We start from the raw sequence: 57,671 nt of genomic DNA, 5'->3' as shown, positions 1-57,671 counted from the left end.
CTTGGTCCGAGGCCAGCAAGGGCACCAACGCCATCGGCACGGCGCTGGCCGAAGGGCGCTCGGCGATCATCCATGGCGACGAGCACTTTCTGCACGCCCATCGCCAGCTCACCTGTTCCTGTACGCCGATTGCCAGCCCAACGGGTGACTGGCTGGGCGCGCTCGACGTCAGCGGCGACCCGCGCAGTTTTCATCCGCATACGATGGCGCTGGTGCGCATGTCGGCGCAGACCATCGAGAACCAGCTGTTCGCCGCCCAGTTTGCCGATGCGCTGCTGGTGCGCTTTCACGGCCGGCCCGAACTGGTCGGCACGCTGTTCGAGGGCATGGCCGCGTTTGCGTCCGACGGCACCTTCCTGGCCGCCAATCGCAGCGGGTGGTTCCAGCTTGGCATGAGCGCCGATGTGCTGGCCGGCGCCACCTTCACGGAGCTGTTTGGGCTGCCGATGCCGCCGTCGGGTACCGCCGATACGCTGCTGCGCGACCTCGCGCTGCCGAGCGGCGTGCGCATCTACGCGCGGTTGTCGCATCGCGCCGAAGCTGCAGCCCCGTTGCGCGTGCCGCAGCCGGCGGTGCAGCCGTCGTCCGCGCTGGCCCGCCTGGACACCGGCGATGCCTGCATGGGCGCCGTGCTGCAGCACGTGGCGCGACTGCGCGGGCGCGATATCCCGCTGCTGATCCTCGGTCGTACCGGGTCCGGCAAGGAATGGCTGGCGCGGGCCGTGCATGCCGATTCGCCACGGGCCAGCGGCCCGTTCGTGGCGGTCAACTGCGCGGCCATTCCCGAGACGCTGATCGAGGCCGAGCTGTTCGGCTACGAAGAAGGCGCATTCACCGGCGCGCGGCGACGCGGTCACGCCGGGAAGATCGCGCAGGCGCACGGCGGCACGCTGTTCCTGGACGAGATCGGCGACATGCCGCTGGCGCAGCAGGTGAGGCTGGTGCGCGTGCTGCAGGAGCGCGCGGTGACGGCGCTGGGCGGCACGCACAGCACGCCGGTCGATATCCGGATCATCTGCGCCACGCACCGCGACCTGCGCGCGCAGATGGCTGACGGCACGTTCCGCGAGGATCTCTACTACCGCATCCACGGGCTCGCCGTGACCTTGCCGCCGCTGGCCGGGCGCAGCGATTTCGACGCGCTGGTGTTACGCATCCTGCAGGACGAATGCGAACACGGACCGCAGGCGATCTCCGCGCCGGCGCTGGCGCTGCTGCGCCGGCATGCGTGGCCGGGCAACCTGCGCGAACTGGCCAGCGTGCTGCGTACCGCTGCATTGATGGCGGAAGGCGAGGCGAGGATCGGCGTCGAGCATCTGCCGGACGACTTTGCCGTGCAGGCGGCAATGCAGCCCGCGCCGGCCGACCGGGCCACCGGCGATGCCGAAGCCGTCGCGGGCTGCATGCGCGATTGGGAAGCGGCGCGCATTCGCGAAGCGCTGGCGCGCCACGGCGGCAACGTCAGCGCCGCAGCGCGCGAGCTTGGCGTGTCGCGCAATACCATCTACCGGCGGCGCTAGCACCGGGCCGGCCCGCGCCGCCGCGCCTCGCGGGTCAGAAGAATCCGAGCGGATTCGGGTTGTAGCTGACCAGCAGGTTCTTGGTCTGCTGGTAGTGGTCCAGCATCATCCGATGGTTTTCGCGGCCCACGCCCGACTGCTTGTAGCCGCCGAACGCGGCATGGGCCGGATAGGCGTGATAGCAGTTGATCCACACGCGGCCGGCCTCGATGCCGCGGCCCATGCGGAACGTGCGCGCGCCGTCGCGCGTCCACACCCCGGCGCCCAGCCCGTAGAGCGTATCGTTGGCAATCGCCAGCGCCTCTTCCTCGTCCTTGAAGGTCGTGACCGAGACCACGGGACCGAAGATTTCCTCCTGGAAGATGCGCATCTTGTTGTGGCCCTCGAAGATCGTCGGCTTGACGTAGTAGCCGCCGGCCAGATCGCCCCCCAGGGCCTTGCGCTCGCCGCCGGTCAGCACGCGGGCGCCTTCCTGCTTGCCGATGTCGATATACGCCAGGATCTTCTGCAGCTGCTCTTCGGACGCCTGCGCGCCGATCATCGTCGACGTGTCGAGCGGATGCCCCTGGCGGATCGCCTCCACGCGCTTGACCGCACGCTCCATGAACGCCTTGTAGATCGACTCCTGGATCAGCACGCGCGACGGGCAGGTGCAGACCTCGCCCTGGTTCAGCGCGAACATCGCAAAACCCTCCAGCGCCTTGTCGAAGTAGGCGTCGTCGGCCGCCATCACATCCTCGAAGAAGATGTTCGGCGACTTGCCGCCCAGTTCCAGCGTCACCGGGATCAGGTTCTGCGAGGCGTACTGCATGATCAGCCGGCCCGTAGTCGTTTCGCCAGTAAAGGCCACCTTGGCGATGCGCGGGCTCGAGGCCAGCGGCTTGCCCGCTTCCACGCCGAAGCCGTTGACGACGTTGATCACGCCCGGGGGCAGCAGGTCGTGCAGCAGTTCCATCAGCACCAGGATCGATGCCGGCGTCTGCTCGGCGGGCTTGAGTACCACGCAGTTGCCGGCCGCCAGCGCCGGGGCCAGCTTCCATACGGCCATCAGCAGCGGGAAGTTCCACGGAATGATCTGACCCACCACGCCAAGCGGCTCGTGAAAGTGATAGGCAATGGTGTCGTGGTCGATTTCCGAGATGGTGCCTTCCTGGGCGCGGATGCAGCCCGCGAAGTAGCGGAAATGGTCGACGGCCAGCGGCAGGTCGGCAGCGGACGTCTCGCGCACGGGCTTGCCGTTGTCGATGGTCTCGGCCACGGCCAGCAGCGTAAGGTTGGCCTCGATACGGTCGGCGATGCGGTTCAGCAGGTTCGCGCGCTCGGCGGTGGACGTGCGTCCCCACGCGGCGCGGGCGCGATGGGCGGCGTCCAGCGCGGCTTCCACGTCCTTTTCGTTCGAGCGCGGTACGCGCGTGAACGGCTTGCCGGTGAGCGGCGTGACAGCTTCGAAATACCGGCCGTCAGCCGGCGGCACCCAGGCGCCGCCAATGTAGTTGTCGTACTGTTCCTTGAACGGGTAGGGCACGCCCAGCTGGGCAATTTCAGCCATGTTCATGTCTCGCTCCACTTGTCGATCGGATCGATCGGATGCTTTCTGGAATGTCGTTGGTCGTGCCATGGGCACGCCGGGACCGACTGCAAGCGCCGTGCCGGGGCTGTGCCCGACGCTGCCATGCGGGATGGCGGACAGCGCCCGCGGGTGGCCGGGGCGGCGGGGTGTTCCAGAATGGAGCAGGTGTTGCAGGCAGGTACAACGGGCGCGGCCGCCGCACCGGGCGTCATGGCGGCGTGATAACGTCACGCGAGGCAACGTGAATGGAGTTTGCATGCAATCGGGCATTGTCGAAGCCGGCTATGGTTCCGACCCGGTCGGTCTGGTCAGCGGTTTCCTGTTCGAACCGGGGCGGCCGGGGCGCGAGATCGATTCCAGCGCCGCCGCCGCCTGGCTGCGCGAGCATCCGGCGGCGGGCCCGGACGACGCGGTGGAGCAGACCGAGCGCCCGTTCGTCTGGCTGCACTTCAACCTGTCGCACAGCGCCTGCGAGCGCTGGATGCGCGGCCAGCTGGGCTTGCCCGCCGATTTCTTCGAGGCGCTGCGGCAGGGTTCCCATTCGACCCGCATCGAACGCCAGGATGCCGCGCTGCTGGCCGTGGTCAACGACGTGATCTACAACTTCGGCGTGGCTTCGACCGACATTTCCACGCTCTGGGCGCATGCCGACCACCGGCTGGTGGTGACCGCCCGCGCGCGCCCGCTGCGCTCGGTGGACCGGCTGCGCGCCGCCGTGCGGCGTGGCGAGCGGTTCCGGTCGCCGCTGAACCTGGTGGTGCACCTGCTGCAGGACCAGGCCGACGTGCTGGTACAGATCGTGCGCGAGACGGGTGTTAGCGTAGACCAGATCGAAGACCAGCTGCTGTCGCAGCGGCTGCAGTCGAACCGGGCGGACCTGGGCGCCATGCGGCGCGGCCTGGTGCGCCTGCAGCGGCTGCTGGCTCCGGAGCCCGGCGCGCTGTTCCGGCTGCTGAACCGGCCGCCCGCGTGGCTGCTCGAAACCGATTTGCAGGAATTGCGCGAATCGACCGAAGAATTCTCATTGGTGCTCAACGACCTGGCCGCGCTGGTGGAACGCATCAAGCTGCTGCAGGAAGAGATCGCCGCCAAGCTCAACGAACAGACCAACCGCACGCTGTTCACGCTGACGCTGGTCACGGTGCTGGCGCTGCCGATCAACATCGTGGCCGGCTTCTTTGGCATGAACGTGGGCGGGGTTCCGCTGGCCGGGCATCCGCACGGGTTCTGGGTGCTGGTGGTGCTGGTGGCCAGCTTCACGGTACTGGCCGGGCGCTGGGCGTTCCGCAAGCAGGAAATCGGCATGATGTGATGCATGATGCCTCTGTGACAGTTCATAAAATTGCCATACTGCAGGCGTACGATCGGTCACCAAGGCGCACGCCGTTCGGCGCGCGCAATGGAGGAAAGCCATGGACTACAACGACGAAGCCCTGATCCGGCGCATTCACCGCGAGGTGGCGGACTACTACGACGAAGAGCTCGAACTGGAGCTGGAAGACCGCGATCCGCTGCTGGTACAGCGGGTGCTGGCGGGCGAGGCAGGTGGCCCCGGCGACAACAGCAATCTCAACGGCGACGAAGCCGAGCGCGCCGAGCGTCATCTCTATTTCCGCGAACTGTTCCGGCTGCAGGGCGAACTGGTGAAGCTGCAGAGCTGGGTGGTGGCCACGGGCCACAAGGTGGTGATCCTGTTCGAAGGGCGCGACGCGGCCGGGAAGGGCGGCGTGATCAAGCGCATCACGCAGCGGCTGAATCCGCGCGTCTGCCGCGTGGCCGCGTTGCCGGCGCCAAACGACCGCGAGCGCACCCAGTGGTACTTCCAGCGGTATGTGTCGCATCTGCCCGCCGCGGGCGAAATGGTGCTCTTTGACCGCAGCTGGTACAACCGCGCCGGTGTGGAACACGTGATGGGGTTCTGCACCGACGAGCAGTACGAGGAATTCTTCCGCTCCGTGCCCGAGTTCGAGCGGATGCTGGTACGTTCGGGTATCCAGGTGATCAAGTACTGGTTCTCGATCACCGACGACGAGCAGCACATGCGCTTCCTGAGCCGCATCCACGACCCGCTCAAGCAGTGGAAGCTGAGCCCGATGGACCTGGAGTCGCGCCGACGCTGGGAAGACTACACGCGCGCCAAGGAGATCATGCTGGAGCGCACGCACATTTCCGAGGCGCCTTGGTGGGTCGTGCAGGCCGTGGACAAGAAGCGCGCCCGGCTGAACTGCATCCACCACCTGCTGCAGCAGATGCCTTATGTGGAGCCGGCGCAGCCGTCCATCGTACTGCCCGAGCGCGAGCGGCATGCCGACTATGTCCGCCAGCCGGTGCCGGACAACATGATCATTCCCGAAGTCTATTGACGGAGGACACGGGCGCACGCGGCCGGCCTGCGTGCGTATCACGACAGATTGAAACGGCTGTTGGCTCGAACCATCGCTGAAAAGCGATGTAACGGCGCTAAACCTGCTGCGTTCCGCGTCGTTATTGGGTGACCACTCCGATCGGGCGCGATGCGCGCGCCCGGTCCGGGAGACCGCTTAGTTTCGGAGCCACCCAATGCGTCGCATGACCCCGCGTGCCGGCACGCGCCATCGTTTTCCTACCGGATTGACCTGCCTTGCGGCCCTGGCCGCGCTTGCCCTGGCCGCTTGCGGCGGGGGCGGTGACGGCGGCGACAGCGCCGCCTCCACGCAGGCCGCGACCACCAGCACCGCCACAACCCCGCAGCCCGTGCCCGTGACCGGCCTGGACCTGTCCTGCACCGCCTGCGGCGCCGCCAGCGTCAGCAGCTACGCGGGTTCCAGTGCGGGAATCTGGGGCTACTCGAACAGAACCGGTTCGCCGGTCGACGTGCAATACGCGATCTCCGGCGTGGCCGGCAGGTCGATCTGGCTGCAACTGTCCAATCAGGGCGATGCCGCGGTGGCCATGCCGGCCGGCCTGTCGTCGCAGGTGGCGGCGGAGATGATCGCGCCGCAGGCGCTGAGCCAGGCGTCCGCCGACGAAACGGCCCAGCGCGCCATTGGCGAGTACAACCGCAAGGGCTGGGTCGATGCCACGCGCTCGTCGGGCGATCCCATGCTAAGCACGCTGGGCGTGCCGGCGCCGCTGGCGGCGTCCATCGGCACCGCGGGCCTGGCGGAAGGCGCCACCCGCAGCTGGTATCACACGGACGGTACCCAGCGTGCCGCCACGCTGCGCAAGCAGGTCACCGCCAGCGACGGCACCATCGTCAACGTCTGGGTGGAAACCGCCGAGGCGGCCAATGTGCCGGATCCGACCGTAATCGAGCTGGCCACCGCCTTCGCGGGCAGCAGCATGATCTACGATCGCCTGCTCAACGTGGGCGGGCGGGTCTGGGGTGCCAATGCGTTCGGTACGTCGATGCTGCCGGCCGGCGTGCCGGTGGATATCGTCGTGCTCAACTTCAACCGCGACGGCAAGCCCTACGGCACCGTGGGCTACTTCTGGGGCCTGCACAATTTCCTGAAGACCAAGGAAGCGAACAGCAACGAGTCGGTCTCGCTGTACCTCGATAGCGAAACGCTGTCGCTGGGCAATGCGGACGGCCTGCGGTCGGTCAAGACCACGATGGCGCACGAAGGCACGCACATGCAGAACTTCTATCGCCGCCAGATCAGCATGGGCGCCGATTACGCCTACGACACCTGGCTAGAGGAAATGACCGCGATGCAGATGGAGGACTTCCTGAGCGGCGCCATCGTCTCGAACTACAACCCGATCCGCGACGTCCGCCTGCCGGACTACTACCGCTACAGCGACTACAACTGCAACCTGACGGCGTTCACGGGCTTCGGCGTGTCGTGCGAGAGCTATGCGGTGTCCGGCAGCTTTGGCGGCTTCCTGAACCGGCAACTGGGCATCGGCTTCTTCCGCGACCTGCTGACCCGCCAGCGGGCGGGTTCCAAGGCGGTGCTCAGCGAAGCGATCAGTTACGCCGGCGGTGGCTGGACCTTCGATCTGGCCCTGACCAACTGGCGCGCCACCACCAACAGCAACATGCCGCTGGCGCGCACGCCAGGCGGCTTCGGCTATCCGCAATGGTCTGACGGCACGTACACGCTGCCGGAAATCGATCCGTCCGGCGCCGCGTACACGGCGCTGCGCAAGTTGCCGGCCACCGCACCGTCGATGATCCAGAGCTACGGCAGCTACATCGCACCGCGCAGCGCCAGCGGCGGCGTGTACAGCGACAAGGTGCGCCTGCCGGCCGGCGTGGTGCTGTCGGTGGTGGTGTATTGATCCGGAGGCGGATCCGCGCCATGGAACAGGGCCCCGGAGACGGGGCCCTTTTTGTTGGCGATAGCCGGGGAACGCGCGTTGCGGCCTACAACACCACCCCGGGAAACGCCTCGGCGAACGTCTGCACCGTGCCGGTCAGTTCGCCGTCGTAGCCGGGCAGGGCATTGACGCGTTCGCGGAAGCTGCCGCTCTTCATGGCCGATACCGCGCCCTGCAGCGCCGGGCTGTGCAGGGCTTCCGTTTCCAGTGCGAAGAAGTAGCGTTCCTTGAGCACCGGCACGAACTCCAGGTTGAAGCGCCGGGCCGCCGTTTCCACGCCGAAGCCCACATCCGCCATGCCGCTGCCGATGTAGGCGGCCACGGCCGCGTGCGTGAATTCGCCGTTGCTGAAGCCTTCGATGCGGCTGCTGTCGATGCCGCGCCGCGCCAGCATCAAGTCCAGCAGCAGGCGGGTGCCGGACCCCAGTTGCCGGTTGACGAAGCGCACGTCGGCGCGCGTCAGGTCTTCCAGCGAGCGGATGTTCAGCGGATTGCCGGGGCGGACGAACAGCCCCTGCTGGCGCGTGGCCAGGTGGATCAGGCAATGCTTTTCGGGGTGCAGCCAGCGCGAGAAGCCGCGCAGCGTCTCTTCCTCGAACTCGCCCACCGGCACGTGGAAGCCAGCCACGTCGCAGGCGCCCTCGGACAGCGCGGCGGCGGCCTCCAGGCTGCCGCAGTACTTGAGGTCGTGGCGCACCTTCTGTTCGTCCAGGAAGTCGCGCAGCGCGGCCACGGCAAAGCCATGGCTGGCGTGGATGCGCACGGCCGGATCGCTGGCCGCCATCAGCTTCTTGAGTTCGATCTCGAGTTCGGAGGCCAGGCTGTCGAGCGTGGGCGACAGGCGCGCGGCAATGCGCTTGCTGGCCCACACCAGCTGTTGCGCCAGCGGTGTCAGGGTAGACCCTCGGCCCCGCGTCTTGGCGATCAGCGCGCCGCCGAAAAGCGTCTCGGCATCGCGCAGGATGCCCCACGCGTAGCGATATGACAACGCCATGGCCTCGGCCGACTGGGCGATATTTCCCGTGGATTCGATCAGGCCCAGCAGGGCCACCAGGCGCGATACATCCAGTGCTGGCGCGGGTGCCGGGGCGGCGTCGTCGCGGATCTGCAGGTGCGGAAGGATCGAAATGCGTAGCATATGCGGAAAATAGCATATTGAACGGTGCAAAACACGGTTCTATAGTCGCATAAAGAGGCCAAAAAGCCCGTTGTGATGTTCCGGAATATGAATAAAAAAGCCGGTTTCGGAACCGACAGAACAAAATGGAGACAGCATGCCAGACACCGCCATCCCCACGGCGCCAGCCGGCAATGGCCGGACGGATTCCGCAGATATCGCGCGCATCGTCGCAGCCAGGCGTGACATGCCTGGCGCGTTGCTGCCGATTCTGCACGAGATCCAGGACACCCAGGGCTATATCCCGGCCGATGCCGTGCCGGTCATCGCCAAGGCCCTGAACCTGTCGCGTGCCGAAGTGCATGGCGTCATCACGTTCTATCACCATTTTCGCGAGCAGCCTGCCGGCCGCCATGTCGTGCAGGTGTGCCGAGCCGAAGCCTGCCAGTCGGTGGGTGCCGACGCGCTGGCCGAACACGCCTGCCGCAAGCTTGGCTGCGACTTCCACGAGACCACGGCCGACGGCCAATATACGCTGGAGCCGGTCTACTGCCTGGGGCAGTGTGCCACCGGCCCGTCGATGATGATCGGCGACCGCATCCACGCGCGCGTCGATGCCAAGCGGTTCGACAAGCTTGTCGATGCCGTCCGCGAAAGCGAGGAGGCCCGCGCATGACCACCACCATCTTCGTTCCGCGCGATTCCACCGCGCTGGCGCTGGGTGCCGACGAGGTCGCGCAGGCCATCGCCGCCGAAGCCGCACGGCGCGGCGCCGACGTGCGCATCGTGCGCAACGGCTCGCGCGGCATGTTCTGGCTGGAACCGCTGGTCGAGGTGCAGACCGCTGCCGGACGCACCGCGTACGGCCCGGTGACGGAAGACGACGTCGCCGTGCTGTTCGATGCCGGTTTCCTGACCGGCGGCCAGCACGCGCTGGCGCTTGGCCTGACCGACGAGATTCCGTTCCTCAAGCAGCAGGAGCGCCTGACCTTTGCCCGCGTGGGCATCACCGATCCGCTGTCGCTCGACGACTACATCGCCCACGAAGGCTATGCCGGCCTGACCCGGGCGCTGACCATGGCACCCGGGCAGATCGTGCAGGAAGTGCTGGACTCGGGCCTGCGCGGCCGGGGCGGCGCGGCGTTTCCTACCGGCATCAAGTGGAAGACCGTGCTGGCCGCGCAGTCGCCGGTCAAGTACATCGTCTGCAACGCCGATGAAGGTGACTCGGGCACGTTCTCGGACCGCATGGTCATGGAAGACGACCCGTTCATGCTGATCGAGGGCATGACGATCGCGGGCCTGGCCGTGGGCGCCGAGTCCGGCTACATCTACACGCGTTCCGAATACCCTCACGCGATTGCCGCCACCGAGGCCGCCATCGCCACCGCCACGCAGGCCGGCTGGCTGGGCGACAACATCCGGGGCAGCGGCAAGCGGTTCACGCTGGAAGTCCGCAAGGGCGCCGGCGCCTATGTATGCGGCGAGGAAACCGCGCTGCTGGAAAGCCTGGAAGGCAAGCGGGGCGTGGTGCGTGCCAAGCCGCCCCTGCCGGCGCTGAAGGGGCTGTTCGGCCAGCCCACCGTGATCAACAACGTGATTTCGCTGGCCACGGTGCCGGTGATCCTGGCGCGGGGCGCCAAGTTCTACCAGGACTACGGCATGGGCCGCTCGCGCGGCACGCTGCCGTTCCAGCTGGCCGGCAATATCCGGCAGGGCGGTCTGGTGGAAAAGGCGTTCGGCGTGACGCTGCGCGAGTTGATGTTCGACTTTGGCGGCGGCACCCGCAGCGGCCGTGCCATCCGGGCCGTGCAGGTGGGCGGCCCGCTGGGTGCCTACCTGCCCGAGTCGCGCTTCGATGCACCGCTCGACTACGAGGCGTATGCCGCGTTCGGCGCGGTGGTGGGTCACGGCGGCATCGTCGTGTTCGACGAGACCGTCGACATGGCAAAGATGGCGCGCTACGCCATGGAGTTCTGCGCCATCGAGTCTTGCGGCAAGTGCACGCCGTGCCGGATCGGATCGACGCGTGGCGTCGAGGTGATCGACCGCATCATCGCCGGCGACCAGCCCGTGAAGCATGTGGCGCTGGTGCGCGACCTGTGCGACACGATGCTGGCGGGTTCGCTGTGCGCGATGGGCGGCATGACGCCGTACCCGGTGCTGTCCGCGCTGAACGAATTCCCCGAGGACTTCGGGTTGTCCGCCAAGCCTGCCCGCGCGGCCTGAACGGTATTCAAGAACGACGTGCCTCTCAGGGGCGCGCGCATCCACAAAAAGCAGTGCATTACGGGAGACATCCCTTGAACGCTCGCGACGATTTCGACTACGGCACCCCGGCCATCGATTCCGACACTCTGGTCACGCTGGAGATCGATGGGGTATCCGTCACCGTGCCGGCCGGCACCTCCGTCATGCGCGCCTCTGCCGAAGCCGGCATTGGCGTGCCCAAGCTCTGCGCCACCGATTCGCTGGAACCGTTCGGCTCCTGCCGGCTGTGCCTGGTGGAGATCGAAGGCCGGCGCGGCTATCCGGCCTCGTGCACCACCCCCGTGGAACCGGGCATGAAGGTGCGCACGCAGAGCGGCAAGCTTGGCGAACTGCGCCGTGGCGTGATGGAGCTTTATATCTCCGATCACCCGCTGGACTGCCTGACCTGCCCGACCAACGGCAACTGCGAACTGCAGGACATGGCTGGCGTGGTGGGCCTGCGCGAAGTGCGCTACGCGGACGGCGCCGGCGGTGCCGCCCCGATCGCCACCCACACGCACATGAAGAAGGACGAGTCGAACCCGTACTTCACGTACGACCCGTCCAAGTGCATCGTCTGCAACCGCTGCGTGCGTGCCTGCGAGGAAACCCAGGGCACCTTCGCGCTGACCATCAGCGGCCGGGGCTTTGATTCGCGCGTGTCCGCCGGCACCAGCCAGCCGTTCATGGAATCGGACTGCGTGTCGTGCGGCGCGTGCGTGCAGGCCTGCCCGACCGCCACGCTGACCGAGACCTCGGTGATCCAGCTGGGCCAGCCGTCGCACAACGTGGTGACCACGTGTGCGTACTGCGGCGTGGGCTGCTCGTTCAAGGCCGAGATGAAGGGCAACGAGGTGGTGCGCATGGTCCCGCACAAGGACGGGGCGGCCAATGAAGGCCACGCCTGCGTGAAGGGCCGCTTTGCCTGGGGCTATGCCACGCACAAGGACCGCATCCTCAAGCCGATGATCCGCGCGAAGATCACCGATCCGTGGCGCGAAGTGTCGTGGGAAGAGGCCATCGGCTACGCCGCCTCGCAGTTCAAGCGCATCCAGGCCGAGCATGGCACCGATTCGATCGGCGGCATCGTGTCGTCGCGCTGCACCAACGAGGAAGGCTACCTGGTACAGAAGCTGGTGCGGGCGGCGTTCGGCAACAACAACGTCGATACCTGCGCACGGGTTTGCCATTCGCCGACCGGCTACGGCCTGAAGACCACGCTGGGCGAATCGGCGGGCACGCAGACATTCCGCTCGGTGGCCAAGTCCGACGTGATCATGGTCATCGGCGCCAACCCGACCGACGGTCACCCGGTGTTCGGCTCGCGCATGAAGCGCCGCCTGCGCGCCGGCGCCAAGCTGATCGTCGTCGATCCGCGCCAGATCGATCTGGTGGATTCGCCGCACATCCGGGCCGACTATCACCTGCAGCTGCGCCCGGGTACCAACGTTGCCGTGGTCACGGCGATGGCCCACGTGATCGTCACCGAAGGCCTGCTGGCCGAGCAGTTCATCGCCGAGCGTTGCGAAGACCGCGCGTTCCAGCAATGGCGCGACTTCGTGGCACTGCCCGAGAATTCGCCGGAAGTGCTTGAGGCATCCACCGGCGTGCCGGCCGAAACGCTGCGCGGCGCCGCGCGGCTCTACGCCACCGGCGGCAATGCGGCCATCTACTACGGCCTGGGCGTGACGGAACACGCGCAGGGCTCCACCACGGTGATGGGCATTGCCAACCTGGCCATGGCCACGGGCAACGTCGGGCGCGAAGGCGTGGGCGTGAACCCGCTGCGCGGCCAGAACAACGTGCAGGGTTCGTGCGACATGGGATCGTTCCCGCACGAACTGCCGGGCTATCGCCATGTGTCGGATTCGACCGTGCGCAGCAGCTTCGAGGCCGCCTGGGGCGTGGGCATCAATCCCGAGCCGGGCCTGCGTATCCCGAACATGTTCGAGGCCGCGCTGACCGGCACGTTCAAGGGCCTGTACTGCCAGGGCGAGGATATCGTCCAGTCCGACCCGAACACCCAGCACGTGGCCGAGGCGCTGTCGTCGATGGAATGCATCGTCGTGCAGGACATCTTCCTGAACGAGACGGCCAAGTACGCGCACGTGTTCCTGCCCGGTTCGTCGTTCCTGGAAAAGGACGGCACGTTCACCAACGCCGAGCGCCGCATCTCGCGCGTGCGCAAGGTGATGCCGCCGCAGGCCGGGTATTCGGACTGGGAAGTGACGCTGCTGCTGTCGAAGGCGCTGGGCTATCCGATGGAATACAGCCATCCGTCCGAGATCATGGACGAGATTGCGCGCCTGACGCCGACGTTCTCGGGCGTGAGCTACCAGAAGCTCGACGAACTGGGCAGCGTGCAGTGGCCGTGCAACGCCGAGGCGCCGCAGGGCACGCCGACCATGCACGTCGACGGCTTCGTGCGCGGCAAGGGCAAGTTCATCATCACCAAGTACGTGCCGACCGACGAGAAGGTGACGCAGAAGTATCCGCTGTTGCTGACCACCGGCCGCATCCTGTCGCAGTACAACGTGGGCGCGCAGACGCGGCGCACGCACAACGTGCACTGGCACGACGAGGACCGGCTGGAAATCCATCCGCACGATGCCGAAGAGCGTGGCATCAAGGATGGCGACTGGGTGGGCGTCCAGAGCCGGGCCGGCGAGACCGTGCTGCGGGCCATCGTCAGCCAGCGCATGCAACCGGGGGTGGTCTACACGACCTTCCACTTCCCCGAGTCGGGCGCCAACGTGATTACCACCGACAACTCGGACTGGGCCACGAACTGCCCCGAGTACAAGGTGACGGCGGTGCAGGTGATGCCGGTGGCGCAGCCGTCCACCTGGCAGCGCAACTACCAGGCGTTCAACGAAGAGCAGCTGGGGCACCTGCGCGCGGCCAGCGAGACGGCGCAGGCGGGCTGACCCAGGGAGCGGCGATGAAACGCGACGTGCCATCTCCGGACAGCGCGGCCGGCACCGACGAGGTGCCGGCGCAGCGCACGTTCCCTGTCAGCCGCTGGCGTCACGGCGTGATGACGGCCGAAGTGGACCATCTGGCCGAGGAAGTGCCGGTGGCGCTGGAGTTCAACGGCATCTCCCACGCGGTGATGCTGGCCACGCCGGCCGATCTGGAGGACTTCGCGCTGGGCTTCAGCCTCAGCGAAGGCATAGTGCAGGCCGCCAGCGACATCTACGGCGTCGACCTGGAGGCCAGCACGCAAGGCATCACGGTCAAGGTGGAGATTGCCACTGGCGCCTTCGTCGAACTCAAGGGCCGCCGGCGGGCCATGGCCGGGCGTACCGGGTGCGGACTCTGCGGCACCGAATCGCTGGACGAGGTCGTGCGCATGCCGGAACCGGTGCGCAGCCAGGCCGAGTTCGATCCGCGCGTGTTCGAGCATGCGTTCGCGGTGCTGCACAAGCGCCAGGCGCTGCTGCGCGACACTGGCGCCACGCATGCCGCGGCGTGGATGCGGCCCGATGGCGAAATCGCGCTGGTGCGCGAGGACGTGGGCCGGCACAACGCGCTGGACAAGCTGGCCGGCGCATTGGCCCGCGGCGGCCAGGAAGACATTGCGCGCGGCGCGGTCATCGTGACCAGCCGCGCGAGCTACGAGATGGTGCAGAAGACCGCCGCCATCGGCGCGGGCGTGCTGGCGGCGGTGTCCGGCCCGACGGCCATGGCGGTGCGCCTGGCCGACACGGCAGGCATCACGCTGGCCGGCTTCGTGCGGGGCGGCACCATGGTGGTCTACAGCCATCCTCACCGACTACATACTGGATAAGGGTCTGGCATGCATATCGAGAACCTGGTCAAGATGGCCAACCAGATCGGCAGCTTTTTCGAGGCGATGCCCGATCGTGAAGAGGCGCTGGCCGATATCGCCTCGCATATCAAGAAGTTCTGGGAGCCCCGCATGAAGCGGGCGTTTCTGGCGCATATCGAAGCCGGCGGCGAGGGGGTGCACCCCATCGTCGTGGAGGCGGTGGCGCGTCATCCCGAAATGCTCCAGATCGTCCTGCGGGCGGCGGCCTGAGTTCCGTCTTCGCGGCGCGTCCCTACTTCTTCAGCCGGTAGAGCAACTGCAGGATCGCCAACCCGAACAGGGTGGCGATCACGGCCGTCGCTTCGCGGCCCAGCCCGCAGGCGACGCCGATGGCCGCCACGGTCCAGATGCTGGCCGCCGTGGTCAGGCCGCGCACATCCTCCTCGCTGTTCAGCTTGATGATTGCGCCGGCGCCCAGAAAGCCGATGCCGGACATCAGGCCCTGCAGCACCCGGCTCATGTCCGGCAACGGCACGCCCGCCTGCATCGGCACCAGCACGAACAGCGCCGAACCCATCGCCACGAGCATGTGCGTGCGCAGGCCGGCCGGCTTGCCCGCCGCTTCGCGCTCGTAGCCGATCAGCCCGCCCAGCAGCACGGCCAGCGTCAGGCGCAGCAGGATGCGCGTGAGTTCCTTGATGTCGGGCACGTCGGAAAATTCCGAGCGCAGCGTGCCGTAGATTTCGCCCCAGATTCCTTCCATGGCTGTCTCCACCCGGCGGTGTTTGGCTCGGGGCAGGCTAGCATGCGAAGGCCGGGCGGCGCCGTCGGGCGCCCGCTGACAAGACGGTCAGCGCAGACGCAGCGGCTCCAGCAGCGCGGCGTCGTACTGGGCACGCGTGATACGGCCCAGTTCCATCATCCGCAGCAGGATGTAGCTCTGCCGCTGCCGTGCCCGGCGCGGGTTCACCACGGGATTGTTGGCCGAAGGCGCCTTGGGCAGCCCGGCCAGCATGGCGCATTCGGCCAGCGACAACTGCTCCACGGGCTTGCCGAAGTAGGTGTCGGCGGCTTCCGAGAAGCCATAGGCGCCCTGGCCCAGGTAGATCTTGTTCAGGTAGAGCTCGAGGATCTCGTCCTTGCTCAGCGCGTCTTCGATGCGGTACGCCAGCAGGATTTCGTAAAGCTTGCGCGTGTAGGTCTTCTTGCGCGACAGGAAGAAGTTGCGGGCCACCTGCATGGTGATGGTGGACGCGCCCTGCGACAGTTCATCCGACAGGTTGGCGATGCCGGCACGCATCACGCCCACGTAATCGACGCCATCATGCAGATAGAAGCGGTCATCCTCAATGGCCACGACGGCCTCGGGCAGCGTATGGGGAAAATCCGCGAGCCTGACGTAGCCCGGCGTCTGCCGGAAGGCCAGCATTGCGTCGAGCGACGGCAACTGCCGGTTGGCCATCAATACGGCAAAGGCAACCAGCAACGAGCCGCCCACCACGGCGAGCAGCACGAACTTGACGAAGGCGGACCAGATACGTTGCATGGCGCGTATTGTGCCATTGCCGGGCGCGATCCCCGATTTTCCGGCCGCTTCCAGGTGGGGCACGGGCGCAGGGGTGGGCACATGGTGGTAATCAGGGTGTCGCCGCCGTTGGCGATCTGAAATAATGGACGCTGATCCCGAACATTTCCGAATGCGTATCGTGTGATGCGCCAAAGAGCCATGCAGACCGATATTGAACATAGCGCAGCCGCCACGATGCGGCCCTGTCTGGACCTGGAGACCATTGCCAACGCCCGCGACCTGGGCGGGCTGACCGCGCATGCCGGGCGCCAGATTCGCCAGAACAAGCTGTATCGCAGCGCCAATCCCGCACTCGGGTGCGCTGCGGATCTCGACAAGCTGCACGCGTTGCAGCTCGACATCGTCGTCGATTTTCGATCGTCGGGCGAGAAGTCACCCGGCGAGGAGGCATTCGGCGAGCGTTTCGAGTGGCTGGCGGTGCCGGTGCTCGATGGCGCGATGTCGATGGACGTATTGCTGCCGCGCCTGCGTGCCAGCAACGCCGCGCAGATGCACGGCTTCATGCTCGACGTGTATCGGGATTTTCCGGTGCGCTACCGCGACGCTTTCCGCACATTCCTGCGCCACGCCGAAGCGGGCAAGACGCTCTACTACCACTGCACGGCAGGCAAGGACCGCACGGGCTTTGCGTCGCTGCTGCTGCTGAGCGCACTCGGCGTGTCCCAGGACGATATCGTGGCCAACTACCTCGAATCGAACCACTGGAACCAGCGATTCAATGAAAAGATGCTGGCCGGCGTCGGACAGATCGGCGTGACGGCGGAGGCGATGCTGCCGCTGCTGGAAGTGCGCCCCGAATACATCGAGGCATCGATGGATGCCATCACCGCGACATACGGCAGCCTGGAACGCTTTCTGTCCGACGACCTTGGCGTGGACACCGCACTGCTGCGGGCCCACTACCTCGCGTCGTAGGCTAACGCGCCATTCTCAGAGCCCGCCGCTCTCGCGAAGGATACGCGCCGTTGACAGCGCGATCATGCCTTCCTCGTCGGTGGGCAACACCAGTACCGGAATGCGGCTCGCATCGCGGCTCACGCGCTGGCAATTGTCGCCGTTGGCGGTGGGGTCCAGCGAAACGCCGAACAGTTCGGTCAGGTGCGCGCAGATGCGGGCGCGAATGTCGGGCGAGTTGGCGCCCACCCCGGCCGTGAACACCAGGGCGTCCAGGCCGCCCAGCGTGACCGCCAGCTTGCCGATTTCCTGGGCCGCGCGATAGGCGTAGAAGTCGACGGCCAGCTTCGCACGCGGGCTGTCGCTGGCCAGCAGTGCGCGCATGTCGCTGCTGATGCCTGAGATGCCCTTGAGGCCCGACTGCCCGTACAGCATCGACTGGATCGCGTCGGTGCTCATGCCCTGCGCGGCCAGGTACAGCACCGCGCCGGGATCGATCGACCCACAGCGCGTGCCCATCGGCATGCCGTCCAGCGCGGTCAGGCCCATGGTCGAGTCCACGCTCTTGCCGCCATGCATCGCGCACAGGCTGGCGCCATTGCCAAGGTGGGCCACGATGACGCGGCCTTCGGCCAGGTCGGGCGCCACCTGTTTGAGGCGGCGCGCGATATACGCGTATGACAGCCCGTGAAAGCCGTAGCGCCGCACGCCCTGCTCGTAGTATTCGTAGGGCAGCGCCATCAGCTGTGCCAGTTCGTCGCGGCCGACGTGGAACGCCGTGTCGAAGCAGGCCACCTGCAGCAGTTCCGGTGCCGCGGCGCGGATGGCGCGGAGGGCCGTCAGGTTGTGGGGCTGGTGCAAGGGCGCCAGCGGCACCAGTGTTTCCAGCCTGGCAATCACCGCGTCGTCGATGCGCACCGCATCGGCAAAGTCGCTGCCGCCATGCACCACGCGATGGCCGATGGCTACCGGCGGCGTGTCGCGCAGCGCCACGCTCAGCGTCAGCCGGATCAGCCGGAAGGCCGCGTCGTGGTCGGGTACCTGCTCGACGGGAAATTTCTGATCGGTCACTTCGCGGCCGTCGGCCATGCGTGCCACCAGGCGCGGTGCCACGCCGATGCCTTCGATCTGGCCATGGGCGGCCAGCGACGGCTGGATATCGACGTTCTCGTGCGCCGCGTCGGGCACCACGTAGATCGATACCTTGACGCTCGACGAACCGGCGTTGACGACGAGAATGACGGGATGTGGTGTGCTCACGCCAGGGTCTCCTCAGGCCGGTACGGCGGTTTGCGCGGTGCGCCGCGAATGTGCCAGCAGCACCGCGATGGCGCAACTGCCGATGCGGGCGCGCACGCTGTCGGCGCGGCTGGTCAGGATGACCGGTACGCGCGCGCCCAGCACGATGCCCGCGGCTTCGGCGCCGGCCAGGAACGTCAGCTGCTTGGCCAGCATGTTGCCCGCTTCCAGGTCGGGCACCAGCAGGATATCGGGGTCGCCCGCCACCTCTGACTTGATGCCCTTGGTGTCGGCGGCGGCCTTGCTGATGGCGTTGTCGAACGCCAGCGGCCCGTCGAGCAGTCCGCCCTCGATTTGCCCCCGCAGGCTCATCATGCAAAGCGCAGCGGCTTCGATCGTCGACGGGATCTTGTCGGTGACGGTCTCCACGGCGGACAGGATCGCCACCTTGGGCCGATCGACCCCGAGCACGCGCACAAGGTCGATGGCATTGCGCACGATGTCGGCCTTTTCGTTCAGCGTGGGGAAGATGTTGACGGCGGCGTCGGTGATGAACAGCGGCTTGTGATAACTCGGCACATCCATCGCGAACACGTGCGACAGCCGCCGCCCGGTGCGCAGGCCGCTGGCGCTGCGCGCCACCGCATGCAGCAATTCGTCGGTGTGAAGGCTGCCTTTCATCAGCAGTTCGGCCCGGCCCGTGCGAACGGCCTCGACCGCACATTCCGCCGACGCATGGCTGTGCGGCGCGTCGATGATCTCGGTGTCGCCCAGGGCCAGCCCGTGTTCGGCGGCCACGACGCGGATGCGGGCCTCGGGGCCGCACAGGATGGGCACGATCAGCCCGAGCCGCGCCGCTTCCAGCGCGCCATCGAGCGACGAATAGTCGCAAGGATGGGCCACGGCGGTCGGGATCGGGGGAAGGCCCTCGCAACGTGCGAGCAGCCGGGCGTATTTGTCGTCGGACGATGGTGTCGGCATGGGCAGGTACCTGGAAATCCATCGGACAGCATCCGGCAATACATGGATGCTGCGTTGCGCAAACGTTCCGAGCCAGTATAGGCCAACGCGAGCGCCGTATCGATGACTTGCACCTGTCACACGCGAAGCGGTCCGACGCATTGGACTTTGGTAACGGTTGTCAGGGCGGGCCCAGGCTGGTAGATTTTTACTGTTGCATCGCAGCAAGCGATGTCCGCGCCACGCTGCACGCCATCTGACTCCGCCAATCCCCAAGGAGAAACGGAAATGAATGCACGCCAACCTGTCCCGGGGCAAGCATCCGGACAGGACGCCTCCGCCCCTGCCGCCCCGCAGGGCACGCCGGCTGATCCAGCCGCCTCGGCTGCCCAGGCCACCTTCCCCGCTTCACCATTCCCGTCCGCCATGTTCCCGCCGGTGCCGATGAATCCGGTGGCGCAGGCTGCGTGGGAATACGGGCTCGACGCCTGGCAACGTTCCATCCTGTTCCTGGACGTGCTGCGCCAACGGGGCAACGAGACCGGTGAGCACGAGCGCGGTGGCATGCCGCCCGTGCTTGTCTTCGACTACGAGGTGCTGATGGACGGGCGCGATCTGCCCCGGCCGGTGAACTACGCGCTGTTGCGCATCGTGCCGCCGGCCGCGCATCCCACCGACATGACCCGGCGCCCATTCGTGGTGATGGACCCGCGCGCGGGTCACGGTCCCGGCATCGGCGGCTTCAAGGCCGACAGCGAGATCGGCAACGCCATCCGCACCGGCCATCCGTGCTACTTCATCACGTTCTTCCGTGACCCGTGCCCGGGCCAGACGATCGAGGATGTGGCGCGTACCGAGGGCAAGTTCCTGCAGGCGGTTGCCGAGCGCCATCCCGATGCGCCGGGCAAGCCGTTCGTCGTCGGCAATTGCCAGGCCGGCTGGGCATTGCTGATCCTGGCGGCCGCTTCGCCGGAAGCGACCGGCCCGATCCTGCTGGCCGGCGCGCCGGTGGCCTACTGGTCGGGCGTGCGCGGCAAGAATCCGATGCGCTATTCGGGCGGCCTGCTCGGTGGCACGTGGCTGTCGTCACTGGCGGCGGACCTGGGCAATGGCCGTTTCGACGGCGCCTGGCTGGTGCAGAATTTCGAAAAGCTGAATCCGTCGAACACGCTCTGGGAAAAGCTGTACAACGTCTATGCCAAGGTCGATACGGAAGGGCCCCGCTTCCTGGAGTTCGAACGCTGGTGGGGCGGCCACTTCCTGATGAACCGCGGCGAAATCGACTGGATCGTGCAGAACCTGTTTGTCGGCAACCACCTGACGGCGGGCGAGGTGCGCAGCAGCGATGGCCAGACCGTGATCGACCTGCGCAACGTGCGCTCGCCGGTGATCGTGTTCGCCTCCTGGGGGGACAACATCACGCCGCCGCAGCAGGCGCTGAACTGGATTCCCGATCTCTACGCGAGCGTGGACGAACTGGTGGCCAACGATCAGACCATCGTCTATTGCCTGCATCCGTCCATCGGACACCTGGGCATCTTCGTCTCGGGCAGCGTGGCCAACAAGGAGCACTCGGAGCTGTTCTGCGCGCTCGACCTGATCGACGTGCTGCCCCCGGGGCTGTATGAAGCGAAGATCGAGGACGTTGCACCCGATGCCCCGCACACCGACCTGATCGAAGGCCGCTACCTGGTGCGCTTCGAGCGACGGACCATCGACGACATCCTGGCGCTGGACGACGGCCGCGAGGACGAGAAGCCGTTCGAGGTGGTGCGCCGCGTGGCGGAGATCAACCAGCATCTGTACGACACGTATGCATCGCCGTTCGTCCGCGCCATGGCGAACGAGGCCACGGCCGAGGGCATTCGCGCGATTCACCCGTCTCGGCTCGAACGCTCCCTGTTCGCCGACAGCAACCCGTGGATGCAGTGGGTGGCCACGATGGCGCCGGCCGTGCGCGATGCGCGCCAGCCGGTGTCCGCCGACAATCCGTTCCTGGCGATGCAGCAGGCCGTGTCCGACCAGATCGTGCGCTCGCTGGACCAGTATCGCGATGCGCGCGACGCCTGGCAGGAGCGCATGTTCGAATCGCTCTATGCCACGCCGTGGCTGCCGGCGATGCTCGGCATGACGGCCACGCCGAAGGCGCCGGAATCGCCCGCCATCACGGCATTGCGCAAGGAAGTGGCCGAGCTGCGGCGGCGCGAGGCGGAACGCGAGATCGACACCGGCACGCCACTCGATGCCTTCCTGCGCGTGCTGTCCTATGTGACGCAGGGCCGCTCGGCCATCGAGGAGCGGCCGTTCAACCTGCTGCGCAAGCTGGCGCGCGAGAACCCGCCGGAACAGCGCATCACGCTGGCGGAATTCAAGGACGCGGTGCGCCGGCAGAGCTATATCGTCAGTCTGGACCCCGAAGGGGCCATCCGGGCGTTGCCGGCACTAGTGCCCGAGATGAAGGAGCGCCGCCGCATCATGGTGCTGGCGCATCGCGTGCTGACCGTGGGTGGCCCGCTCGATGCCGAATGGCTGGCCCGTTACCGCGAGGTTGCCGAGATATTCGGCACCGACCACGGCAACGGCAAGGCCACGCAGGAAGCGAAGGCGTAGCGCTATGTCGCTGGCTTCCTGCCTTTCCCGCGAAAGCGCAAGAGGCGAAGCCAGCAGAGAAAGCAAGCAACGGGAGGTTTGCCCATGCTCCAGGTTCCTAGTCCCCCGCTGTCCGGCAACCGCGTGCTCGTCGTTGGCGTCGCCAACGAGGATTCCATCGCGTGGGGCTGCGCACGTGCGTTTCACGAGATGGGCGCCGAGGTGGCCCTGACCTATCTGAACGACAAGGCCTATCCGCATGTGGCGCCGCTGGCGGAGCAGATCGGGGCGCCGATCCTGATGCCGCTGAACGTGGAAGACGATGCCCAGATGGATGCGCTGTTCGCGCGCATCGGCGAGGTGTGGGGCCATCTCGACTCGGTGGTGCATTCGGTGGCTTTCGCGCCCAAGACCGACCTGCAGGGCGGGCTGCTGCAGTCGTCGGCCGCCGGTTTCGCGCGGGCCATGGATGTGTCGTGCCATTCGTTCATCCGCATGGCGCGCCGGGCCGTGCCGCTGATGGGGCAGGGCGGCACGCTGTTCGCGATGAGCTATGACGGCGCCAACCGCGTGGTGCCGAACTACGATCTGATGGGGCCGGTCAAGGCAGCGCTGGAGGCCACCTGCCGCTACCTGGCCTATGAACTCGGGCCCAAGGGCATCCGCGTGCATGCGATTTCGCCGGGGCCGCTCAAGACGCGCGCGGCGTCCGGGCTCAAGGATTTCGATGTCCTGCTGGCCGAGGCGGCCGGCCGTGCACCGTTGGGCGAACTGGTCGACATCATGGATGTGGGCTTTACCACCGCTTACCTGGCCACGCCCTATGCCCGCCGCGTATCGGGCAATACGGTGTACGTGGACGGTGGCGTACACATCATGGCGTGAAACGTGCGATTGCCGCATCGGCCGGCCGCCAGGAGGCAAAGCGCGGCCTAGAATACATGCATCACCACTTTCCAATGCGGGAGAGGCTGCCATGCAGGTGTTGATCCGCGGGCTGCATCGTGATGTGACCGAGGAAATGCTGCGCGACAAACTCAAGGACTATGCCAAGGTGAACTCCGTCGAGATCGTGCGCGACGGCGACGCCGATCATCCCTGGGCGTGGGTGGACCTTGCGGTCGACCCGTTCACCTGCTGGCGTCTGCTGCGGCAGTTCGACAAGCAGTACTTTGCCGGCAGCATCATGCGCTGGTACATCCCGGCCCACCAGAGCTGACACCGGACCACGGCCGGTCACGCACCGCGTGCGTCTGGCGGTACCATACGCGTTCCCTTCATTACACACAGGTCAGCGCATGCTCGAACTCCAGGGCGCCATCTGGTTTCGCGCCGGCAAGCAGGACTGGGGCGGCCGCGACCGGATCGCGCTGCTTGCGGCCATCGGCGAACACGGCTCGATCACGGCCGCCGCGCGTGCCGTGGGCATCAGCTACAAGGGCGCATGGGATGCCATCGACGCCATGAACAACAGCGCCGGCGAGCCGCTGGTCGTACGCGCCGCCGGCGGCAAGGGCGGCGGCGGCACACGGCTGACCGAGCGGGCCGCGCGCCTGATCGCCACCTACCGCGCGATGGAAGCCGAGCACGCCCGGTTCATCGCCCATCTGGAGCGGGCCGGGGCGATGTCCGATGCCAATCCCGAAGATATCCACCTGATCCAACGCATGATGATTCAGACCAGTGCGCGCAACAAGCTGTTCGGCCGCGTGGAGGCCGTGCGGGCCGGCGCCGTCAACGACGAAGTCACGCTGGCGCTGCCGGGCGGTCTGCGTATCGTGTCCACGATCACGCATGAGAGCGTGGAAACGCTGGGCCTGACGCCGGGCGCCGAGGCGTTCGCGCTCGTCAAGGCGTCGTCGGTGCTGATCGGGCTGCCGGACCCCGCCGCGCGGCTCTCCGCTCGCAACCAGTTGCCTGGCACGGTCGCCCGTGTGGTGCCCGGCGTCGTCAATGCCGAGGTGGTACTCGAACTCGATGGCGGCGGCACTGTGGCGGCCATCATCAACAACGGGGCGCTGGCCGACCTCGACCTGAAGGAAGGCGTGCGCGCGCTGGCGATCTTCAAGGCGTCGAGCGTGATCCTGGGCACGATGATCTGAGCCATGGCACGCAATGTGGAAATCAAGGCGCGCATCGACAGCGTCGACGCGCTGGTGCCGCGGGCGGCGGCCATCGCCACCGAGGGCCCGGAACGGATCGAGCAGGACGACACCTTCTTCCCGTGCCCGAACGGGCGCCTGAAGCTGCGCGCGTTCGACGCGACGTCGGGCCAGCTGATCTTTTACGCGCGGCCCGATCAGGCCGGGCCCAAGGAAAGCTTCTATATCCTGTCGCCCACCGCATCACCCGACACGCTGCGCGACGCGCTGACCGCTGCGCACGGCTCGATCGGCCGGGTGCGCAAGGTGCGCACGCTGTTCCTGGTGGGCCGCACCCGCGTGCATCTGGACCGCGTGGAAGGACTGGGCGATTTCCTGGAGCTGGAAGTGGTGCTGCGCGACGGCGAGGCGGTGGATGCCGGCGTGACGGAGGCCCACACGCTGATGGCCCGGCTGGGCGTGCCACCCGATGCCCTGATCGAGGGCGCCTACCTTGACCTGCTGCGCCAGCAGGGTGCCTGACCGCTAGATGGCGTGGGCGCTCACGGGCGCGTAGACCGGCGGGTGGCGGTGCGCGCGGCCGCTGGCGTGAATGCGTCCATCGCGGATTTCCAGCACGTGGTCGCCCAGCACTTCGACGTCCTCGGGGTCGTGCGAGATCATCAGCATCGGCACGTCCAGGCTTTCCTGCAGCGCGCGCAGTTCCTCGCGCATCCTCGCGCGCAAGGCGGGGTCCAGTGCCGAAAACGGTTCGTCCAGCAGCAGGATGTCGGGCCGCGCCACCAGTGCGCGGGCCAGCGCAACGCGCTGCTTCTGCCCGCCTGAAATCTGCGACGGATACTGGTTGACGATTTCCCGCAGGCCGAATGCCTCGACCCAGCGGGCGGCTTCGGGCGGCAGCGCGCGGCGTGCCGGATTACGCCAGCCCAGCTTGAGCCCGAACGCGATGTTCTGCGATACGGTCAGGTGCGGGAACAGCGCGTAATCCTGGAACAGGTAGGCCACGCGGCGCTCCTGTGGCCGTACGTCGATGCCGGTGTCGCTGTCGAACAGCGTACGGCCATTGAGCACGATGCGGCCGCTGTCGGGTGCCATCAGTCCGGCGATAGCCCGCAGCGTCAGGCTCTTGCCGGCCCCTGACGGGCCGAACAGCGCAATGCGCCCGCTATCCGATTCGAAGGAAATATCGAGCGCGAATTGGCGATCCTGCGATGCCATGCGTTTCCGGACGGTGATCTGCATGCTCATGTCGATCTCACCCGGTGATGGCGTCGCGCCGGAACTTGCGGCGCTCGAACACGTTGCCGGCGCCGCGCTGGGCCGGCGGTACCAGGCGCGCGGCCACCACCAGCAGCACGATGCAGGTGAGCGACGTCACCAGCACCAGTAGGTTCGCCGTGTCGTCGTTGCCGGCCTGTACGGCCTCGTAGATGGCTACGGAAAGGGTTTGGGTGCGGCCCGGAAGGTTGCCAGCCACCATCAGCGTGGCACCGAATTCGCCCAGCGCCCGCGCAAAGGCCAGCAGTACGCCGGCGACGATGCCGGGCAGTGCCATGGGCAGCGTCACGCGGAAGAAGATGGCGGATTCGGAGACGCCCAGCACGCGGGCTGCATTTTCAAGCTGGTGATCGACGCCCTCGAACGCGGCGCGCGCCGACTTGAGCACCAGCGGAAACGCCACCACGGTCGAAGCCAGGACCGCGCCCTGCCAGGTGAATACCAGCTCGATGCTCAGGGTTTCGAGCCAGGCCCCGAACACGCCCCGCCGTCCTACCAGCACCAGCAGGTAGTAGCCCAGCACGGTTGGGGGCAGCACCAGCGGCAGCGTCAGGATGGCATCCACCACATCGCGCGCGCGCGAGCGCCAGCGCGCGATGGCATAGGCGGCGGCCACGCCAAGCACGGCATTGAGCAACGTGGCCCATCCCGCTACCTTGAGCGACAGCAGCAGCGGAACCCAGACAGCATCCATGGCGATGGCTTCAGACAGTGAGTTGGGTGAACGAGGTTACCAGAGCCGGCCGCGGTGACTCAGGGCTTCTGGAAACCGTACCTGGCCAGCGTGGCCTGGCCTTCGGGCGATAGCACATACTGCACGAACGCGTTGGCCTGAGGGGCCTGCCTGCTCTGCGTGGTCACGGCGATCGGATAGGTCACCGGCGTCGGGGTCGGCACGCGCGTGGCCACCTTGACCTTCTCCGGCATCACGGCGGCATCGGTGGCGAACACGAAGCCCGCATCGACCTCGCCGCGCGCCACATAGTCCAGCGCCTGCCGCACGTTCTGGGCCGGTACGCCCTTGGCCTCCACTGCACCCCACAGCCCCTGTGACTCCAGCGCGCCCTTGGTGTAGCGGCCCACCGGCACCGACGACGGGTTGCCGTAGGCAATGCGCCTGATATCGGCGCGGCTCAGGTCCTTCGGCGCGGCGATGTTCAGCTTGCTGTCATGCGGCACGATGAGCACGATCGCATTGGCCGCGAAATCCTTGCGCGTGGCAGCCTGCACCACCTTTTCGGCCTCGGCCTTGTCCATGGCGCTCTGGTCGGCCGAGGCGAACACGTCGGCTGGCGCACCCTTGACGATCTGCTGCATCAGCACGTCCGACGCGCCAAAGTTCAGCACCACCTTCGTCTCGGGATGGACGCGCTCGAATTGCTCGCCCAACTGCTTGAACGCGTTCGTCAGGCTGGCGGCGGCAGATACCACCAGGTCGGCGGCAAAGGCCGACGGCGCGGCCAGGGTCAGGGCAACCAGGGCGGCGCCCGCGGCGGCACGGCGCGCAAAGGGATGGAGGCTCATGGCAGAGGCGTCAGATGGATGAGGAGGGCGCGATGGGCTGGATCCGCAATATAAGCGCCTATATAACGCACCGTCAATTGCGCGAACGGATAAGGGACTTCAGCCAACCGGAATAGTCCTGCCCGCCCCGGCGTCGGGCAAATATGACGTTTTTGCCATATATGTGCGGCTTGTCACGGTAATGACGCGATTTCGCCACTTCCCTGCCATCACGGCTGCCGACAATTCCCCGGGTTGCGCCATAAACAGAAAACGACAGGGAATCCGAGACCATGCAGAACCATCGCATCCGGGCCGCCATGCTGGCGGCCGTGGCCGCCGCGGCGCTGGCCGCCTGCGGCTCCGACGACAATAGCAACGCGGGCAACGCAAACAACGGCGGTGACGGCAACAACGGCAACACGTCGATCCCGGCCGGCACGAAATCCACGCTGGCGCTGCTGGAAACCACCGATCTGCACACCAATGTGCTGAGCTATGACTATTTCAAGCTCGCCGAGGACAAGTCGATCGGTTTCGAGCGCGTGGCCACGCTGATCAAGGCGGCACGCGCGGAATTCCCGAACAGCATGCTGCTGGATAACGGCGACACCATCCAGGGCACCGCGCTGTCCGACTACCAGGCGCTGGTCAAGCCGGTCGGCTGCGGCGAGACGCTGGCCATGTACAAGGTAATGAATGCGGCCGGTTTCGACGGCGGCGGCATCGGCAACCACGAATTCAACTATGGCCTGCAGTACCTGAGCCAGGTCACGGGCAACCGCTTCAATGTCGACGGCCTGCCCGATCCGTCGGCGCAGCAGTCCTGCGCCGGGCCGAAGTTTCCGCAGGTGCTGGCCAACGTCTACAGCGTGAAGACGCGCCAGCCGCTGTTCCAGCCGTACGCGATCCTGAACAGGACGATCACGGCCACCGGCCCGGACGGCAAGGCCCTGTCGGCGCCGATCAAGGTCGGCATCATCGGCTTCGCACCGCCGGCCATCCTGAGCTGGGACAAGCGCTGGCTTGACGGAAAGGTCTACACCGAAGGCGTGGTCGAGACCGCGAAGAAGTACATCCCCGAAATGCGCGCCAAGGGCGCCGACCTGGTGGTCGTGATCTCGCACGGCGGGCTGGACAATTCCACGTATTCGCCGACGATGGAGAACGGTAGCTATCACCTGTCGAAGGTCGATGGTGTGGACGCCATGCTGATCGGCCACTCGCACCAGATCTTCCCCGACGCCACGAGCACGGTGGGCCAGTTCAACCTGCCGGGCGTGGACAAGGCCCGCGGCACGGTCAACGGCGTGCCGACCGTGATGGCCAACTACTGGGGCAAGCACCTGGGCGTGGTCAACCTGGCGCTGAACTACGACGGCAAGAACTGGAGCGTGGACCGCGCCAACACCAGGGTGGAGGCCCGTTCGATCCAGAATGCCGACAAGAGCTACGTGGCCGCCGACGCCAGCGTGGCGCCAGCCGTCGACACCGAGCACCAGGCCACCATCCAGTACGTGAAGACGCCGATCGGCAGCACGAACTACCGGATGACGAGCTACTTTGCCGATGTGGGCGACCCGGGCGCGATCCAGATCGTGAACCAGGCGCAGGCGAAGTACGTGAAGGACTACATCACCGCCAACCTGCCGGCGCTGGCCTCGTTGCCGGTGCTGTCGGTCTCCGCGCCGTTCAAGAGCGGCTTCGGCGGCGGCAACGACTATACCGACGTGGCCTCCGGCAACCTGGCCATCAACAACGCGGCCGATCTCTACCTCTACCCGAACACGGTCTACGCGGTGAAGGTCAATGGTGACGAACTCAAGGCCTGGCTGGAGACCGCGGCCAGGCGATTCAACCAGATCAACCCGGCGCTGGCCACCGAGCAGCAGCTGATCAGCACGTTCCCCGGCTACAACTTCGACATGTTCAACGACGCGGACATGCAGTACGAGATCGACGTGACGCAGGCAGTCGGCAACCGCATCAAGAACCTGACCTACAAGGGGGCGCCGGTCACGTCGGCCATGGATTTCATCGTGGCCACCAACAACTACCGCGCCAGCGGGGGTGGCAACTTCCCGGGCCTGGACGGCACCAGGACGGTCTACGCGTCGCCGGACGCCAACCGCGACGTGCTGATCCAGTACGTGAAGGCCGTCGCCAACGTGACCCGCGCCGCCAACGGCAGCGCCCGCAGCTGGCACTTCACGAAGGTGGCGACCGCCGGCGACGTGGTGTTCAGCTCGGGCGTGGGCATGCTGGCGCAGGCAACGGCGGGCGGCGTGGCCGGCGTGTCGCTGGTCGCGGCCGACGACGGCTCTGGCAAGAACCTGTCGAAGTACAAGATCGACCTGAACCAGTAATCCATCCACGATGCAAGCCACCGCTTCCGCCACGCTCGCGCCCACGCGCGCCGCATCGCGCCGTCTGCCGCGCGTTCATCCGCTGTTCGCGGCCGCGACACTGGCGGTCACGGTGGCCGCAGCCGGCGTGGCCGGCGCAGCGGTGTGGCGGCACCAGTCCGACACGCGCCACGCCGAACTGTCGCAGTGGCAGTTGCTGGCGACATCGGCCGGCGATGCCGGGGCGCTGGATCAGCTACAGCAGGCCGCCCGCGCTGGCGAAACCGCCGCGCGGGCCGCACTTGGCGAAACGATGATGTCACGCACCGACGCGACCACCCGTGCAGATGGCGAACGCTGGCTGCGCATGGCGGCGGACAGCGGCCATGTGCGTGCCCAGTTCCTGCTCGGCAAGGCGGCGATGCTGGGCACGCTGGCCAGCGGCCGGGCAGACCAGTCGCTGGCGTGGCGGCTGCTGGATGCGGCGGCCAATGGCGGTGACATCGGCGCGGCCTACTACCTGGGCCTGTTGTATCGCGGCGGCCATGGCCGCATGCCCGATCCGGCCAGCGCGGCACGCTGGTTCAAGGTGGCGGCCGACGGCGGGGTGGCGCAGGCCATGTTCCTGCTCGGCAATGCCTATCGCGAAGGCGACGGTGTGGCGCAGGACGATGCCCGTGCGGTGGCGTGGTACGAAGCCGCAGCCGAACGCGAGCATCCCGCGTCGATCCAGACGCTGGCCATGGCCTATCGCCATGGCGAACTGGGGCTGGCGCAGGACGACCGCAACTACCGCCAGCACATGGCAGAGGCCGCGCACGCGCTCAAGCATCCGGCCATCAATCCCTGATGGACGCCTACCGGCCCGCCCGCCTCACGGCGGGCTCGGGCTATTGGTAGCTCATCGTGAACGTGGCCACGCCACGCACGGTCCCAGGTGTGACGTTGCCGGTCGATACGTACTCGGCACTCATCCGGATGTTCATGGCGCCGCTGGTTTGGCCGACACGCCATTGGTTTAACGTTCCTGCCGTGGCCGAGTCGGGCCCGAACCTGACAGGCTCGTTGTCCGGATTGCGGATGCGCAGGCGAACGCCTTGTGCCGTGGAATCGTTGGTGAGCGTGAGCAGTTCGGACCGGTTGCCCGGCATCGTGGCGTCCGTCAGGGTCATGTAGACGTTCGCGTCGTTGTCGCATTGCAGGCCGATAAAGAAGGTGGTGTTTCCGGTGGTCGAGCCCACATCGCCCAGATCGTAGGCGTGCGCGGCCAGCAGCGGGACGCTGACGTCGGGGGTGGTTACCCTGCACGACCGCGCGGCCGGCAATGCGGTGCTCGGCAGTGCGGTCTGCGCGGACGGCACGCCGTAGGTCGACAGGCTGGAAGCAGAGTATGTGTAGAAGGCCAGCATGCTTTGCCTTCGAACCTGCGTGCTGGATATCGTGCCGGTCTTGACGAGCTGGAAACTGAGCTGCGTGGTCATGGAGCCACCGCGGACCATGGACGGACCGATCACGATGCTTGCTGGGGTGCCGATGTTCGACACGACTCTGTCGCCATACGAGTCAGTGACGCGTATGCCAATCCCCGGCGTACCGCTTTCCCACGCATCCGGAACGGTCGCGGATACGGGCAGCGAGACGTGCCCGCTCGCCCGGAATGGCCCTGCGTTCCGCTTGTTGCTTTCGCATCGAAACGAATAGGTCAGCGTCTGCACCTCGCTGATCGGCGCCCCGATCGGCGTATCGCGGGCCAGCTGGAGGGTGCGGAACGCGAGTTGCCCCGAAACCTGTCCAGGGCACTGATTGAGCTGCCGGGTGGTCTGGGCATGGGCGGTGCCGGGCATCGAGACCAGCAAGCAGGCCGCAAGCCAGATCGGCCCCGGTATCGCGAACCGGCCGATGCGCTCGGTGCGGCCTGAAAGTGGTTGGATGCGGCGCTGGTGTGACTTCACGCTTTTCACTCCTTATGGGGCTGAGGCTGGCATACGGCTCGCACGTGGGCGTACGTCGTGGCGCTCGGGTCTCTCGGCGGCAGTTCGTATGCAATGGTGCAGCGTTGGCTGTTGTCCGTGCCCCAGGTGACCCGCAACTGCCCGGCCTGCTCGATGCCCCGCGCGAAGATGATCCCGCTCTGACCCACCACGCCGATATCGGCCTGCTTGTCGTCCGACACCGTTGCTCCGAACGGCAGCGGCTTGCCGTTCGGCAGGGTGGCGGACACGATGGCCGAACGGCCGGTCAGCGCGGCAAACCGGATCTTCACGGCGGCGTTGGCACGCGGCGCCACCTGGGTGCTGGTGGCTTCGAGCGAAACGTCCAGGGGCAAGCCTTTCGGATTCAGTTCGATCGTGTTCATGTTGTATGGCTGCAGGTACGGCACGATGGCGTAGCCGAACGCGTCGATCCTGACCCCCGGCGCGTTGGCGACCCGCGCGCCGGAGGCGCCCTTGGCCTCGACGATGCCGATCGTGTCGCCCAGGTAGTTGGCCAGCGTGACGCCGCCCGCGTGGGCCACGAGTGCCCCTTGCAGTCCGCCCGAGTACTGGGTGTACCGGCTGCCGCCGCTGACCGACGCCGATACCGTGGTGTACGGCGTGCGGTACTGGACATTGCCGCCGCCGGTTGTCGCGTGCGGCATCCGGTCGACGTTCAGGCCATAGGTCACCGCGTTGTCCTCCAGCGCCGTGCCGCTCAGCCGCATCTGCTGCGACGCGTCGCTGCCGCTGTCATGCGTGCCGGAAAAAGACAGCATCGGGGCATGGCCGCCCTTTCCCAGCGGCACGGTCAGGCTGGCGAACACCTGCGTGCTGAACCGTCCGGTCATCAGCTCGCGCTGACGCGATGCCGAGATGTTGTAGGCGACCGGCAGCCCCAGCAGGCGGGCCGCGTTGGAATAGCCCACCTGGAACATCAGCGCGGTGCCGCGCCGATTCCAGTACTCGGCCGACGTGCCGGTCAGATAGAGACTGCCCCATCGATCGCCCAGACTCTGGTTCAAGGTGAGCTGGATCTGGCTGCGCTGCCGGTCCGCCGCGCGGGCGTTGCCGCCGCTGGAACGCGCGGCAAATGCATCGCGCATCGTCCAGAAGCCGCGGGTTGCGTAGCGGTATGCCGCGATGGTCATGTTGGTGCTGGTCGTCGGCACGAACTTGCTGTAGCTGATGCGCACGCTCTGCCCGCTGTTGTCCTCGAAGCCGGGGATCATGGCGCGCGCATGCGTGGCGTCCAGTGCGAAGGCGCCCACGGGCAGGTTGAAGGCCGCGCCGAGCAGACCCGCCTGGTATCCCTCGGAGAGCACCAGCCCCGCGTAGCCGGTAACGAGATTGTTGAAGCCGTGCTGCACCGTGCCTTGCACGAGCTTCTCGCGCCGCTTCCGGATGCCGGAGCCGTTGCGGTATTCGCCTGCCGCCGCCGAATAGCGGGTGATGCCGGGGCGCAGGAGTTGCACGACCGATGCATAGGGCACCGTAAAGCTGCTCTGGCTGCCGTCGGCCTCGGTCACCGTGACCAGCAGGTTGCCGCCGTAGCCGGTGGCGTAGAGATCCTTGATTTCGAACGGGCCGGGGGCGACGGTCGTCTCATAGAGCTTGTTGCCGTTCTGCGATACCGTGACGCGCGCATTCGAGCGCGCCACCCCGCGCACCAGCGGCGCGTAGCCGCGCGAAGAGTCCGGCAGCATCCGGTCGTCGCTGGCCAGATTCGCGCCACGCACGGAGAAACTGTCGAAGACGGCGCCATCGGTATAGGCATCGCCCAGCGTGAGCTGGCTGCGCCAGGCGGAAATGTCCCGCTGCACATAGGTGGCGATGTTCTGGTAGTTGTAGCTGTCCTTGCCGACAGACTGCCAGCTCATCGACGATCGCTGCCGCAGGTGCCAGGGCCCGATGTTCAGGCCTGCGTCGAGACCCAGGTACGTGAACGTGCCCCCGCCATGCCCCGTGGTGTGGAACGTGTTGAGGTTGTAGGCAACCGTGGCCGAGGGCACGCCGTGATCCAGCAGTTCGGGGCTGACGCTGCCACGCGGCGTACGGCGCAGCAGGGCCTGGGCAATGCTGATGTCGAGGCGCAGGTCGTTGAGGTTGAACGACCAGCCGATGTCCTCCGAGATCGCTGACGGTTGGGTGCATTGGCCCCGGATGGCCCGGGCAATGGCGTTGCGGTTGGTGGACGGCAACGCCTGTTCGTCGAGGTTGAGCCGGGCAATGACCGCGCCGTCCATGCAGGGCGCCACGCCGGTGTCCAGCGGACGGAACCGCACGGTCTCGCGCGCGATCCAGGCGCCGTTCAGGTAGATGTCGACGGGGTAGTCGCCGGGCGAGACCGGGTTGCCGCTGGCGAAACGGCTGACATCGACCGTGGAGCCGTCCGGCCGCTTCAGGAACTGCGCGTTGAAATGCACCGTCGCGACCGTGGCCGCCTTGCCGGACTCGCCGGCCAGTGCTGCCACGGGCAGCGACGTGACCAGTACCCAGTGCGCGGCCAGAATGCGCGACGCCCGTGGCCTTGGCTTGTGCATCGTCATTGCCCGGTGACAGCTGGCGAGGCAGGGCGCTTCCTCTGGATGCCCGTGACGGGGGCGCCAAAGTCGTTGATGAATGTGTATCGCACCTCGTCAGGCTCGCCCGAGGCGGCGGGCGTGCCGTCGATGGCGAACTCGACCGTCGCGCCGGGTTTCGCCATGGCACCGGCGGCAACGGCGTACACATGGCCGCGCGCGGTGGCCTCCACCTTGGTGTAGGTGATGTGATAGGGCGTGGGGTTCAGGGCGGTCAGCACCTGGCTGCCGTCGTCCTTGCGCACCAGGCGCCAGGCGACCTGCGCGGGCGCGCTGGACGCGTCGCCGCGCAGGCCGGTGGGACGGAACAGCAGCTTGATGCGCGTCCGGAATGCGAACTGCAGCGAGCTCTGCTGCGCGGCGGCGCCCGACGCGACCGGCGGTACATCGAGCACGTTAAGCCAGAACAGCGATTCGCGATCGCCTGGCAGCGGCTGCTGCAGGTGGATGATGCGCAGCGTCTGCCCCTTCTTCGGATCCAGTCTGAACAGTGGGGGCGTGAGCGTGAATGGCGATTTTGCTTGCTCCGGCGAGGCGCTCGCGTCGCCGTCGTCGATCCATGCCTGCACCAGCGACGGCGTGTCGCCCTCGTTGGTGACCTTGAGGGTTACCTCCCGTTCCGATTCCGGATAGACGACGCGGGTCCCGTTCAGGACCACGGACGCAAGGGCGCCGGGCGCGGCCAATGCCAGGAGAACGGCAGCCATGGCTGCGCGGTGGCGAGATGTCTTGAGCATGATGACGGCGGGCTTAAGACCGGCACGAGGCCGGCCGGTAGTGCTGGCATGCGACGGGGCATGCCGGCGTACGCGAGAACGGATGGGCGCCCCGGGTTACGGGTACACGACCGAATACGTCAACGCGGAGGTGAAAACGCCGGCGGTGGCCGCACCGCCCGTTGCCACGTACTGCGCGTAGTACTGCAGCGAAGCCGTGCCGCCGGTGATCGCCACCTCCTGGGTGTTCTGCGAGGCAAACGCGGAGCCCACGGCGACGTTCGTGAGGTCGGCATTCAACACACCGATCTGCACGTTGGTCGCCGCCACAACTGCAGGGGTGGCGCCGACCGCGGGCGCGCTGACGGTGGTGTTGATCAGGCGTCCCGTGGCCAGGTCCACGGCGGCGCCCGGTTCGAAGTAGACCGCCACGTCGGCGGTGGCAGGCGTGCAGCCGGTAAGCTGGAAGTTGAACGGCGTACGGCCGGCGATATTGCCCGCGGTCGCGAGGGTCGACGCCGAGACGGGCGGCAATGCCACCGTGAAGTCGGTGCCCCCGCCATTGCCGGAGATCGTGCAGGTATTCGTAGTGATCCGGCCGGTAAAGCTGATGGTGCCGTCGGAGGCCGATGCGGCCGGACTCAACACGGCAAGCAGCAGGGTCGCTGCGAGGATTTTCGTTCGATGGTGGTTCACTGTTGACCTCATGTCATGGGTTGAGAGGGATCGCTGCCAGGCCGGACCGGGGAAGGTCGGGCGAAACGCCAAGACAGCCAAGCCGCGAATCAGGCGCAACCATGCAAAAGGCATCCGCCCCGGCACGGCGCGCATGACGCCGCTTGCGCGTCGCGCTTTCCTGACGGGGCAAACAGTACCGATAGGGATAATCCTGCTGAATCGTTATTTTCTGGAATTTGGCGAAAATAATTCTTTGATTTTTGGGAGTGTTTCTATTGATTTTCGGAAGTTTCCGAGACGGCCAACGTGCCGTGGTTTTACGGGTCTGAGCGGATAATCAATGTCATGGCGGTATTCATCGTCCGGCATTGAATCGAATGCCGATTTCCGATCAGAAATTTCCCTAATTCGCGCCGAAGGAGACAACCCGACAAAACGGTGATGCCGCCTGCGGTATGCTTCCGGCGTGCCCCCAACCGAGGACCTGCCATGAAGACCGTCTACCTCGCCGGCTTCGACGTATTTCGAAAGGATGCGCTCGCCTGGGGCGAGCATCTGAAGGCGCTTTGCGCCCGGTATGGCTTCGAAGGGTGCTATCCGCTGGACAAGGCGGCCCCGAAGGGGTTGTCGGGGCCCGACACCGCGCAGTGGATCTACGAGGCCAATATCGCGCTGATCCGGCGCGCCGATGTCGTGATGGCGAACCTGGACGACTTTCGCGGCCCCGGCGAGCCCGACAGCGGCACGGCCTTCGAGGTCGGCTTTGCCGTGGCGCTACAGAAGCCGGTGTGGGGCTACGCGGCCGATGCCGGCACGCTGCTGGACCGCGTGCGCGTGTCGACCGACGACGATGGCGATGCGCGCGACGCCAACGACTTCGTGGTGGAGAACTTCGGCCTGCCGATGAACCTGATGCTGGCCTGCAGCGTGCGGCTGGTGAAGGGCGATGCCGAGGCTTGCCTGGCCGAGATGGCCGGGGCCGACCGGCGCCGCGCCGCGCGTCGCGCGCAGGCGCAGGCCGATGGGGATCCCGAGGACTAGCGGCCTACTTGCCCGCCTGGCGGGCCGGTGAGGCCGGGGCGGGGGCCGAAGCGGGGGCCGGAGCGTGGGCCGAAGTGGGGGCCGAAAATGCGGCCGTGCCGCCCTGCACGCGCAGCGATTGCACACCGGCGGCAATATCCGAGGCCGTGGTGGCCACGATCTGGCGATAGGCGCCGACCACGCCATCGACCTGGCCCGGCGCGGGCAGGTCGGCTTCGGTACGCCCGCTCAGCACGCGGCCATCGGGCAGGCGGCGCACCGTCCATGCAATCGATGCCCCCGCGCGCTGGCCCGGATCGGCGTCCAGCCGCACCACTTCGGTCGTGATGCGGAACACCGGCGATACATCCGAGATCCCTTGCTGGTAGGTGTCGACGGCGCCCAGGTTGCCCTGCAGCTGCTGCGACAGCGCATCGCGCAGTTCGTCGGGCAGCGGCGACGACCAGCGCGACTGGTCGAGCAGCTTCACATTGCCGCTATTGCCATCGGTCACCACCAGTTGCGCGCGGTTCAGGCGCTCGGGCACGCGCACCGGCGCCACCTCGATCCATACCGGGTGCGTGGCGGTGGCGGCGGCGTTGGCGGCCGGGTTCGGCCCACTGGCCGGTGCGGCGGCACCGGTGGCCAGCGTGTAGTAGCGGGGCTCGGGCGAGGCACAGCCGGCCAGCCATGCCGCCGCCAGCAGCGTCGCGCCAAGTGTCAGCGAACGTTTCATCATTTGTCCTCCGTCTTGCCGCGCAGCAGCGCCTCGGGGTGGCGTTCCAGATAGTCGGTCAGCGCGCGCAGCGACACCGCCGTGCGCGTCAGTTCCTGCAGCATGCGCCGCGTGTCCTGCTGCAGCGGCGCATCCGACGCCAGCGTGCCGTTGGCCGCCGTCAGCGTCCGGCGCGCATCCTGCAGCGCGGCCAGCACCTGCGGCGCCACGTCGCCGTTGAGCTGCGCCACAAGCTTGTCGGCCGTCTCCAGCATCTGGTTCATCGACACGATGGCCGTGCGCGCGTCCTGTCCGATCTGCTCGAACGGCACCTTGTCGATCTTGTTGACGATATCGCCCAGCTTGGCCTGCAGTTCGTCGAACGTGCCCGGCGTGGTCGGGAATTCCGGCATCGGGGCATCGAGGTCGATGTCCTTGGCCGGCGGCGCCTTCGGGAAGAAGTCGAGCGCCACGTACAGCTGGCCGGTCAGCAGGTTGCCGGTGCGCAGCTGCGCGCGCATGCCGCGTTTGACCAGCGCCTGCACGATGGTGCGCTTGCGCGCCTCGTCAGCCACGTCGCGTTCCCGGAAGCCCATGCGCGACGGATAGAGCTCCACCACCACCGGCATGCGGAACGCCTTCCTGTCGCGCTGGTATTCGATGCCGATCGAGCGCACCTGGCCCACGATCACGCCCCGGAAATCCACAGGCGCGCCCGGCGACAGCCCGCGTACCGACTGGTCGAAGTTCAGCACGGCCAGCGTCGGCGCCAGTTCCTCGGGTTCCTTCATCGCCTCGGCCTGGTCCGATGCCAGCAGATACTGGGTATTTTCGGCGGCGGCCTCGTGCGCGCTGGTGTTGTCGGGCGCCTGGAATGCCACGCCGCCCAGCAGCACGGTAACCAGCGACTGCGTGGACAGCTTGAGGCCGCCGGCATCGAGCTTCAGGTCCACGCCGCTGGCGTGCCAGAAGCGGGTATCGGCCGTCACGAGCTTGTCGTAGGGCTTGTTGACGAACACGCGCAGCGTGATATCGCGCCCGTTTGGCTCCAGCTGGTAGGCCACCACCTGGCCGACCGGCACACGCCGGTAGTAGACCGGCGAGCCGATATCGAGCGATCCCAGGTCCTGCGCGCGCAGCACGAACTGCCGCCCCGATGCATCGGCGGTGACCACCGGCGGCACTTCCAGGCCCGTGAAGCTGCGCGTGCTTTCGGTGGACTTGCCGGCATCCACGCCGATATAGGCGCCCGACAGCAGGGTTTCCAGCCCCGACACGCCGCTGACGGCAAAGCGCGGCCGCACCACCCAGAAACGGGTGTCCTTGACGGCGAAGTTCTCGGCGTCCTTGGTCAGCTCGATCGAGGCCACCACGTGAGACCGGTCAGGCGCGAGCCGCACCGACTTGACCAGCCCGATGTCCACGTCCTTGTAGCGCACGGCGGTCTTGCCCGGCGTCAGGCCTTCGGCGGTGCGGAACCTCACCGTGATGTCGGGGCCGCGCGACGTCAGCGTGTTGACCAGCAGTGAGATGCCCACCACGGCCGCCACGATCGGGATCAGCCAGACCAGCGATGGCAGCCAGCGGGCGCGGCGCTTGCGCGCGGGCTGGGGTACGCCGGGCGAAGGGGTAGGGGTATCAGGATCGGGCATTGTCGGATTCCGGCAATTTCGAAGGGGCGGGCGCGTCGAGCGAATCCCACAGCAGGCGCGGGTCGAACGACAGCGACGCCAGCATGGTCAGTACCACGACGGAAGCAAAGGCCAGCGCCCCGCCCCCGGGAATGATGGTGGCCAGCGCACCGGCGCGTACCAGCGACGCCAGCAGGGCCACCACGAAGATATCGAGCATCGACCAGCGGCCGATGATTTCGACCAGGCCATAGAGCCGGGTCTGCTGGCGGATGCGCCACGTCGATTTGAAATGGACCGATGCCAGCAGCAGCGTCAGGATCAGCATCTTCAGCAGCGGCACGATGATGCTGGCGATCAGCACCACGCCGGCCAGCATGTGCGAGCCGGACAGCCACAGGTAGATCACGCCGGACATGATCGTGTCGCGCTGCGTGCCCAGGATCGATTCGGTCACCATCACCGGCAGCAGGTTGGCCGGGATGTACAGGATGAACGCCGACAGCAGGAAGGCCCAGGTGCGGGCCAGGCTGGCCGGCTTGCGCTGGTGGAGCGTGGCGCCGCAGCGCGGGCAGGGCTGGCCTTCGAGCGCGATCGGGCTGACCAGGTCGCAGGCGTGGCAGGACAGCAGACCGCGCGATGTTGCCGTGGGCACCTGCGCCAGTGGCGTGCGCTCGTCGTCGTCGGTCAGTTCGGCCACCACGTCGGCAGCCATGCGGCGCGAGCGGGCCAGCTGTTCGCGCGCCTGGGCCGTGCGCGAGGGGCGCGGGCCGGTCACGCGGTGTCCTCCCGGGGCGGTGCCTCGTCGGCGCCCGCCGGCTCCAGGTAGTGCCAGAGATCGCGCGGATCGAACGACAGCATCGCGGCCAGCACCACCACCAGCGCGCCGAACGACCACAGCGCCACGCCCGGAATCACCTGCGCCATGGTCGACAGCTTCACCACGGTCACCAGCACGCCGATCATGAAGACCTCGATCATGCCCCACGGCCGCGTCTGGCGGATGCCGCGCACGATCCGGTCGAAGCCGGACGGCATGCGATGGCGCGCCATCGGCACCAGCAGGTAGCACATCATCAGCATTTCGGAGAGCGGGAACAGGATCGTGGTGCCGAACACCAGCATCGCCACCAGCGTCATGTGGTCGCTGTGCAGCGCCTGCACGGCCCCCCAGAGCGTGGTCTCGGTGCGCACCCCTTTGAGGTCCATCTCAACGATGGGGTACATGTTCGATACCAGGAACAGGATCAGCGCGGTCATCACCAGCGGCAGCAGGCGCCGGTAGGCGTGGCTGCTCTCGCGGTACAGCACGCCGCCGCAGCGCAGGCAGGTGGCGCGCTCGCCGGGCGCCAGCGCGGTGCGCTCGTAGAGCGCGTCGCAATACTCGCAGGCCACCAGCCGGTGCAGGTCCTGCGCCGTGGGCTGGGACGAGGCGTGCGTGTCCGGCGTCATGCGTCCGGCGTCAATTGCGAGGGCGGCGCCGGTGTCACGTCGGTCACGCCAGGGCGTTCCTGCGACCCGATGGTCCAGTCGCGCAGCAGCGCGTAGGCCACAGCGAGCACGGTCGGGCCCAGGAAGACGCCCAGGAAGCCGAAGGCCAGTGCGCCGCCAAGTACGCCCATCATGATCCAGATCAGCGGCAGGCCGGTGCCCTTGCTGATGAGCAGCGGCTTGATGACGTTGTCGGCCATGCCCACCACCGCGCCGCCCCACACCACCATGAAGATGGCCCAGCCGGTCTCGCCGCTGTGATAGAGCCACAGCGCGGCCGGAATCCACACCAGCGGCGGGCCCATCGGCACCACCGACAGGAAGAACGTGATCAGCCCCAGGATGGCGGCGCCGGGCACGCCCGCGATCCAGAAGCCGATGGCGGCCAGCACGGCCTGCACGAACGCGGTACCCAGCACGCCGTAGACCACGCCCTTGATGGTGCCGCCGGCCAGCGCCATCAGGTGGTCGGCACGCTCGCCGGCCACCCGGCGCATGCCGCCACGCAGCCAGTCCACGGCCAGTTCGCCGCCGGTATAGAAGAAGAACGCCAGGATGATCGACAGGGCAAGTTGCCCCAGGCCGCCGCCGATGGACAGCCCCGCGCCCAGCACGGCATGGCCGACCGGCGCGATCAGCTTGCGCAGGTTGGCCACCATTTCGGAGTCGGCGTGGATGATCTGGTCGTAGCTCGATTGCAGCTGCGGCCCCACATAGGGCAGGCTGCTAAGCCATTCGGGCAGCTGCGGGATGCCGCGTTCGGCATAGCGGTTCACCAGGCCGGTCAGTTCGTCGATATGCGCCGAGAAGCTGGCGCCGGCATAGACGAACGGGCCCAGCACGATGATCGTGGCGATCAGCACGCAGATCAGCGCGGCCAGCCCGCGCCGGTTGCCCAGCCACCGCGTGAGCACGGTGTAGGGATACCACGAGCTGTAGGCCAGGATCGCGCCCCAGACCAGCGCGGTGGCAAACGGGGCCAGTACCAGCAGGGATCCGCCGATCAGGGCGATCAGCGCGAAGACCGCGGCGAGCTTTTCAATCAGTTGTCCGGAACTCATCGTTGCACGCCAGTCCGGCGCCCATGTTGCGAGAACGCCGTAAGCATAGCGGAATTCGATGCGGGTTCCGGGTAATCCCTTGCCGGGTCAACGATCGCCGGGCGAGGGCGCCCGGCGCGGGGCAGCCTGCCGGCGCGGGTCAGCCTCGCGGCTTGCCGGCTTCGGCCATGTCCATGGCCTGGTCGCTCTGGCGCAGCAGCGCGGCCACGAGGTCCGATTGCGTGACCATGCCCACCACGCGGTTGCGATCGTCCAGCACCGGCACATGGTGCAGGCCGCCGTCCGAGAACGCCTGGGCCAGGCTGACGATCGGATCCTCCGCGCGCGCGGTGACCACGGCACGGGTCATCAGGTCGCGCACCGCACCATTCACGCGACGCGAATTCACGCGGTAGGCGCGGAAAAAGTCACTTTGCGTCAGGATGCCCAGCAGCCGGCGCTGGCGGTCCACCACGGGCAGCGCCTTGATGTGATGGCGCGTCATCAGCGCGGAGGCATCGGCGGCAAGCTGGCCGGGACGCACCGACACCACGTCGCGCGCCATGATGTCGCCACACAGTACCTCGCCAAAACGGCGCGAATGGGCCCGCAACTCGGCGGCCACCAGGATGGCTTCCAGATCGTCTTCCTCGATATCCAGGAATTCACCGCGCGCGGCCAGCACCGCATCAAGATCGGCCCGGGTGAAGCCCACCCGCTTGCTGGGCGGCAAGTCCCTGGTGTGGTGCTGCGCCGCCGGCTCGGGCGGGCGGTGCGGATAGCGGCGCCGGGCGATGTTGTTGAAAGCCAGCGCGGTCAGCAGCAGCAGCATCGAATTGATGGCCACCGGGATCACCACGAAGCCGAAGCCCAGCGCCTGCACGGCCGGCCCGCCAAATACGGCAGTGACGGCCACCGCACCGCTCGGGGGGTGCACGCAGCGCAGCTGGAACATCAGGGCAATGGCGCCGGCCACCGCCACGCCGGCGGCCAGGCCGGGGTCCGGTATCCATTTCGCGCAGGCCACGCCCACGGTGGCCGCCACCATATTGCCGCCGATGATCGACCAGGGCTGCGCAAGCGGACTGGATGGCACGCCGAACAGCAGGACGGCCGAGGCGCCCATCGGCGCGATAAACCATGGGTTGAATCCCAGCAGGAACTGGCGGCAGATCCATTCGGTCAGCGCCAGGCCGATCAGGGCGCCCAGGCAGCTCTTTAGCCGCTCGCGCCAGCTGGCGGCGATGGGCATGGGGACAAAAGTGCGCAGCCAGGCACGGGCCTCGGCGACGGAAGCGGTCGGGTCGAATGCAGCGGGCATCGAAAGCGGGGGCGGCTTTTGAGGGTTGGGGGCGACACGGCGCATTGGCCGAGCGGGCGCGTCGTGGCGCATTGGCCAAGCCCGGCAATGTATCACAGCATGATATATTGCGCAGGCTGTACCCCCGCATCATCCCAGCCGCCCCCGGCTTTCGTCCATGTCAAATCATTCCGCATTGCACCATTCCGTCAGGCGCGACTACGCCGTCAACGGCCGCCTGCCCATGCTGGCAGGCATCGCGCTGGTCATCGGCGGCATCAGTACCGGTGCAGCATTTGTGCTGGTCAACCTGATCCGCTTTTTCACCAACCTGTTCTTTTTCCAGGTCCTTTCGTTCGCGGAGCGCTCGCCGGCGCACCATGCGCTGGGGCCGTGGGTCATTGCCGCGCCCGCCCTGGGCGGGCTGATCGTCGGCCTGATGGCACGCTACGGCAGCGACAAGATCCGGGGCCACGGCATTCCCGAGGCCATCGAGGCCGTGCTGTTCGGCAAGAGCAGGATGTCGCCGAAGGTGGCGGTGCTCAAGCCATTGTCGTCGGGCATCGTGATCGGCAGCGGCGGCCCCTTCGGTGCCGAAGGCCCGATCATCATGACCGGCGGCTCGATTGCATCGCTACTGGCGCAATACCTGCACCTGACCGCCGCCGAGCGCAAGACGCTGCTGGTGGCCGGTGCCTGCGCGGGCATGACGGCAATCTTCGGTACGCCCGTGGCGGCGGTGCTGCTGGCCGTCGAGCTGCTGCTGTTCGAACTGCGCCCCCGCAGCCTCCTGCCGGTGGCGCTGGCCTGCGCCGTGGCAGGGTTCCTGCGGACGTTCGTGTTCGAATCGGGCCCGCTGTTCCCGCTGCAGACCGCGGCGGCCGGCACCGTGGCGCTGGGCTCGTGCGTGCTGGCGGGGCTGTTGTGCGGCGTGCTGGGCGCAATTCTGACGCTGGCGCTGTATCGCACCGAGGACGCCTTCAGCAAGCTGCGCCTGCACTGGATGTGGTGGCCGGCCATCGGCGGTCTGGTGGTGGGGATCGGCGGCTACTTCGAGCCGCGCGCGCTGGGCGTTGGCTACGACGTGATCGGCGACCTGCTCAACAACCGGCTGGCGATCGAGGTGGCCGTGGCGCTGCTGACAGTCAAGGCCGTGATCTGGATTGCCGCGCTGGGCTCGGGCACGTCGGGTGGGGTGCTGGCGCCCTTGCTGATGCTCGGCGCCGGCCTGGGTGCGGTGCTGGGGCCGTTCCTGCCGGGCGGCTCGCCCGGGCTGTGGGCGCTGGTCTGCATGGCCGGCGTGCTGGGCAGCGTGCTGGGCGCGCCGCTGACGGCCATCGTGTTCGCGTTCGGCCTCACGCATGACAGCGAGGCGCTTCTGCCGCTGCTGCTGACCACCGCCGTGGCCTACGGATTTTCAGTGCTGACGATGAAGCGCGGCATCATGACCGAAAAGATCGCGCGGCGCGGCCTGCACATCTACCGCGAATACGGCGTCGATCCGCTGGAACGCGCGCATGTGGAAGACCTGATGACGCGGCATGTGGTGACGATCGACGCCGCCATGCCGGTGGCCGTGGCCCGGGAGCGCCACTTCGGCGACCACGCCGCGCATCGCGCCTATCCGGTGGTGGCCGATGGACGGGTGCTGGGCATGCTCCACCGGTCGGCCATCACGGCCGCCCATGCGGGCGATGATGCCGGCCTGCGTTGCGGCGACCTGATCGCGGACGCCGGCAAGGGCGTCGAAAAGGGCGTCGAAAAGGGCGTCGAAAAGGGCGTCCCAAAGGGCACCCCTGCCGTGCTGCTGCCGGCGCAGACTGGCCGTGCAGCGGCTGGCCAGATGGCGGCGCTGAGCGTGGCACGCATGCCGGTGGTCGACAGCCTGGCCAGCATGCGGCTGGTCGGCATCGTGTCGCTGCGCGACCTGCTTGCGCCCAGCGAGCAAGCGCTGCACGAGGAAACGCACCGCGAGCGGCTGCGCGGTCCGGGGCAGGCACCGGTGCGTCAGGGCGTCTGATCCGGCCCTACAGCTTGTAGCTCGACAGCAGGATGCTGGTCTCGGTGGCCGAAATGCCATCGACCAGCCGGATCCGGTCGAGCGTGCGGTCGAACTGCTCCAGCGTATCGGCGCGCAGTTCGGCGATGATGTCCCAGCGGCCGTTGGTCGTATGCAGCGTCTGCACGTTGGGATCGCCACGCAGCGCCTGCAGCACCTGGCGCGCCTTGTTGCCCTCCACGGCCACCGTCATCCATGCGCGGATGCGGTGCGGTTCGGCCTCTGGCTTGAGCCGAACCGTATAGCCGACGATCTGGCCTTCCTTCTCCAGTTTTTCGATCCGGTTCTGCACCGTGGCCCGCGAAACGCGCAGCGCACGGGCCAGCGCCGTGACCGGCGTGCGCGCGTTGTCGCGCAGCAGACCCAGCAATTGTCGATCGGTCGCATCCATTGCGGTCTCTCCGGCGGAACGTGGCAGATTGCCAGTCCATGTCGGCAAATTGTCAAACGTCCATAGCAATTTGTCCAGTTTGCTAACTATTCGTTGGCATGGGCGGGCAGGAGAATGCACTCAGGACATCGCCATTCGTTGAGAACAGAGGAGAGCCGCCGTGACCAATCGCCCGACCATCCGTCCATCCATCCGCCCGACCATCCTGCTGGTTGCCCCAACGTTCTACGACGTGTCGTACAGCATCAATCCGTGGATGGACCCAGACGCCTGGGCGCGCGACCCCGGCGGCATGCATCGGCGCGCGCTGGCGTCGTTCGACGCGCTGCACGACGCGCTGGGCCGCGCCGGGTTTGCCGTCGAAGTGGCCGAGGGTGTGGCGGGGCAGCCCGACATGGTGTTCCCGGCCAATGCCGCCGTGGTGCTCGATGGCAAGGCGGTGCTGGCGCGCTTTCGCTACCCGCAGCGGCGCGGCGAGGAACAGCCGTTCGCGGCGATCTTCGACGACCTGCGCGCGCGCGGGCTGATCGACAGTGTGGCGTTGCTGCCCGACGGCTGTTTTCAGGAAGGGGCCGGCGATTGCATCTGGGATGCGCGGCGCGGCCATTTCTGGGCCGGCTACGGGCCGCGCTCGTCGCGCGAGGCTGCCGACGCCGTGGCCCGCGAGTTCGATCAGGAGGTGGTGGCGCTGGAACTGGCCACCGAGCAGAGCTATCACCTCGACGTGTGTTTCTGTCCGCTATCGGGCGGCGAAGTGCTGTACTACCCGCCGGCCTTCACCGAGAACGCACTGCGCACGCTGCGCGCCCGCGTACCCATGGCCCAGCGCATCGAGGCCACCGAGGACGACCTGCGCCACTTCAGCGTCAACGCGGTCAATCTGGACGACCACGTGGTGATGACGCGCACGACATCGCATTTACGCCATGAACTGGGCCGGCGCGGGTATTGGCTCCACGAGGTAGACCTGACGCCGTACATGCTGTCGGGCGGTGGCGCGTACTGCATGACCTTGCGGCTCGATCGCGCCAGCACGCCCATGCGGCGTGCCGCTGCGGCATGAAGGAGATCCGCCATGAGAACGAACACGGAATTGACCCGGGAAGCGCACGTGCTGACGCGCTTTCTCGATGCAGGCGATGTCGCCGCGCTGGTGCGCGACGTGGGCGTCCGGCAGGCCATCGTGCAGATGGCCGGCTGTGTGCGCGAGGACTTCCTGCGCTGGCAGGAATTTGAGAAATCTGCGAGGTTGGCGAGCCATTCGGCAGTGGGCGTGATCGAACTGATGCCGGTCAGCGATGGCACGCGGTTCGCGTACAAGTACGTCAACGGGCATCCGCGCAACGCGCAGTTCGCGCTGCCCACGGTCATGGCGTGCGGCATGCTGGCCGATGTGCAGACCGGCTTTCCGCTGCTGTTGGCCGACCTGACCCTGGCCACGGCCCTGCGCACCGCCGCCACTTCCGCGCTGGCCGCACAGGCCATGGCCCGTCCCGGGGCACGCACGATGGCGCTGATCGGCAACGGCGCGCAGGCCGAGTTCCAGTCGCTGGCGTTTCACGCACTCGTGGGTATCCAGACCGTGCGGGCGTTCGATATCGATCCGTCGGCCACGGCGCGGCTGGTGCGCAATCTGGCGAAAGTGCCAGGTCTGGAGATCGTGCCGGTACGGTCGGTGCGCGATGCGCTGGCGGGCGCCGACATCGTGACCACGGTCACCGCCGACAAGACACGAGCGACCATCCTCACGCCTGACATGGTGCGACCGGGCATGCATCTGAATGCCGTGGGTGGCGACTGTCCGGGCAAGACCGAACTGCACGTCGATATCCTGCGTGCCGCGCGGATCGTGGTGGAGTATGCGCCGCAGTCACGCATCGAAGGCGAGATCCAGCAGTGGCCGGAGGCGCCCGTCAGCGAGTTGTGGCAGGTGCTCTCGGGTGCGGCGCCGGGCCGCGAGCGTGCCGACGATGTGACCGTTTTCGATTCGGTCGGTTTTGCGCTGGAGGATTATTCGGCGCTGCGGTGGTTGCATGCGGCCGCTAGCGAACGCGATGCCGGCCGCTTTGTGGCGCTTGTGGCCATGCCCCCGGACCCGCGCGATCTTTACGGCTGGATGATGCAGGGCGAGGGCGGGGCGGTGGCCGAGCAGGCGCGCGAGACCGTCGAATCCGCCTGACGGCGCGCATATAAAAATGGCCCGGACGCGATGTCCGGGCCGTTGCACGTCGAACCTTAACGAAACCTTAAGCGCCGGTGCGCCCCATCATCAGCTGGGCACGCAGGAAGCCCTTGATTTCCTCCAGTGACGGTGTCTTGAGGAACACCATGATGCCCCATTGCTGCAGGGCGTCAGCCACGCCGTCGTAGGCCTGGCGATTGGTGATGACCGCAAAGATCACGCGCTGCCGCGAGAAGAAATTCTGCAGTTTTTCGATCGTGGCAGATTCCGCGTCATTGAGTTCCTCCACGTAGTAGAGCACCACGCGAGGTCGTGAATCGACGGAAGTAATGACCGTGTCCACCACGTCCTCCAGTACCTGGGTCTTCAGCGGCAGCGACCATTTGCCCAGCTGGGCACTGATGCGTTGCGCTTCATTGTGGTTCGGGTGGAACACCACGAGGTCGAGATTGTGCTCGATGCCGACATCCGGCATGGCGCGGTTTGCCAGCAGGCGGTGCACGGTTTCCTTGTGGATGCGCCGGTGGCCGCCATTGGTTTTCCAGGCGCCAAGTTCACCGCGTTCCACCATTTTCTGGACGGTGCCCAGCGATACGTTGAGAAGTTTTGCAGCGGTTCGCGTGCTGTAGTACGGCTTTTCAGCCAGTTCTGGATCCAGTTTCATCCAATCACCCGTAGTGTCGATCAGCAGCACAGCACGACAGGCGTACTGCACGGGCGTCCTCGGACACGCCACGTCGGTCAAATGACCGGGCTGCTGTTTTTACTGACCCTGATGCTGTCGACCCGCTCCCCGGCCGGTCTTTGTTGCTTTGTTCGTGTTGACGTAGCAACGGCTTCAGGTGGCCGTGCCCGCTTGCTGCAGCGGCGATCTTTGTCGCCTGGCCGGCCATCGCGGCGTTGCTTGTGGCGTCGCCCGGTTGCCGGATGCCAATAGTATGGCTTCAAGATGATTCGTTGCCACAGGGAAAGCAATGATTGGCGTCACACTTTTGTTGTTTAACGAACATCGTTGCAATTCGGTAGACAACGATGGACAAACGGCATGACGCCCGACATTTATGCCGCAGGCGTCGCGTACCGGATCAACAGACTGCGCATGCGACGTGCTGGTTCCCAAGTTATATACATTTGACACATTTGAGCCAGGGTCATTGCACTTAGCTGGCCCCGCCGGTCGACAGGCCATACTTGCGCACCTTGTCGAACAGCGTGGTCTTGGCCACGCCCAGCGCCTCGCCGGCACGGGTCAGGTTGCCGGCGTGACGTCGCAAGGCATCGGCGATCAGTGCACGTTCGAACTGCTCCACGGCCTGGGGCAACGGCAGCGCCTCGGGCGCGGCGCCGCCCTGCGCGGGATCGCAGCCCAGCCCCAGCACATGGCGTTCGGCCAGGTTGCGCAGTTCGCGCACATTGCCGGGCCACGGGTAGGCCACCAGCGCCGCCATTTCGGCCGGCGTGGGCGGTACGGCGTCGCGCTCGAAGCGCAACGCGGCCTGCGCCAGAAAGTGTTCGAACAGCAACGGCACGTCTTCGCGGCGTTCGCGCAGCGGCGGCAGTTCGAGCGTGACCACGTTCAGGCGATAGTAGAGATCGGCACGGAATTGACTGGCATCGGCCAGCGCGCGCAGATCGGCCTTGGTGGCTGCCACCACGCGCGTGTTCACCGGCACCGGCTGGTTTGACCCGAGCCGCTCGACCACGCGCTCCTGCAGTACACGCAGCAGTTTGATCTGCATCGGCATCGGCATGCTCTCGATCTCGTCGAGGAACAGCGTGCCGCCTTCGGCGTGCTCGATCTTGCCGATACGGCGCTTGGCCGCGCCCGTGAAGGCGCCGGCCTCGTGGCCGAAGATTTCGGACTCGAACAGCTGTTCGGGCAGGCCGCCGCAGTTGATCGGCACGAAATGTTTTGCCCGGCGCCCGCTGGCTTCGTGCAGGCAGCGCGCCACCAGTTCCTTGCCGGTTCCGGTTTCGCCATGGATCAGCACGTTGGCCGCGGTGTCGCCAATGCCGGCGATCATCTGGCGCAGCCGCTCGATGGCCGGCGAATGGCCGATCAGCCGCGCGGACAGGCCCTCGCGGCCTGCCAGGCGTGCGCGCAGGTCGGCCACTTCCAGGGCCAGCCGGCGCTTGTCCAGTGCACGGCGGCAGGTGGCCACGAGCCGCTCCGGCGAGAACGGCTTTTCAAGGAAATCGTAGGCGCCTTGTTTCATGGCCTGCACCGCCAGCGATACGTCGCCATGGCCGGTAATCATGATCACGGGCAATGCCGCGTCGCGTGCGCCAAGTTCGCGCAGCAGGGCCATGCCATCGGCGCCGGGCAGGTGGATGTCGCTGACGACGATGCCGGCAAAACCCGCCTCTACCTCGCGCAGCGCGGCTTCCGCGCTGCCCACGGCCCGCGTGGCGATGCCTTCGAGCCTGAGCGCCTGTTCGCAGCCAAGCCGCACGTCGGCATCGTCTTCGACCACCAGCACCGTCAGCGCGGCGTGGGCGCCGGCCGCTTCCATGACGTCGATCGGTTCAGCCGACATGGCGAAGTTCCTCGGTAACGCGCGGCAGTGCCACCGTGAAGCAGGCGCCGCCGTCGGGATGATTGATCGCGGTCAGGGTGCCGCCGTTCTCGCTCAGGATGCCGGCCGACAGCGTCAGCCCCAGCCCCAGGCCTTCGCCGGCGGGCTTGGTCGTGAAGAACGGCTCGAACAACCGCGCAAACGCGGTCTCGGAAAGCCCCGGCCCGTTGTCGCGCACGGTCAGGTGGACCATGCCGCCCGACTCGTAGGCGTGCAGCGACAGATGGGGGTCTCGGCGGTCCTTCAGCGCGTCCAGCGCATTGCCGATCAGGTTCACCAGCACCTGTTCCAGACGGTTCGGATCGCAGCGCACGGTCAGGCAGGCATCGATATCGCGCTCGATGCGCGGGCCCACGTCGGCCACGCGCGTTTCCAGCAGGAACAGCGCGTTGTCCACGGCATCGGCCAGCCGGGCGCTGTGGCCCTGGCCGGCGGCGGGATTGCGCGCGAACGATTTCAGCGCGCCGGTGATACGGCCCATGCGCTCCACCAGGCCGATGATCCGCTCGAGGTTGCCTTGCGCGGTGTCGTAGTCGCCGTGGGCGATGAACTTGCCCGTGTTGCCCGACAGCGTGCGCAGGGCCGCCAGCGGCTGGTTCAGTTCATGGGCGATGCCGGCGGACATCTGTCCCACGGCAGCCAGCTTGCCGGCCTGCATCAGCCCGTCCTGCGCCTGGCGCAGGTAGGTTTCGGTCCGGATCCGCTCCGCCACCTCGGCCTGCAACTGCTGGTTGGTGGCGGACAGGTCGGCGGTGCGCTCGGCCACCTTGCGTTCCAGCTCGCTGTTGGCAGCTTCCAGCGCGGCGCGGGCCGCCAGACGCTCGCCCACGATGCGCCGCCGCACGTTCCAGGCGGCGCCCAGCAGCAGCACGAAGGCGGCCAGCACGCCGGCCAGCGCGGCGCTGTTGAGCGCGGCCACGCGCGCCTGGGACGTATTGGTCAGCAGGGTCAGGTCCCAGTCGGTGCCCGGCAAGGCCAGGTGCTGGGCCAGCATCGGCGGGCCCTGGCGCAGCCGCACCAGCGCGTCGCCACCCTGCGACGGGCCATTGGCCAGCGGCCGCATCGTGCTGAGCGCCAGTTGGGGCAGCGGCGCGCGGTTGTATTGCAGGCTGCGGTCCAGCCGCGCGCGCTGTTCGTCCGACAGCGGCCGCAGGGCCGCGAGCTTCCACGACGGATCCGATGCCAGGATCACCACGCCGTTCTCGTCGGCCAGCAGCATCTGGCTGTCGTTGCCCTGCCAGCGGTTTTCCAGCGGTTCCAGCCCGATCTTGACCACGGCCACCCCCACGGGGTGATCGCGGTCGCCCAGCGGGGCCGACAGGTAGTACCCCGACTCGCTGCGCGTGGTGCCCACGCCGTAGAAGCGGCCCAGCTGGCCCTCGATGGCGGTGCGGAAGTACGGGCGGAAGCTCAGGTCTTCGCCCAGATAGCTGTCCGGCCGCTGGAAGTTGCTGGTGGCCAGCACCTTGCCGCGCGCGTCGAGCAGGTAGATGACCCGGGTGCCGGCGCGGCCGTTCAGGGCCGCCAGGTAGGCGTTGGCCTGCGACACGCGCTCGGGCGAGCCGGGATGGCGCAACAGGGCGTCGATGCGCGCGTCCAGCGACAGCAGGCTCGGCACGTAGTCGTAACGGGCCAGTTCGCTTTCCAGCGCCTGGGCGTACAGCCGCATCTGCACCTGGCCGCGCTCGGCCTGGCGGGTCAGCGCGGCATCGTAGGTATAGCGATAGCCCAGCCAGCCGGCCCCGGTGACCAGCACGGCCAGCGCGAGCAGGGCGACGAAGGGGGCAATGCGGCGCCAGGGCGAGAGGGACGCCCGGTCGCCGTCGGAGGGGGACACGATCATGCGGATTCGGGAATGCGGACGCTGCCGTGTGGCGTATCGGGCGGGTTTTGTGATCGGAGAACCACTCGCGAAATGCCCGGTGCGGTTCGGCAAGGCGACGTTTTACCACAGCCGGCGGTGCGGCCGTCCGAAGCGGCGCCCGGCGGGTTCACCCGTTCGGGTCACGATGCCTGCCGCCGCGCCCGTATCCGTAAACGCAAAAAGGCCCGGCTGCCTGATCGGCAGCCGGGCCCCTGGCACGCCTCCAGCCAGCTTACTTGCTGGCCAGGGCCTGAACGGGTGTCAGGCCGGCGTCGTCAGCCGAGGTATCTGCCTCGTCAGACAGTTCCGGCGCGCCAATCGCGTTCTCGCTTTTGGCGACAACGGTTGTGGCAATGGCGTTGCCAAGCACATTGGTCACGGTGCGGCCCATGTCCAGGACATGGTCGATGCCCAGCACCAGCAGGATGCCGGCCTCGGGCAGGCCGAACATCGGCAGCACGGCGGCCACCACCACCAGCGATGCGCGCGGCACGCCGGCGATGCCCTTGCTGGTCACCAGCAGCACCAGCAGCATCGTGATCTGCTGCGACAGCGACAACTGGATACCGTACACCTGCGCCACGAACAGCGCGGCGAACGACGTGTACATGATCGAGCCGTCCAGGTTGAACGAATAGCCCAGCGGCAGCACGAAATTGGTGATGCGGCTCTTCACGCCGAAGCGGTTCAGCTGGTCGATGACCTTCGGATAGGCCGATTCGCTGCTGGCCGTGGCAAAGCCGATCATCAGCGGCGCGCGCAGCTGGCGGATCAGCTTGAAGATGTCGCGGCCCAGGAAGTAGTAGCCCCCGGCGATCAGCGCGATCCACAGCAGCGCCAGCGACAGGTACACGCTGCCCAGCAGCTTGGCGTACACCACCAGCACGCCCAGGCCCTGCGAGGTGATCACCGCCGCCACGGCGCCGAACACGCCCAGCGGCGCGAACGCCATCACGTAGTTGGTGACCTTCAGCATGATGTGGCCCAGGCCGTCGATGGCGGCCAGCACGGGCTTGCCCACGCCGTCCTTGAGCGTGCCCAGCGCGAAGCCGAAGAACAGCGAGAACACCACGATCTGCAGTACCTCGTTGGTGGCCATGGCCTCGACGAAGCTCTTCGGGAACATGTGGGCGACGAAGTCGCGCAGGTTCAGGGCGCCGGTCTTCAGGTTCGACGCGGCGTCGGCGGCCGGCAGCGGCAGGTTCATGCCATGGCCCGGGGCCAGCACGTTGGCCATCAGCAGGCCCAGCAGCAGCGACGTGATCGACGCGGCCATGAACCACGCCATGGCCTTCAGGCCGATCCGGCCGACGGTCTTGCCGTCGCCCATGCTGGCAATGCCCGACACCAGCGTGGCGAACACCAGCGGGCCGATGATCATCTTGATCATCCGCAGGAACACGTCGGTCAGGATCGACAGGTGATCGGCGATCGACTTGGCCGTGGCCGCGTCGGGCGCCATGTTATGCGCGGCACTGCCGACGATCACGCCGAGCAGCATCGCAACAAAAATCAGGGTCGGTAGTCGTTTTGTCATCGTGGGTACATCCTCCTTTGTGCCGGACCGGGCGCACGAACGACCCTGGGGGAGGGCTGCGCTGCCGGGCCGGATGTCGTACGGCGGCGGCTAGATTGCACGAGCCGTGCCAGCCCGGTTGCAACTGGATACAGATGTAAAACGATGAATACAAAGGGATTTTTGAAGCGGCGCCGGCGCACTGTTCGGAAATCCGGACGCCGAACGCAAAACGCCGTCCGGATTTCCGAACGGCGTTGAAGGGGAATGTGGTGTCGGGCGCATGCTGCACTGCGCAAGACCTGCGCCGTGCGCGCTCCGGATCAGGCCGGCAGGCCCTCGCAGGTGTCGAGAAAGGCTTCCAGCGGCATCGGCTTGCCGATGGCGTAGCCCTGCGCGTAGTCCACCCCGATGGCCCGCAGCGTATGGAGCGTGCCTTCGTCCTCGACCCATTCGGCCACGGTGCGCACACCCAGGCGATGGCCGATGTCGTTGATCGAGCTGACGATCTCGCGGTCCACGGCATTTTTGGCGAGATTGCGAATAAAGCTGCCGTCGATCTTGAGATAGTCCACCGGGAACTGCTTCAGGTAGGCGAACGACGACAGGCCGGCGCCGAAATCGTCCAGCGCGACGGTGCAGCCCGCGCTGCGCATGTCGGCCACCACGCGGCTGGCGGCGGTCATGTTGTTGATCAGCGCGGTCTCGGTGATTTCCAGCCGGATGCGGTCGGCCGGCAGGGCCGAGTCTTCCAGTGCGGCGTGCAGGAAGGGCAGCAGGAACGGCTCGCCCAGCGAGTTGGCCGACAGGTTGATCGACACCGACAGCCCCGGCACGCTGGCCAGGCGGTCGCCGTACTGCTGCAGCACGTTGCGGATCACCCAGCGGTCGATATGGCCCATCAGGTCGTAGCGTTCGGCAGCCGGGATGAACGCGCCCGGCATGATGAGCGTGCCCTGTTCGTCCACCATCCGCACCAGGATTTCCACGTGGCGCGAATCGTCCTGGCCCGGACGCAGCGAGCGGATTTCCTGCGCGTACAGCCGGAAGCGGTTGGCTTCCAGCGCCGAATGGATGCCGGCGGCCACCTCCAGTTCGCGATGATGGCGGCGTGCGTCGCTTTCGTCACGGCGATAGACCGACACGCGGTTGCGGCCGGCGGCCTTGGCGGCGTAGCAGGCCACGTCGGCACGGCTCATCAGTTCGCTGACAGGCGGCACGTCGCTATCGATGGCGGCGATGCCGATGCTGGCGCCCACATCGTAGACGCGGCCGTTCCACGGAAAGCGCCGCTCGCGCACGGCGTCGATCACTTTCATGCAGACCTGCTCGGCGTGTTCGATGCTGCAGTCCTTGAGCAGCAGCGCGAATTCGTCGCCGCCCAGGCGCGCCAGCAGGTCGTCCGGCCGCACCTGGTGGCGGATCACGTAGCCCAGTTCGCGCAGCAGCACGTCGCCGGCACCATGGCCGGCCGTGTCGTTGACGATCTTGAAGCGGTCCAGGTCGATAAAGCAGAGCGCGGCGCGATGGCCGTGCAGCCGGGCGCTCTCGCAGGCTTCGCGCAGGCGCTTTTCGAACCAGGCGCGGTTGGGCAGGCCGGTCAGCGCGTCGTGCGTGGCCGAGTGGGCCAGTTCGCGCTGCAGCGCCCGCGACGTGGTGATGTCCTGGAACACCAGCACGGCGCCCAGCACGCTGCCGTCGTTGGCCAGCACGGGCGCGGCCGAATCCTGCACGTCATGGCGTTCGCCGGTCAGGCTCTGCAGCACCGCGCCTTCCTGAAGGTAGGCCGGCCGCAGCGTTTCCAGGCATTGCTCGACCGGGCTGGGGATGACCAGGTCGGTGTCTTCGTCGACGATCCGGAACACCTGGTCCAGCGGCTGGCCCATGGCGGCGTCCAGGCTCCAGCCGGTCAGCTGCTCGGCAATCGGGTTCATGAAGGTCACGCGCATGACGCGGTCGGTGCAGATCACGGCATCGCCAATCGAGCGCAGCGTGATGTGCAGGCGTTCCTTTTCCTCGAACAGCGCCCGGTTCAGGTTGCGCTGCTCGGTGATGTCCCAGTTGGTGCCCACCAGCGCCCGCGTCGTGTCGTCCTCGTGGCGCGAAATGGTGGCCATGGCGCGCACGTGGCGGATCTCGCCGGTGGGCCGCACCACGCGGTATTCGGTGTCGAAGCGCCGCACGCCACGGATGGCCTGGCGCATTTCGGTGCTGACGCGGCTCACGTCCTCGGGGTGGACCATCGCGATCCACTGGGCCAGCGTGGGCGGCCCCAGCTCGGGAGCGGTGCCGTGCAGCGCGTGCATGCGGGTGTCCCAGGTTATGGCCGCCTGCGTGAAATCCCATTCCCAGATGCCCACGCCGCCCGCTTCCACGGCCAGCTGGGTGCGGCGCGTCAGCTGTTCCAGCTGTTCCTGCGCCAGCTTGCGCGTGTGGATGTCTTCCACCTGTGCGATGAAATGGTCGGGCTGCCCGGTGTTGTCGTCGCGCACCAGCGACACCGCCAGCAGCGTCCACAGGTAATGCCCGCTCTTGTGGCGGTAGCGTTTTTCCAGACGATAGGAGTCGATCTCGCCGGCCAATAGCCGTTCTACGAGCCTGAGGTCGGCTGCGAGGTCGTCGGGGTGGGTCATCAGCTGGAACGGCAGGTCGCGCAGTTCGTCGGCGCTGTAGCCCAGCAGGTCGACCATGGCGTGATTGACCATCTGCCAGCGCCCGTCCATGCCCACCAGCGCCATGCCGATGGCCGAGTGCTCCAGCGCCTGGCGAAAGCGCCGCTCGCTGCTGCGCAGTTCCAGCCGACCCTTGCGGTTCTGCTCGGTCATGAACGCGATGCAGACCGGGAACACCATCAGCAGCGCCCCCGACAGCGGCACCGAGCGCGAAGCCAGGAATTCCGTGCCCGAGACCAGCCCGATGCATTCGGCGGCCACTGCCGACAGCAGCGTAAGCAGCGCCGTGGCAAACGGGTTGCTGGCCAGCGCGACGATGACCAGCGGCAGCGACATCACCACGAACGGGTCGTGCCCGGCGCGGATGGCGCCCGCGCCGATGGCCACGCACAGCGCGAACAGCCCGGTCAGGCGCAGCAGCATCGGGCGCTGGCAGGTGGCCCGCACGCGCTCGCGCGACAGCGACACCATCAGCGGCAGCAGCATCACCATGCCGATGGCGCCGGCATTCCACCAGTTCCACCAGACCTTGGGAAACGGCGTGCCATAGCGCGCCGAGATGACCGAGGCGCCCAGCAGCCCGCTCAGGGCCGGCCCGACGGTCGACGCAATGCCGAGCGTCAGCGCGAAAGTCGTCAGTTGGCCGGGACGGGCCAGCGCCTGGCGGCCTACCATGACCTGCAGCAGCACGGCCGACCCGGCCAGTTCGGCCAGGTTGGCGGCCGACAGCAGCAGCGCGGCGCCCAGCGGATGGCCGGCGACGACCACGTCGGCGGCGATGTTGGAGGCCAGCATGGTTGCCAGCAGCGCCGGCGCCTCGCGGGTGGGGCGGTGCAGGAGCATGCCCAGGCCAAAGGCGTTGGCCAGCCACACGGCCGCCGCGTGGCCCGGCATGCGCGCCAGCCACAGGCCGGCCAGCGCCAGCAAGAAGTAGCCCGCAGCCGCCAGCAGCAGCGGGCGCCAGTTGCCGAGGCGTGCCATGGGCGGAAGGTTCGAAGGGGGCGCGGCCCTGTCAGGCGTCATCAGTTTCGGGTTTCCTGGGGCGCGCCTGGCGCGCCGAAAGCCATGCCGGCAGGAATGCAATGGCCGCACCCTGCCCAGCGTAGGTGGCACTGTAGTCGCGCCAGGCGGAATCTGACGGCCGGGATAGGGGCATCTGCATGGCTTTGTTGGGACTGGCGCCGCAGGCCGAAAGCTGGTATGGCGGGCGGCGCCTTGCGGCGTGGGCGGCGCCTGGCGGAGGAATCGTGGCGATTACCTGAGGCGTAATCGTGCTGCGGCCGGCGGGCATCCATGATGAGGCCATGACGTGATCCACCCCTGCAGGTCCTCAACCACAAGGAGAAATGCCATGACCGCCGCCATCGCCCCGAACGCCAGCGCCGCCACGACCGACCTGGCAGAACTGGCCGACCGTTACCTGGCCGCCTGGAACGAAACTGACGCCGTCCGCCGCCGCGCCCTGATCGGCCGGACCTGGACCGAGTCGGCCGTGTACGTGGACCCGCTGATGCGCGGCGACGGCCACGCCGGCATCGACGCCATGATTGCCGGCGTGCAAGCCCGCTTCCCCGGCTTCGTGTTCCGCCGCGTATCGCCGGTGGACGCCCACGGCGCCAACCTGCGCTTTACCTGGGAACTGGGCCCGGCCGGCGAAGCCGCGCTGGTGGTGGGCACCGACTTTGCCACGATTGCGGACGATGGCCGCCTGGCCGGCATGACCGGCTTTATCGACCGCGCCCCGGCCGGGCTGGCGGCCTGACCGCCGCGCGTATCCCCCGGGCTGGCGGCGCCGGCGCAGCTTCTGTACGATCCCGCACGGAACACGAAGCGCGCGCCCGTTTCAATCGGGTGGCGCAACCTGCGCTTTCTCGATGGCCGCTCACGGGGGATACCCATGGACGTCAAGCGATTCTTCCGCATTGCCAGCTCCGCGCTGGTTGCCTTCGTGGTGTTCGTGGTGCTGGCCGTGGGCAGCACGTACTGGTGGGGCGGGCGCAAGCTCCAGCGCAAGATCGACGTGGCCGTGCAGCCGGTGACGATCCCGACCGACGCCATGGCCATCGCCCATGGCAAGTATCTGTTTGAGTCGCGCGGGTGCGCGGACTGTCACGGCGGCAAGGGCAACGGCCGCCAGGTGTTCGATGAATCCAACGGATTCCGGGTATTCGCCCCGGACCTGACCCGGGCCAACCCCGATATCGCCAGGTTCCAGCCCCAGGACTGGGACCGT

General features: G+C 67.2%; 47 protein-coding genes and 1 pseudogene (2 of these 48 running past the window's edge). 23 read left to right on the top strand and 25 right to left on the bottom strand.

Translation table 11 applies throughout. The features are described from left to right. Nucleotides 1-1,520, top strand: partial view of a sigma-54-dependent Fis family transcriptional regulator gene (locus BLQ58_RS04890; RefSeq protein ID WP_092595116.1) — the 3' portion only. Its footprint begins 373 nt before the window's first position; the window shows 1,520 of its 1,893 coding nt (coding positions 374-1,893); its start codon lies off the left edge, out of view; the stop codon is at nt 1,518-1,520. Nucleotides 1,521-1,554: 34 nt separating this feature from the next. Here BLQ58_RS04890 and adh read toward each other — a convergent pair whose 3' ends face one another. Then, complete coding sequence (gene adh, locus BLQ58_RS04885) at nt 1,555-3,075, bottom strand: aldehyde dehydrogenase (RefSeq protein ID WP_092595114.1); 1,521 nt, start codon at nt 3,073-3,075, stop codon at nt 1,555-1,557. A gap of 271 nt (nt 3,076-3,346) precedes the next feature. Between adh and BLQ58_RS04880 the strand changes: the two genes are divergently transcribed. The 3 genes from BLQ58_RS04880 (at nt 3,347) to BLQ58_RS04870 (ending at nt 7,356) form a co-directional block, all read left to right on the top strand. Continuing rightward, nucleotides 3,347-4,402 (top strand): transporter, encoded by a 1,056-nt coding sequence (locus tag BLQ58_RS04880; RefSeq protein ID WP_092595112.1) that lies wholly within the window; start codon nt 3,347-3,349, stop codon nt 4,400-4,402. Between the two features lie 100 nt (nt 4,403-4,502). Further along, on the top strand, nt 4,503-5,453 hold the full coding sequence (ppk2, locus tag BLQ58_RS04875) for a polyphosphate kinase 2 (RefSeq protein ID WP_092595110.1): 951 nt from the start codon (nt 4,503-4,505) through the stop codon (nt 5,451-5,453). Between the two features lie 196 nt (nt 5,454-5,649). Then, nucleotides 5,650-7,356, top strand: a complete 1,707-nt coding sequence (locus BLQ58_RS04870; RefSeq protein ID WP_092595108.1) for a M30 family zinc metallopeptidase — start codon at nt 5,650-5,652, stop codon at nt 7,354-7,356. Between the two features lie 85 nt (nt 7,357-7,441). Here BLQ58_RS04870 and BLQ58_RS04865 read toward each other — a convergent pair whose 3' ends face one another. Next, nucleotides 7,442-8,533, bottom strand: a complete 1,092-nt coding sequence (locus BLQ58_RS04865) for a substrate-binding domain-containing protein (protein ID WP_092595106.1) — start codon at nt 8,531-8,533, stop codon at nt 7,442-7,444. A gap of 136 nt (nt 8,534-8,669) precedes the next feature. Between BLQ58_RS04865 and BLQ58_RS04860 the strand changes: the two genes are divergently transcribed. From BLQ58_RS04860 to BLQ58_RS04840, 5 genes are all read left to right on the top strand, one after another. Further along, entirely contained in the window at nt 8,670-9,188 is a 519-nt protein-coding gene (locus tag BLQ58_RS04860; protein ID WP_092595104.1) for a formate dehydrogenase subunit gamma, read from the top strand. Next, entirely contained in the window at nt 9,185-10,741 is a 1,557-nt protein-coding gene (locus tag BLQ58_RS04855) for a formate dehydrogenase beta subunit (protein ID WP_092595102.1), read from the top strand. Before BLQ58_RS04860 ends, BLQ58_RS04855 begins: the two co-directional genes overlap by 4 nt. Nucleotides 10,742-10,815: 74 nt before the next feature. Further along, a complete protein-coding gene (gene fdhF, locus BLQ58_RS04850; RefSeq protein ID WP_092595100.1) occupies nt 10,816-13,689 on the top strand; it encodes a formate dehydrogenase subunit alpha in 2,874 nt (957 codons plus the stop codon). Nucleotides 13,690-13,703: 14 nt separating this feature from the next. Further along, nucleotides 13,704-14,552, top strand: a complete 849-nt coding sequence (gene fdhD, locus BLQ58_RS04845) for a formate dehydrogenase accessory sulfurtransferase FdhD (protein WP_092595098.1) — start codon at nt 13,704-13,706, stop codon at nt 14,550-14,552. A gap of 9 nt (nt 14,553-14,561) precedes the next feature. Further along, nucleotides 14,562-14,804, top strand: coding sequence for a formate dehydrogenase subunit delta (locus tag BLQ58_RS04840; protein ID WP_092595096.1), 243 nt, complete (start codon nt 14,562-14,564; stop codon nt 14,802-14,804). A gap of 22 nt (nt 14,805-14,826) precedes the next feature. Here the strand turns inward: BLQ58_RS04840 and BLQ58_RS04835 are convergent, their stop codons facing one another. Together BLQ58_RS04835 and BLQ58_RS04830 are read right to left on the bottom strand one after the other, a co-directional pair. Continuing rightward, nucleotides 14,827-15,297: an MgtC/SapB family protein gene (locus tag BLQ58_RS04835; protein ID WP_092595094.1), complete on the bottom strand. Its 471-nt coding sequence runs from the start codon at nt 15,295-15,297 to the stop codon at nt 14,827-14,829. Between the two features lie 87 nt (nt 15,298-15,384). Beyond that, nucleotides 15,385-16,080: a transglycosylase domain-containing protein gene (locus BLQ58_RS04830; RefSeq protein WP_092595092.1), complete on the bottom strand. Its 696-nt coding sequence runs from the start codon at nt 16,078-16,080 to the stop codon at nt 15,385-15,387. 180 nt (nt 16,081-16,260) lie between these two features. Between BLQ58_RS04830 and BLQ58_RS04825 the strand changes: the two genes are divergently transcribed. Beyond that, complete coding sequence (locus BLQ58_RS04825; protein ID WP_175459836.1) at nt 16,261-17,037, top strand: tyrosine-protein phosphatase; 777 nt, start codon at nt 16,261-16,263, stop codon at nt 17,035-17,037. A gap of 15 nt (nt 17,038-17,052) precedes the next feature. Here BLQ58_RS04825 and BLQ58_RS04820 read toward each other — a convergent pair whose 3' ends face one another. Continuing rightward, nucleotides 17,053-18,276 (bottom strand): acetate/propionate family kinase, encoded by a 1,224-nt coding sequence (locus tag BLQ58_RS04820; protein ID WP_092595088.1) that lies wholly within the window; start codon nt 18,274-18,276, stop codon nt 17,053-17,055. A 12-nt stretch (nt 18,277-18,288) separates the two neighbouring features. Continuing rightward, nucleotides 18,289-19,377, bottom strand: coding sequence for a bifunctional enoyl-CoA hydratase/phosphate acetyltransferase (locus tag BLQ58_RS04815; protein ID WP_302847627.1), 1,089 nt, complete (start codon nt 19,375-19,377; stop codon nt 18,289-18,291). Between the two features lie 264 nt (nt 19,378-19,641). Here BLQ58_RS04815 and BLQ58_RS04810 point away from each other — a divergent pair, with 264 nt between their 5' ends. From BLQ58_RS04810 to BLQ58_RS04790, 5 genes are all read left to right on the top strand, one after another. Next, nucleotides 19,642-21,825 carry a DUF3141 domain-containing protein gene (locus tag BLQ58_RS04810; RefSeq protein ID WP_092595084.1) on the top strand — a complete coding sequence of 728 codons (2,184 nt, stop codon included), beginning with the start codon at nt 19,642-19,644 and terminating at the stop codon, nt 21,823-21,825. 84 nt (nt 21,826-21,909) lie between these two features. Next, nucleotides 21,910-22,689 carry an enoyl-ACP reductase FabI gene (fabI, locus tag BLQ58_RS04805; protein ID WP_092595082.1) on the top strand — a complete coding sequence of 260 codons (780 nt, stop codon included), beginning with the start codon at nt 21,910-21,912 and terminating at the stop codon, nt 22,687-22,689. Nucleotides 22,690-22,780: 91 nt separating this feature from the next. Further along, nucleotides 22,781-23,023 (top strand): RNA recognition motif domain-containing protein, encoded by a 243-nt coding sequence (locus BLQ58_RS04800; protein ID WP_092595080.1) that lies wholly within the window; start codon nt 22,781-22,783, stop codon nt 23,021-23,023. Between the two features lie 79 nt (nt 23,024-23,102). Further along, nucleotides 23,103-23,906, top strand: coding sequence for a TOBE domain-containing protein (locus BLQ58_RS04795; RefSeq protein WP_092595078.1), 804 nt, complete (start codon nt 23,103-23,105; stop codon nt 23,904-23,906). 3 nt (nt 23,907-23,909) lie between these two features. Beyond that, nucleotides 23,910-24,428, top strand: a complete 519-nt coding sequence (locus BLQ58_RS04790) for a class IV adenylate cyclase (RefSeq protein ID WP_092595076.1) — start codon at nt 23,910-23,912, stop codon at nt 24,426-24,428. Nucleotides 24,429-24,431: 3 nt separating this feature from the next. Here BLQ58_RS04790 and BLQ58_RS04785 read toward each other — a convergent pair whose 3' ends face one another. Genes BLQ58_RS04785 through modA form a run of 3 tightly spaced genes read right to left on the bottom strand, consistent with a single transcriptional unit; the run spans nt 24,432 to nt 26,708 of the window. Next, nucleotides 24,432-25,154, bottom strand: coding sequence for a sulfate/molybdate ABC transporter ATP-binding protein (locus BLQ58_RS04785; protein WP_092595074.1), 723 nt, complete (start codon nt 25,152-25,154; stop codon nt 24,432-24,434). A gap of 7 nt (nt 25,155-25,161) precedes the next feature. Beyond that, nucleotides 25,162-25,878, bottom strand: coding sequence for a molybdate ABC transporter permease subunit (gene modB, locus BLQ58_RS04780; RefSeq protein ID WP_092595072.1), 717 nt, complete (start codon nt 25,876-25,878; stop codon nt 25,162-25,164). A 59-nt stretch (nt 25,879-25,937) separates the two neighbouring features. Next, complete coding sequence (modA, locus tag BLQ58_RS04775) at nt 25,938-26,708, bottom strand: molybdate ABC transporter substrate-binding protein (protein ID WP_092595070.1); 771 nt, start codon at nt 26,706-26,708, stop codon at nt 25,938-25,940. 272 nt (nt 26,709-26,980) lie between these two features. Between modA and BLQ58_RS04770 the strand changes: the two genes are divergently transcribed. Next, on the top strand, nt 26,981-29,053 hold the full coding sequence (locus BLQ58_RS04770) for a bifunctional 2',3'-cyclic-nucleotide 2'-phosphodiesterase/3'-nucleotidase (protein WP_092595068.1): 2,073 nt from the start codon (nt 26,981-26,983) through the stop codon (nt 29,051-29,053). Between the two features lie 10 nt (nt 29,054-29,063). Next, a complete protein-coding gene (locus tag BLQ58_RS04765; protein ID WP_092595066.1) occupies nt 29,064-29,882 on the top strand; it encodes a tetratricopeptide repeat protein in 819 nt (272 codons plus the stop codon). Between the two features lie 40 nt (nt 29,883-29,922). Here BLQ58_RS04765 and BLQ58_RS04760 read toward each other — a convergent pair whose 3' ends face one another. The 4 genes from BLQ58_RS04760 to BLQ58_RS04745 all read right to left on the bottom strand — a co-directional run bounded on the left by BLQ58_RS04760 (nt 29,923) and on the right by BLQ58_RS04745 (nt 35,134). Continuing rightward, the gene (locus tag BLQ58_RS04760; RefSeq protein WP_092595064.1) at nt 29,923-30,984 is read right to left on the bottom strand and encodes a fimbrial protein; all 1,062 of its coding nucleotides are present in this window, start codon (nt 30,982-30,984) and stop codon (nt 29,923-29,925) included. A 5-nt stretch (nt 30,985-30,989) separates the two neighbouring features. Then, nucleotides 30,990-33,548 carry a fimbria/pilus outer membrane usher protein gene (locus tag BLQ58_RS04755; protein WP_254775806.1) on the bottom strand — a complete coding sequence of 853 codons (2,559 nt, stop codon included), beginning with the start codon at nt 33,546-33,548 and terminating at the stop codon, nt 30,990-30,992. A gap of 2 nt (nt 33,549-33,550) precedes the next feature. Beyond that, nucleotides 33,551-34,294, bottom strand: a complete 744-nt coding sequence (locus BLQ58_RS04750; protein WP_254775805.1) for a fimbrial biogenesis chaperone — start codon at nt 34,292-34,294, stop codon at nt 33,551-33,553. A gap of 126 nt (nt 34,295-34,420) precedes the next feature. Beyond that, nucleotides 34,421-35,134, bottom strand: coding sequence for a fimbrial protein (locus BLQ58_RS04745; protein ID WP_343654992.1), 714 nt, complete (start codon nt 35,132-35,134; stop codon nt 34,421-34,423). Nucleotides 35,135-35,470: 336 nt separating this feature from the next. Here BLQ58_RS04745 and BLQ58_RS04740 point away from each other — a divergent pair, with 336 nt between their 5' ends. Next, entirely contained in the window at nt 35,471-36,022 is a 552-nt protein-coding gene (locus tag BLQ58_RS04740) for a nucleoside 2-deoxyribosyltransferase (RefSeq protein WP_092595056.1), read from the top strand. A 109-nt stretch (nt 36,023-36,131) separates the two neighbouring features. Here the strand turns inward: BLQ58_RS04740 and BLQ58_RS04735 are convergent. From BLQ58_RS04735 to BLQ58_RS04710, 6 genes and pseudogenes are all read right to left on the bottom strand, one after another. Beyond that, nucleotides 36,132-36,740, bottom strand: a pseudogene (locus BLQ58_RS04735) (membrane integrity-associated transporter subunit PqiC); the annotation flags it as partial. Further along, entirely contained in the window at nt 36,737-38,368 is a 1,632-nt protein-coding gene (locus BLQ58_RS04730) for a PqiB family protein (RefSeq protein ID WP_092595052.1), read from the bottom strand. The gene BLQ58_RS04730 and the pseudogene BLQ58_RS04735, both read right to left, overlap by 4 nt. Further along, nucleotides 38,355-39,062: a paraquat-inducible protein A gene (locus BLQ58_RS04725; RefSeq protein ID WP_092595536.1), complete on the bottom strand. Its 708-nt coding sequence runs from the start codon at nt 39,060-39,062 to the stop codon at nt 38,355-38,357. The genes BLQ58_RS04730 and BLQ58_RS04725 overlap by 14 nt, the downstream gene beginning before the upstream one ends. Before the next feature lie 59 nt (nt 39,063-39,121). Then, nucleotides 39,122-39,799 carry a paraquat-inducible protein A gene (locus BLQ58_RS04720; RefSeq protein WP_092595050.1) on the bottom strand — a complete coding sequence of 226 codons (678 nt, stop codon included), beginning with the start codon at nt 39,797-39,799 and terminating at the stop codon, nt 39,122-39,124. After that, the gene (locus tag BLQ58_RS04715) at nt 39,796-40,899 is read right to left on the bottom strand and encodes an AI-2E family transporter (RefSeq protein WP_092595048.1); all 1,104 of its coding nucleotides are present in this window, start codon (nt 40,897-40,899) and stop codon (nt 39,796-39,798) included. Before BLQ58_RS04715 ends, BLQ58_RS04720 begins: the two co-directional genes overlap by 4 nt. Nucleotides 40,900-41,038: 139 nt before the next feature. Next, complete coding sequence (locus BLQ58_RS04710) at nt 41,039-42,199, bottom strand: HPP family protein (RefSeq protein ID WP_092595046.1); 1,161 nt, start codon at nt 42,197-42,199, stop codon at nt 41,039-41,041. 157 nt (nt 42,200-42,356) lie between these two features. Between BLQ58_RS04710 and BLQ58_RS04705 the strand changes: the two genes are divergently transcribed. After that, the gene (locus tag BLQ58_RS04705; RefSeq protein ID WP_092595044.1) at nt 42,357-44,198 is read left to right on the top strand and encodes a chloride channel protein; all 1,842 of its coding nucleotides are present in this window, start codon (nt 42,357-42,359) and stop codon (nt 44,196-44,198) included. A 7-nt stretch (nt 44,199-44,205) separates the two neighbouring features. Here the strand turns inward: BLQ58_RS04705 and BLQ58_RS04700 are convergent, their stop codons facing one another. Further along, nucleotides 44,206-44,628, bottom strand: a complete 423-nt coding sequence (locus BLQ58_RS04700; protein WP_092595042.1) for an Lrp/AsnC family transcriptional regulator — start codon at nt 44,626-44,628, stop codon at nt 44,206-44,208. A gap of 160 nt (nt 44,629-44,788) precedes the next feature. Between BLQ58_RS04700 and BLQ58_RS04695 the strand changes: the two genes are divergently transcribed. Together BLQ58_RS04695 and BLQ58_RS04690 are read left to right on the top strand one after the other, a co-directional pair. Beyond that, nucleotides 44,789-45,691, top strand: coding sequence for a dimethylarginine dimethylaminohydrolase family protein (locus BLQ58_RS04695; RefSeq protein ID WP_254775804.1), 903 nt, complete (start codon nt 44,789-44,791; stop codon nt 45,689-45,691). 12 nt (nt 45,692-45,703) lie between these two features. Continuing rightward, the gene (locus tag BLQ58_RS04690) at nt 45,704-46,807 is read left to right on the top strand and encodes an ornithine cyclodeaminase (RefSeq protein ID WP_092595040.1); all 1,104 of its coding nucleotides are present in this window, start codon (nt 45,704-45,706) and stop codon (nt 46,805-46,807) included. 67 nt (nt 46,808-46,874) lie between these two features. Here BLQ58_RS04690 and BLQ58_RS04685 read toward each other — a convergent pair whose 3' ends face one another. From BLQ58_RS04685 to BLQ58_RS04665, 5 genes are all read right to left on the bottom strand, one after another. Then, a complete protein-coding gene (locus BLQ58_RS04685) occupies nt 46,875-47,474 on the bottom strand; it encodes a helix-turn-helix domain-containing protein (protein ID WP_092595532.1) in 600 nt (199 codons plus the stop codon). A gap of 496 nt (nt 47,475-47,970) precedes the next feature. Then, nucleotides 47,971-49,347: a sigma-54-dependent transcriptional regulator gene (locus BLQ58_RS04680; RefSeq protein WP_092595038.1), complete on the bottom strand. Its 1,377-nt coding sequence runs from the start codon at nt 49,345-49,347 to the stop codon at nt 47,971-47,973. Continuing rightward, the gene (locus tag BLQ58_RS04675; RefSeq protein ID WP_092595036.1) at nt 49,337-51,229 is read right to left on the bottom strand and encodes a sensor histidine kinase; all 1,893 of its coding nucleotides are present in this window, start codon (nt 51,227-51,229) and stop codon (nt 49,337-49,339) included. The genes BLQ58_RS04680 and BLQ58_RS04675 overlap by 11 nt, the downstream gene beginning before the upstream one ends. A 253-nt stretch (nt 51,230-51,482) precedes the next feature. Beyond that, nucleotides 51,483-52,787: a dicarboxylate/amino acid:cation symporter gene (locus tag BLQ58_RS04670; RefSeq protein ID WP_092595034.1), complete on the bottom strand. Its 1,305-nt coding sequence runs from the start codon at nt 52,785-52,787 to the stop codon at nt 51,483-51,485. A 302-nt stretch (nt 52,788-53,089) separates the two neighbouring features. Continuing rightward, on the bottom strand, nt 53,090-56,461 hold the full coding sequence (locus BLQ58_RS04665; protein ID WP_092595032.1) for a diguanylate cyclase: 3,372 nt from the start codon (nt 56,459-56,461) through the stop codon (nt 53,090-53,092). 328 nt (nt 56,462-56,789) lie between these two features. Between BLQ58_RS04665 and BLQ58_RS04660 the strand changes: the two genes are divergently transcribed. Next, nucleotides 56,790-57,200 carry a nuclear transport factor 2 family protein gene (locus BLQ58_RS04660; RefSeq protein WP_092595030.1) on the top strand — a complete coding sequence of 137 codons (411 nt, stop codon included), beginning with the start codon at nt 56,790-56,792 and terminating at the stop codon, nt 57,198-57,200. Nucleotides 57,201-57,335: 135 nt separating this feature from the next. After that, on the top strand, nt 57,336-57,671 hold the 5' portion of the coding sequence (locus BLQ58_RS04655; protein ID WP_092595029.1) for a c-type cytochrome. Its footprint extends 543 nt past the window's final position; the window shows 336 of its 879 coding nt (coding positions 1-336); its start codon is at nt 57,336-57,338; its stop codon lies off the right edge, out of view.

Source organism: Ralstonia sp. 25mfcol4.1 (assembly GCF_900104095.1).
Lineage (GTDB): Bacteria > Pseudomonadota > Gammaproteobacteria > Burkholderiales > Burkholderiaceae > Cupriavidus.
Note: the sequence above shows the minus strand (reverse complement) of the source record. Positions and strands in the feature narration are given on the sequence as shown.

Coding starts and splice junctions, on each gene's coding strand:
- adh (WP_092595114.1), bottom strand. CDS start 3,075: ATGAACATGGCTGAAATTGCCCAGCTGGGCGTGCCCTACCCGTTCAAG.
- BLQ58_RS04880 (WP_092595112.1), top strand. CDS start 3,347: ATGCAATCGGGCATTGTCGAAGCCGGCTATGGTTCCGACCCGGTCGGT.
- ppk2 (WP_092595110.1), top strand. CDS start 4,503: ATGGACTACAACGACGAAGCCCTGATCCGGCGCATTCACCGCGAGGTG.
- BLQ58_RS04870 (WP_092595108.1), top strand. CDS start 5,650: ATGCGTCGCATGACCCCGCGTGCCGGCACGCGCCATCGTTTTCCTACC.
- BLQ58_RS04865 (WP_092595106.1), bottom strand. CDS start 8,533: ATGCTACGCATTTCGATCCTTCCGCACCTGCAGATCCGCGACGACGCC.
- BLQ58_RS04860 (WP_092595104.1), top strand. CDS start 8,670: ATGCCAGACACCGCCATCCCCACGGCGCCAGCCGGCAATGGCCGGACG.
- BLQ58_RS04855 (WP_092595102.1), top strand. CDS start 9,185: ATGACCACCACCATCTTCGTTCCGCGCGATTCCACCGCGCTGGCGCTG.
- fdhD (WP_092595098.1), top strand. CDS start 13,704: ATGAAACGCGACGTGCCATCTCCGGACAGCGCGGCCGGCACCGACGAG.
- BLQ58_RS04840 (WP_092595096.1), top strand. CDS start 14,562: ATGCATATCGAGAACCTGGTCAAGATGGCCAACCAGATCGGCAGCTTT.
- BLQ58_RS04835 (WP_092595094.1), bottom strand. CDS start 15,297: ATGGAAGGAATCTGGGGCGAAATCTACGGCACGCTGCGCTCGGAATTT.
- BLQ58_RS04830 (WP_092595092.1), bottom strand. CDS start 16,080: ATGCAACGTATCTGGTCCGCCTTCGTCAAGTTCGTGCTGCTCGCCGTG.
- BLQ58_RS04825 (WP_175459836.1), top strand. CDS start 16,261: ATGCAGACCGATATTGAACATAGCGCAGCCGCCACGATGCGGCCCTGT.
- BLQ58_RS04815 (WP_302847627.1), bottom strand. CDS start 19,377: ATGCGTCGGACCGCTTCGCGTGTGACAGGTGCAAGTCATCGATACGGC.
- BLQ58_RS04810 (WP_092595084.1), top strand. CDS start 19,642: ATGTTCCCGCCGGTGCCGATGAATCCGGTGGCGCAGGCTGCGTGGGAA.
- fabI (WP_092595082.1), top strand. CDS start 21,910: ATGCTCCAGGTTCCTAGTCCCCCGCTGTCCGGCAACCGCGTGCTCGTC.
- BLQ58_RS04800 (WP_092595080.1), top strand. CDS start 22,781: ATGCAGGTGTTGATCCGCGGGCTGCATCGTGATGTGACCGAGGAAATG.
- BLQ58_RS04795 (WP_092595078.1), top strand. CDS start 23,103: ATGCTCGAACTCCAGGGCGCCATCTGGTTTCGCGCCGGCAAGCAGGAC.
- BLQ58_RS04790 (WP_092595076.1), top strand. CDS start 23,910: ATGGCACGCAATGTGGAAATCAAGGCGCGCATCGACAGCGTCGACGCG.
- BLQ58_RS04785 (WP_092595074.1), bottom strand. CDS start 25,154: ATGAGCATGCAGATCACCGTCCGGAAACGCATGGCATCGCAGGATCGC.
- modB (WP_092595072.1), bottom strand. CDS start 25,878: ATGGATGCTGTCTGGGTTCCGCTGCTGCTGTCGCTCAAGGTAGCGGGA.
- modA (WP_092595070.1), bottom strand. CDS start 26,708: ATGAGCCTCCATCCCTTTGCGCGCCGTGCCGCCGCGGGCGCCGCCCTG.
- BLQ58_RS04770 (WP_092595068.1), top strand. CDS start 26,981: ATGCAGAACCATCGCATCCGGGCCGCCATGCTGGCGGCCGTGGCCGCC.
- BLQ58_RS04765 (WP_092595066.1), top strand. CDS start 29,064: ATGCAAGCCACCGCTTCCGCCACGCTCGCGCCCACGCGCGCCGCATCG.
- BLQ58_RS04755 (WP_254775806.1), bottom strand. CDS start 33,548: ATGCACAAGCCAAGGCCACGGGCGTCGCGCATTCTGGCCGCGCACTGG.
- BLQ58_RS04750 (WP_254775805.1), bottom strand. CDS start 34,294: ATGGCTGCCGTTCTCCTGGCATTGGCCGCGCCCGGCGCCCTTGCGTCC.
- BLQ58_RS04745 (WP_343654992.1), bottom strand. CDS start 35,134: ATGCGCGCCGTGCCGGGGCGGATGCCTTTTGCATGGTTGCGCCTGATT.
- BLQ58_RS04740 (WP_092595056.1), top strand. CDS start 35,471: ATGAAGACCGTCTACCTCGCCGGCTTCGACGTATTTCGAAAGGATGCG.
- BLQ58_RS04730 (WP_092595052.1), bottom strand. CDS start 38,368: ATGCCCGATCCTGATACCCCTACCCCTTCGCCCGGCGTACCCCAGCCC.
- BLQ58_RS04725 (WP_092595536.1), bottom strand. CDS start 39,062: ATGGCTGCCGACGTGGTGGCCGAACTGACCGACGACGACGAGCGCACG.
- BLQ58_RS04720 (WP_092595050.1), bottom strand. CDS start 39,799: ATGACGCCGGACACGCACGCCTCGTCCCAGCCCACGGCGCAGGACCTG.
- BLQ58_RS04715 (WP_092595048.1), bottom strand. CDS start 40,899: ATGAGTTCCGGACAACTGATTGAAAAGCTCGCCGCGGTCTTCGCGCTG.
- BLQ58_RS04710 (WP_092595046.1), bottom strand. CDS start 42,199: ATGCCCGCTGCATTCGACCCGACCGCTTCCGTCGCCGAGGCCCGTGCC.
- BLQ58_RS04705 (WP_092595044.1), top strand. CDS start 42,357: ATGTCAAATCATTCCGCATTGCACCATTCCGTCAGGCGCGACTACGCC.
- BLQ58_RS04700 (WP_092595042.1), bottom strand. CDS start 44,628: ATGGATGCGACCGATCGACAATTGCTGGGTCTGCTGCGCGACAACGCG.
- BLQ58_RS04690 (WP_092595040.1), top strand. CDS start 45,704: ATGAGAACGAACACGGAATTGACCCGGGAAGCGCACGTGCTGACGCGC.
- BLQ58_RS04685 (WP_092595532.1), bottom strand. CDS start 47,474: ATGAAACTGGATCCAGAACTGGCTGAAAAGCCGTACTACAGCACGCGA.
- BLQ58_RS04680 (WP_092595038.1), bottom strand. CDS start 49,347: ATGTCGGCTGAACCGATCGACGTCATGGAAGCGGCCGGCGCCCACGCC.
- BLQ58_RS04675 (WP_092595036.1), bottom strand. CDS start 51,229: ATGATCGTGTCCCCCTCCGACGGCGACCGGGCGTCCCTCTCGCCCTGG.
- BLQ58_RS04670 (WP_092595034.1), bottom strand. CDS start 52,787: ATGACAAAACGACTACCGACCCTGATTTTTGTTGCGATGCTGCTCGGC.
- BLQ58_RS04665 (WP_092595032.1), bottom strand. CDS start 56,461: ATGACGCCTGACAGGGCCGCGCCCCCTTCGAACCTTCCGCCCATGGCA.
- BLQ58_RS04660 (WP_092595030.1), top strand. CDS start 56,790: ATGACCGCCGCCATCGCCCCGAACGCCAGCGCCGCCACGACCGACCTG.